Source organism: Natronobacterium texcoconense (genome assembly GCF_900104065.1).
GTDB lineage: Archaea > Halobacteriota > Halobacteria > Halobacteriales > Natrialbaceae > Natronobacterium > Natronobacterium texcoconense.
Window position 1 is genome coordinate 328490 of the sequence record NZ_FNLC01000001.1, and the last position, 53470, is coordinate 381959.

Genomic DNA, 53470 nt, shown 5'->3' on the forward strand with positions numbered 1-53470 from the left:
TCGTACTCTGCGTTCTGTGCTAGCAGTTACCGTGGTTCGTTTCGACACCCCGCTGTTCGACGGCTCGGACCGAGGGTTTACGGGGGAGGGCTGCTCATCGATAGCCGTACTATGACTTCGGGGATCCGTGCCGAAATCAAGATCGACGATCCGCCGTCCTGCGTCGTCAGCGACGCCGCTGCCGACGCCAGCGGAACGGTCCACTCGGTCTCGAAGAGCGCCGACCCCGCCGCGCCCGAACGCGTCACCGAGGAGTTCCTGCTCGAACCCGACGATCCCGACGACGAACCGGACCTCGAGCGCGTCGAACTGACGGAGATCTTCTCCTACGGCTCGAGTTCCACCTACCGGTTCGGTCGCGACCTCGGCCGGGGCTGTCCCTGCGAGGTCGTCGAGGGGTTCGACTGTCCGGTCGTCGACGTGCGCGCGAAGGGGTCGTCGCTGTACATCACCTTCCACGCGCCGGACATGCAGGGGCTCCAGGCGATCATCGGCGAACTGCAACAGCAGTGCGAGACGATCGACGTCCAGCGGCTGCTCCAGTCCCAGCAGGACCACTCCGAGCAGAACCTCGTCTTCGTCGACCGAAGCACGCTGACCGCACGGCAACTCGAGGTGCTCGAGACGGCCCACCGGATGGGCTACTTCGAGCATCCGAAGCGAGCGAACGCCGGCGAGGTCGCCGACGAACTGGGAATCACGAGCACGACGTTCACCGAACACCTCGCCGCAGCACAGACGAAGATTCTGGACGCGATCCTCGACCACGACGGGGGCGGATAACTCGTGGTTCAAGAAGCCTTCGGGAACTACTGGGTTCCGGAACCGAACCGCAATCCTATATATAATGGATGCACAGCTATGAACGTAGCCAACGCACGTCTCTATCGAGCTACCGAGCGAGAACGAACACGATCCCCGATATGAGCAGATACGAATTCACCTGCCCGGAGTGTGGGCAAGAGATCGAGGTCAACGAGTCGATGCAGGAGGCCACGTTGACACACGGCTGTCCCGTCTGTGGCTCCGACGTTACGGCGGCGGATTTCGCCGAGAAACAACAGCCGAACTAACGACGGCGAACGCTGCCCCCTTCGGTCTCCGTCTCAGTCCGGGCGAAGAATGTCGTCGTCCGTCCCTATCCCTCGCGGTCGACGACCGTGCGCCGTCCCTCGAGTGTCTCCGGCGCGAGGCGGTAGAGTTCGATGTTGAGGTCTTTTTTCGCCTGGGCCCAGATTTCGAACAGCGGCCGTTGTGCGTCGCCGTACTGGGCGATCTGGTCGGGCGTCAGTTCCGCTGGCGGAATGTTCTCCAGCGTCCCCGTGGCGACCACGCTCCGGTAGGTCGACCCGGAATCGTCGTAGATGACGAGCCGGCTCTCGGGCGTCGAATCGAGAAATTCGCGTTTCTCGCTTTCGGGTGTCGAGACGAGTCGCATGTAGAAGCTCTGATTCTCTTCGTCGTAGCCGTACGAGATCGGAATAGAGTAGGGCTCGTTCTCTCGCGCCAGCGAGAGGACGCCGGTCTCGTGACAACTCAGAAAGTCGTCGATCTCCGCGTCGGTCATTTCGGTCTCTTGGTCGATGGCCATCGTCTCGGTGCTTTCCTCAAGGTGAAACACGTTCTTTATAGTTTTGACCCTTCCCGAACGGCTTCGGTCCTCGATACTAACGGAACGTAATCGGCGACAGCCGCTCCACGCGTCGTTTCAGACGGACGACTGTGAGTCGTTTCCGTCCCGACTGCGGGCCGTTCTGTGGTCGGGCCGGTAGATCGTCTCACACGGTTTACTGTAAGTCATTTCCGGCGCAACCGCTGCACGGATCGCGGTTGCGCCGGTACATCGTTACAGCAATCCGTATCAATCGTCGCTGGCTGCCGGACCGTCCCTGATTCCGATGAGAACCGGTTCACGGATCTCGAGTGCCGTCTCGAACTCCGCTTCCCGATCGGTCCGGCGACCGATCCGCAGGAGTTGTTCCTCGTGGGCGCGCCTGACCGCGGAGCGTTCGCGTGTGTCGAACCCCGCTTTCTCGCCGACCCTCTCCCAGTGGCCCCATTCGACCAGAAACGCCTCGACGGTCGTCGACTCGTCGTCTCCTTCACCCTCGACGACGTCGACCTGTTCGTACTCGCGACGGTACCGTTGCAGTTGCGACTCGAGGACGTCCTGTGCCCGATCGACCAGCACGGGTAACTTGCTCGGCGGGACGCTCGCTTTCGCCGCCGTGAGCACGAGTACCTGCCCCTCGATCGGTTGTGCGGCCATCTTATCCACCCGCTCGCATCGCTTTCCGTGCGAAGTCCTCGACGAGTTCCTCGAGCGCCTCCTCCTCGCCCTCGAAGACGACGGTGACCTCTGTCAGCGACAGCGAGGGGCCGATATCGACGCTCTCGCTCGAGAGCGTCGCCGACCACGTTCCGTCCGGTCCGTCGACGGTGTCGTCGTCGACCTGCTCGCCGCCCAGGTTCGTCAGGTACCGGATCGCAAGCCGTTCGGATATACCACGGAAGGATCGCTCGACGCGGGTCGTCATACTGGCTGTTCGGCCGCCGGAAGTAAATTCGTTCCCACAGTCAGGCGAGACCAAAACTCGCGAAAATCGTACGAAACGCCACGACCGCGAGGACGCCGCCACAGAGTGCAAGCAGGATGCTCGCCGTTCGCCACATGACGAGCAAGACGACGCCGGCTGCCGCCCACTCCGCCGGTCCGCCGGCCACGAGTTCCGGCCCAAGTACTGCGATCACGATCGCCCCGGGCAACACCGAGAGCCCGGCCTCTAAGCGATCGCTCACTTCGATCCGCCGGACCAGCCAGATTCCACCGACTTTCGCGAGAACTGTGACGGCGGCCATCGCCAGGACGACGGCGACGACGACGGGATCGAGTCCGAAGACGTCGACGTTATCGATCATACCGAATCACCTCGACGGCGGCGGCGACGAGGCCGCCCAGCAGGATGTACCACCGGCCGGGAAGATACTGGGACGTGACGACGGCAGTTCCGAACGCGACGACCCACGGCACGAGCGACGGCTTCCCCTCCCAGAGTTCCGCCGCGAGCGCGACGAAGACGGCGACGAGTATGAAGTCGGCACCGTACTGGGTCGGATCACCGACGACGCCGCCGGCGACGACCCCGAGGATCGTCGATCCGACCCAGAAGACCCAGATCGCGATACCGCTGCCCAGCAGGAAGGCCCCGCGGCCGTTGCCAGCCTTCAGATCGCGCATCGTCAGCGCCCAGTTCTCGTCGGCCATGAAGAAGAGACTGCCGTAGACTTTCGTCCCGGAGAGACGCTCGAACCACGGCTGGAGCGCTGCTCCCATCAGCGAGTACCGCAAGTTGATCGCGAACACGGTGGCGACGATCGTCGCGACCGGGATCGGATCGGCCCAGAGTTCGATCGCGACGATCTGTGACGCACCGGCCAGAACGACGCCGCTCATCAGTGCTGCTTCGGCGACGCTCAGCCCGGCCTGGTTCGCGAGAACGCCGAACGCGATCCCGTACCCGCCCACGCCGAGCGCGACCGGCAGACAGGTGAGAAAGCCAGACCGAACGCCGTCCCACTCGAACGTAACTGCGTCCGTCTCCGGCGCTGCTCGCTCCTCGAGCGTGTCGTCTCCGTCGAGATCGGCTCCCATCGGTGCTACTTCCCTCTCGGGGTTTCGAACCGTAAAGCGCTCTCGAAACGGACGACACGTTCCTCCCACTCTCGACGAGCAGACTCCGAACGCTCAGCGACAGCCGCCGGCAACCGGCGGAAATACGGAGATAACGTCTCCGTCCTCGAGAGTCGTGCCGGTGCCGTCCATGTGGATCACGTCGCGACCGTTCTTCAGGACGCTCAGTTGCGGACGGATCGTTCCGTTCTCGAGCAACTGCCCCTCGAGCCCATCGTACTCGTTCTCGAGAGCGACGAGCACGTCACCGACGGTCGCATTCTCGGAAAACTCGCGGCTCCGTTCTTTCTGGCCGACGGCGTCCCGGTAGGTCGCAAAGAATCGCAGATCGATCTCCATAGCTGGTTCTCGTCGCGTATCGACATAATACGGACGGTCAGACGACGACCTACACTGCCGTCGCTGTCGGCGGTGCCGTATACGACACCGACTCGACGTCGGCGCTCTCGAGTGCGTCGTCGATTTCGCTGGCACCGGCTTCGGTTGCCCGCCGTTCGTCGTCGGCCTCGACGGTCACCGTGACCGTGAACGCAACGCTGATCGTGTGTGGATCGAACGGTGCCGTCGGTGGCTCGTACACCTCGGCGTCGGTCACCGCCCAGTCGGTGATCGCTCCCTCGTCGGCGAGCGTCTCGAGGGTCGTTTCCAGTTGCGTCGTCGCCTCGGTACGAGCAGTCGTGTCGCTTCCCGCCTGGAGCGTCACGAGCGCGGTTCCATCCCGCGAGACGGCGAACTCCATATTCATACCGGTGGCTCTCGCCGAGAGGGTTTGAACCCTTGGGAGCGTTCCGACGGAGTTCTGGGAATCTGTCGTACGCACTGTCTTGCACGCGAGTGTCGGCTATCGGCTTATCGCCCTCGAACGTTGACAGCCATTCGGAGGAAATATGACCCGCAATATCCGACGGACACGGCGACAGCTACTTGGCGTTGCTGGTGCGACGGCGTCGGCGATGCTCGTCGCCGGCTGTGCCGACGAACCAGAGGAAGAGGAAGAGAACGGCATCGAGCCCGAAGACGAAGACCCCGCCGACGAACCCGGTGAGGAAGAAGACGACCCCGAAGCCGAGGAAGGAACCGGAAACGGACAGGACATGGAAGACGAGGACGAAGACGAAGACGACTGACCGGGTCACCGACGTTCGACGACCACGCGGTCTCCCGTCGGTTCATACGGTTTACTGTAGTCCCTTACCGCCGATCGCCGACCCGCTCTGGCGATCGTCGGTAAATAGTTACAGCAATCCGTATCACCCCTCGGTCGAGGATCCGTGTAAACGGCGACCTACAGGAACGATCGGACTGCGTACGGCCATCCTTCTCGTAGACACGTCCCCCTACAGTGCTCGAGGTGGATAGTCGGTGTTCCCTATCGCTTCGTATCCGCACTACCTCGAGAGCAACAGCTGGACAGTTTCCACTCACGCGTTTGGCCGCCGAAAACGCCGTCAGGTTACACGTCGACGTACTGGTCGACCCACTCCTGACGGCGCTGGAGCGCTCGTCGCCCTTTCGGGGTGAGCGCGTAGTAGTTCGTCCGCCGGTCTAACTGGCCTTTCTCGACGAGGTCTTTCTCGACGAGCGTGTCGAGATTCGGATACAACCGGCCGTGTGTCACCGGCTGGTCGATGTAGCGATTGATGTCGTCGAGAATCTCCTGTCCGGACGGTCGATCTTTTCCTGCGATGACGTACAGCAAGTCACGCTGGAACCCGGTTAGTTCGTCCATGGATCACTCTCTGAGTATCGACGTTCATCGATTCGTGGCTTTGTTATAGAGCTGATACGATCGCATCGATAGCCCGAACGCGCTACATAGGCCGAGAACGTCCTCCCTGGGACGATCGAAGGCGGATCGAACCGTGACGCGACGTTTTTCACGGACTGCGTTCTACGGCCGATATGACCGACGAACTCGCCTGGGAGACGCAGGATCGTCGAGTAGCCTACACGTGTCCGGGTTTCGACGTCGTTAACGAATCCGTTCACCTGCCCGACGGTACCGAAACCGAGTTCGACTACGTCTCGGAACCGGAGAGCGTCTGCATCCTGCCGTTTACGCCCGACGGCGACGTCGTCTGCATCGAGGAGTGGCGACAGGCCGTCTCCCGCGTCAGCCGCGGCCTCCCCGTTGGCGGCACCGAACCCGACGACGCCAATAGAGAGGCCGCCGCACGCCGGGAACTCGCCGAGGAGACCGGCCACGAGGCCGAAGCGATCGAACCACTGGTGACCGTCGAACCGGCAAACGGACTCGCAGACTCGGTCATGCACTTCTTCGTCGCCCGTGGCTGTCGACCGACCGCCGACCAGAACCTCGATCACAACGAGAGTATTCGCGTCCGGACACGTCCCTTCGAGAACCTGCTCGAGGACATCCGCGCCGGCGAAATCCGCGACGGACGGGCGGTACTCGCCGTGTCGTACTATCGGCTGCTCGAGGATCACTGATACGGTTTACTGTAAGTCATTTTCGGTGCAACCACACCCCGAACAGCGGTTGCACCGGTAAATCGTTACAGCAATCCGTATGAGGCGGCGGCCTCGAGAAAACCGGCGTTCGGTCGCCGTTCGTTCCAGAAACGCGAGCGGTCGGCAGGATGGCAGCCGATCGCGTTACGTTCACACGACTCAGCTCAGCACGCCGATCGAGAGCTGATCGTCGTCTTCGTCCTCGTCGAGGTCGTTCTCGTCGTTCATTTCGTCGTCTTCGTCCATTTCGTCGTTCATCTCGTCGTCTTCATCGACGTCGTCGTCAGGGATCTCCTCGAGTTCCTGAATGTCGTCGAGAGTGATCGTATCGGCGTTCACGTTGTCGATCGAGATTGCGGTGGCTGAGGCCTGGGAGACGGTTTCGGTCTCGGTGTCGGCTTCGTCGTTCTCGTCATCGGTGACGTCGTCCTCTTCTTCATCGTTCAGCGCGTCGTTTTCGTCGTCCTCGTTGTTCACCGCCTCGTCGTCTTCCGCGACGTCGTTTTCGTCAGCAACGTCGTTCTCATCGTCCTCCTCGTCGGCTTCCTGGAGTTCGTCGACCGTCATCGAGTCGATCGAGATCGACTCCACGTCGAACTGTTCGATCGTGAGCTCACCGATCTCCTGGGTGACTGCCTCGTCGTTCTCTTCGTCGACAACGACGCCGTTCTCCTCTTCGTCAGCTTCGTCGTTCTCGTCCTCGTCAGCGGCATCGTTCTCCTCTTCGTCAGCGGCGTCGTCGTTATCGTCATCGTCGAACAGTCCCTCGAAGAAGTCGCCGATCTGATCGAGGATACCGTCGTCGCCGACCTCGAGGTCCTGGATCGTCATCTGCTCGACATCCATCGTCTGGATGGTGAGTTCCTCGACGGTGAGTTCGTCAGCGTCCTCGTCGATCAGGTCCTGATCGTCAGCTTCGTCGTTCTCCTCCTCGTCGTCAACGCCGTTCTCTTCGTCCTCGTCGGCCTCGTCAGCTTCGTCGTTCTCCTCCTCGTCGTTAACGTCGTTCTCATCGGCTTCGTCCATCTCGTCATCTTCGTCTATTTGGTCGTCCTCGTCGAGTTCGAGGTCCTCGAAGGAGACGTTCTCGAATTCGAGCTCCTCGAACTCGACGTTCGAGAAGGTCACGTCCTGTGCAGTGTCGAGGTCTTCAGCCTCGTCGTTCTCGTCATCCTCGTCGTTCATCGCCTCGTCGTCTTCCGCTTCATCGTCAGCGACATCGTTCTCTTCATCCTCTTCCTCTTCTTCGATCTCCTCTTCGAGGTCTTCAGCGTCCATCTCGAGCTCGTCGACGTTCAGCTCCTCGATCGTGGCGTCGTCGATCGTCACGTCGTCGAGTTCGAGCGTCTCTACCTGTACGTTCTCGAGTGTTGCGCTCATGTCTCCGGCGTCGTCGGTCGCACTGGCGCTCGAGGTTGCTCCGGCGAGGGCGGGTCCTCCCGAGAGTACAACCATCAGTGCGACGAAAACGACACCGAGTTTCTGTGGTCGTGAAACCATGCGCTCCGACTTACAGCCGTTTCCCGGCTAAAACGAAGAGACTGTTACAGGATTATCTCGCCGATTCGCCACAACCTCCCGGAGAAACGCACAGTTGGAAACCGCGACCGCGTAGCTAATCGTGGGTTCATACTCTCCGGATCGATGAGTGTCGGTATTACCGACGAGAACGCCGAAACCGTCCCGAATCGGCATTGTGCTTGCGGTCGCCGCTGTATTATCGCATCGCCACTGGAACGAGGTTTTACCGGTGTTTACGCTCGGGGGCTTCCCCAGCGGGTGGCGCTCGAGACGGGCTGGAATCGAGTACCATCGGTAGTGTCATGCGTCCATCGCCGCCTGATCGCACAGCTACGGAGCAGAGTGGTACCGCTAGCTTCGGTCGCCGCGCTGACCCCGAGAGCGGTACTGGACGTGATCGCTCTAGCGGAGGCCCACACGTCGTGGTGGTCACTCGAGGGCAGCGACGGGTGCGAAAAAGAAACCGGGATGTCGACGGTCAGCGACCGCGCGGATTAGCCGAGGATGCCGATCGACAGTTCGTTGTCGTCGTCATCCTCGTCGTCGAGTTCGTCGTCTTCGTCTTCAGCGTCGTCTAGGCCTTCCGCGTCACCGATGGTGAACGATTCGGCGGTCGCGTCACCGATGTCGATCGACGTCGCGGATGCCTCGGAGATAGTCTCCTCGTCGACGTCGTTCTCGTCATCGTAGTCGTTCTCGTCGTCCATCTCGTCGTCAGCAGCGTCGTCGTTCATCTCGTCATCGTCATCGAACACGCTGGTGTCGTCGTCATCGTTCTCGTCTTCGTCGTCGGCGAGGTCGTCATCTTCCTCGTTCATCTCGTCGTCATCGTCCAGCGCGTCGTCCTCGTCGTCAGCGAGGTCGTCATCGTCCTCGTCGACTTCGTCGACGGACTCGACGGTCATCGAGTCGACCGTGATTTCGTCGACGTCGAACTGCTCGATGGTGAGTTCGTCGATGTGCTGTTCCTCGACGTCTTCGTCATCCATCTCGTCGTCGTCCTCGAGTGCGTCGTCTTCGTCGTCAGCGACGTCGTTCTCGTCATCGTCGTTCATCTCGTCGTCATCGTCCAGCGCGTCGTCTTCGTCGTCGGCGACGTCGTTGTCATCGTCGTCGAGGGCGTCATCCTCGTCGTCCATCTCGTCTTCGTCGTCGGCGAGGTCGTCATCTTCCTCGTCGACCTCGTCGTCCTCGATGGTCAGTTCGTCGATAGTGAGCTGATCGACGTCCATGGACTCGATGGTGAGTTCCTCGACGGTGAGTTCGTCAGCGTCCTCGTCGATCAGGTCGTGTTCGTCGTTCTCGTCGTCGTAGTCGTTCTCGTCAGCAGCATCGTCATCGACGCCATCGTCGTTCATCTCGTCGTCATCGTCCAGCGCGTCGTCTTCGTCGTCGGCGACGTCGTTGTCGTCAGCGACGTCGTTGTCCAGCTCGTCGTCATCCATCTCGTCCTCGTCGAGGTCGAGGTCCTCGACCGTCACGTCTTCGAGTTCGAGGTGCTCGATCTCGATGTCGGAGAACATCACTTCTTCGCCGTCGGCGACGTCGTTGTCGTCGTTAACGTCGTTTTCGTCATCGACGCCGTTGTCCTCGTCGTCAGCGGCGTCGTTTTCGTCATCGTCGAGTGCATCGTCGTCATCGACGCCGTTGTCCTCGTCGTCAACGACGTCGTTCTCTTCCTCATCGACGAGCTCCTGAAGCTCGTCCTCGTCAGCGTCGAGCTCATCGACGTTTAGCTCCTCTATCGTCGCGTTCTCGACCGTCACGCTGTCGAGTTCGAGTGTCTCTACGTCTGTGTCTTCGAGTGTTGCGCCCATGTCTCCAGTGTCATCCGATGCAACTGCCGCGCCTACCAGGGCCGGACCCGATAGGGCTACTGTCAGTGCGATCAAGACGACACCGAGCGTCTGTGGTCGTGAAACCATGCAGGAGGATTTACCGTTCGTATCACGGGTAAAACGGAGCGACTGTTACGAGATTGTCCCCAGCACAATTTCTGGTAGAAGTTCGGCACTGAACCGTAACCTCGTTTTCATTTCCTCCGAACTGATGACTATCATCGGAGTCGACGTATAGACGGTCTGTCGAGGGGAATTCCCCTTCTGCTTGCCGCTGCCGTCGCGTATCTATCTTACGGAGAACGGAACCCTTACCGCCGTGGTCGCTAATAGTCGGTCGATGCGCGAGTGCTTCGAACTCAGGGACGCCGACGCTGGTGGCCGGATCGGTGAGCTCACCGTCCCGAGAGCCGAAACGACGGTCGAAACGCCTGCTCTCCTGCCGGTGATCAACCCGAATCTCGACACGATCAGTCCCCGCCGACTCGCCGAAGAGTTCGGTGCCGAGATTCTCATCACTAATTCCTACATCATCCACGGCACCGAGGACGTCCGTGAGCAGGCACTCGAGGAGGGACTCCACGAGATGCTGGAGTTCCCGGGTGCGATCATGACCGACTCCGGCTCTTTTCAGCTCTCCGAGTACGGTGACATCGACGTCACGACCGAGGAAATCCTCGAGTTCCAGCACGCGATCGGGTCGGACATCGGAACGCCCGTCGACATCCCGACGCCGCCGGACGTCTCCCGCGAGCGCGCGGAAGACGAACTCGCGACCACCCAGGAACGACTCGAGGTCGCCGAAGACGTCGAGACCGGCGATATGCTCGTCACCGCGCCGGTCCAGGGGTCGACCTACCCCGACCTGCGCGAGGAGGCGGGCCGGCACGCCGACGCGACCGACCTCGACGTCTTCCCTGTCGGCGCGGTCGTTCCGCTGATGAACGACTATCGGTACGACGATATGGTCGATGCCGTCGCCGCCGCAAAGCGCGGGCTCGGCGCCGATGCGCCGGTCCACCTCTTCGGTGCCGGCCACCCCATGATGTTCGCGCTCGGCGTCGCGATGGGCTGTGACCTGTTCGACTCCGCCGCGTACGCTCTCTACGCCCGCGACGACCGCTATCTGACGGTTCGAGGCACACGCCAGCTCGAGGACCTCGAGTACTTCCCGTGTTCCTGTCCGGTCTGTACGAGCAACTCGCCCGACGACATCCGCGCACTACCCGATCGGGAGCGCGAGGAGGAACTCGCGGCCCACAACCTCCACGTCACCTTCGCCGAGATCCGCCGGATCAAGCAGGCGATCCGCGCCGGCAACCTGCTGGAACTCGTCGAGCAACGCGCCCGCGCACACCCGACGATGCTCGACGGCTACCGGACGCTGCTCGATCACGCCGCACAACTCGAGGGGTCCGACCCCGTCTCGAAGGGCGCGTTCTTCTACACCTCTCACGAGAGCGCGCGCCGACCCGAAGTTCTGCGCCACCACCAGCGCCTCGACCGACTCGAGACGCCGGAGTCGCTGTTCCTGACGGAAGGCGAACCTGCTCGCGGCGACGAGTTCGACGACTCCTGGCGCGTCGAGCCACCGTTCGGTCCGTTCCCGCGGTCGCTCTCGAAGAGCTACCCGCTCACTGCGGAGGTTCCCGAACGGACGGATCGCGCGGCACTCGAGGCGGCCGCCGAAGGCATCTGCCGACTCGTCGAGGCCAACCCTGGGATGGACGTGGCGCTCGGTCACCGCGACTGGCCGTCCGAGGTGCTCGCGTTGCTTCCGGACGAGGTCGAACTGATCGACCTAACTGTCGCGTAGAGAACCAGAACAGCAAAGGGACGGGGGTACCCCCGTAGTGACATGCTCGACGGTGACATGCTCGGTACAGCGTCGCTCGTTCTTGCGGGCATCGTAATAGTCCTGAGTCTCATCCTGATCGTCCTCGTCGCCTCGTGGTTCGTGGGACAACTCCGTGGCGGGTCGGAAGAACGCAGCGAATCCTACGAACGCCACCGCGAGGCGCAGGCTCGCGATCCGCCGGTCGAGATCGGTGACGTTCACGAGGCAGGCGTCATCGACTTCTCGGATCACCACTCCGGTGACCGCCAGGCCGTCTGCAAGATTCAGGGGTTCGTCGTCTTCGTCGAAGACCTTCCTGGCGACCTCGAGGTCGGCGATGTCGTTCGGTTCAGAGTCCTCTCGTTCAACCGCGGTCATACGTCGGCGACGGGGAAATTCATCGAACGTGCGTAGGATCGTTTCAGAGCCCCATCACTACCCGAAGAACGATCCCGAGCAGGATGACCAGTATACCCGAAACCGTCGCGATCGGCGGAATCGGGACGAAAAGCAGGACGATGCCGGCGAGGATGACGACGGTCGAGAGTCGGACCATATCCGTACTCGACCACGCGGGTCGACGTATGCGTGTGGCCAGCATTGTGCGATCGGCAATCGCCACCGGCGCGTGATCGACGACGAACCACGACCGACAGCCTCTTTCGCTCGCCACCACCCATATCGGGTATGACCGACTACTTCGAAGTTCACGAGCGCGACGGGGCCGCTCGAGTCGGCGAGTTGCGACTCGCCGACACCTGGACGACGCCCGCGCTCGTCGACGACCTCCTCGAGGACGCGGGGTCGCTCTGGTCGAGCGACCGTGAGGTTCCCGAGGGCGACGAGTCGAAACTCACCGTTCTTCCCCACCGGTCGTTCCCCGGTGGGACTGCCGACGAGGTCCAGGAGTCGTTCGCGGTCGACTATCCCGACGTCGACTACCCGAGCGTTGCAGTCATCTCGAGTGAGAACGCCACTGACCACGGAACGGACGCCTACGCCGTCTCGGACGTCCAGTCGACCACGGGACACGGCGCGGCGCTCGTCGAGGCCGTCGTGAACGTCCGAGAGGAAATCCCCGCCGACACCGCCCTCCTCTTCTCGGGGGTCGCGACGCCGCGTAACGTCGCTCTGCTCGCCTACGCCGGCGTCGATCTGTTCGACGCGACCGCAGCCGTCGTGAAAGGGACCGAAGGGCGCTATCTCACCACGGACGAGGCCTACTTCCTCGAGGATCTCGAGGAACTCCCTTGCTCCTGTCCGGCCTGCCAGCAACCTCGCGAGGAGTTCACCCGCGAGGACTGTGCCGAACACAACCGCCACGCGCTCGAGGCTGAACTCGGCATCGTCCGCCGACGCATCCGTGACGGCCGCCTGCGGGACTATCTCGAAGGCCAGGCCCGCCACGACCAGTGGCTCACCGCAGCGATGCGCGAACTCGACACACAGTGGGGCTACCTCGAGGAACGGACGCCCATCCTCCGGGACGCCCAGATTTCGGCGGCGACCGAGGACACCCTGCGCCGCGTCGAGATCCAGCGGTTCGCAGACCGCGTCACGACGCGGTACCGCAACCGCTTCCAGAACCCGCTCGTGCTCGTCCCCTGTTCGGCGACCAAACCCTACAGCGAGTCCCAGAGCCACCGCCAGTTCCACGACGTCATCCAGTGGCGCGGCCACGTCGTCTCGATGACCAGTCCGATCGGCGTCGTTCCACAGGAACTCGAGACCACGTATCCGGCCCAGCACTACGACACCGTCGTCACCGGCCGCTGGTCCGAAGACGAGAAAGAGTTCGTCGCCGAGGTGCTCAGACGGTACCTCGAGCGCAACGCCGACACCTACCCGTACGTCGTCGCACACGTTCCCGACGAAGGCTACCGCGACATCGTCGAACGGGTCGAAGAGTCGTGGGACGGCAACGAGGATCTCGACGTCACCTACACCGTTCCCGAAGGTGGCCACCCGACCGACGACGAATCCCTCTCGAACCTCGGCGAGGCGCTGTCGGGCGAACTCAAGTACTCCAAGCGCGAGCGCGAGCACAACACCGTCCGCGCCATCGCGGACTACCTGCTCGGCGACGGCGCAGGAAATGAACTCTTCGCGGACATCCAGACGACGAGTCGCTACCCCAAGATCCAGATCCGGGACCGCGAAGATACCCAACTCGCGACGATGGTGCCCCAGTACGGAACGCTGTCGTTCACGCTCGAGGGAGCCCGCCGCTGGGTCGACAGCGACGCTCCGGTCAAACGCGTCGAAATCGACGGCTTCGTTCCCCACGGCAGCGTGCTCGCGCCGGGCGTCGTCGACGCTGACGAAGACATTCGAGTAGGCGACGAGGTCGTCGTCGAGGGACCGAATGCCTTCGCCGTTGGCCGAGCCGAGATGTTCGGCCACGAGATGGCCGAGAGCACGCGCGGCGTCGCCTGCGAGGTCCGCCACGTCGAAGAGAAGTGACCGCTCTGTGGCCCCCTAATCGCTCTTTCAAGCGTCTGAGGCGGCTGTCAATCCCATATTCGGACTGGTCGCAGTTCGCGATATACTGTCAAACAGCGAATCTGTTTTATATCTATTCGCGGCGTACAGTACTCGATGACTCCAATTCATTCGATTTCGACCGGTGGTGAAATGCCCGAATACACTCTCGAGCGTGGCTGGAAAACCCTCGCGATCGCCGGTGGCGTGGTCGGCCTGCTCGGTATCCTCGCGATCGCGTTCCCGCTCGTAACCGGGCTCTCGGTAGCGTTCGCGCTCGGAGCGGTGCTCGTCGTCAGTGGAATCGTCCACGCTGCACACGCGTTCACGGCCCGTGGCTGGAACGGCCGCCTCTGGCAGGTCGTACTCGCCGCCGTCTCGGTCGTTGCCGGCCTGCTTTTGCTGGCGAACCCGATCGTCGCGCTCGCGAGTCTGACGCTGCTCGTGATCGCGTACCTGCTTGTCGACGCCGTTGCAGAACTGTGGATGGCGATGCGGATGGCCGGCCAGCCCGGTCGGGCATCGATCGCCGCGAGTGGCCTGCTCTCGCTGGTCCTCGCCGGCCTCCTCTGGAGCGGCTTCCCCGCTGATGCAGCCTGGGCCGTCGGCCTGCTCGTTGGTGTCAGCCTCTTCGTGACCGGCCTCTCGATGGCGTTCGTCGCCATTAGTGGTCGGTCCGTCGGCGAAACGGAACAGCCCATGACCGAGCCACGCAAGGCCTGAACGCCAGGTCTCGTAGCATTCCCGTCCAGCGATCGGTTTCTGTAGTCAGGTCGAGTACAGAGACGGTCGTCGTCCGATATCGCATTCGACCTTCGAAGCCAGTGACCGCTCAGTTCGGGGTATGAATCCCTGTACCTGTTACGGCGCTGCTGCAAACGGCAGGCCCGCTTTCGATCCCGGTGGAGTCCGAGACCGAACTGGCAGTCGACCGCAGGGATCGTCGTCGAAAACGACTGCCGACGGAAGTCCGTCGAACCCATTAAATAAAGGGTACCCATCCATCCACGGTCGGGGCGTCTATTCAAGTACAAGAGGTCAACTGATCATGTCCACTACTACTCGAAACAGACTCGAAAGCCGGTATGCAGGAATCACCCTCGATGGACGCCCCCACGCGCTGACGGCGTGGTTCGTCGTCGCACTGCGGTTCGTGATGGGCGGAATGATACTGTTCGCGGGACTGGGGAAGTTCGCGTTCGTTAGCGGGGAGCCGTTCGACGCGAGCGGCTTCCTGGTCCACGGCGTCGATCCAGCCAGCCCAGTCAGCGGACTCTACGCTGCGATGGCGGGCAACGCCGCGTTGATCGAGGTCATCAACGTAATCGTCCCGGCCACGCAGGTGCTGATCGGCATCGCGCTGATCGCAGGTGCGTTCGTTCGCCTGGCTGCCCTTGGTGGAGCCATGCAGATGATCATGTTCTACCTCGGTGGCTGGGAAGGACAGTGGCTCGCGCTGTTCGACTCGACGCTGATCTACGCGGTCGTCTTCCTGGCGCTGGGCGCACTCGCCGCGGGCCGCATCGCCGGACTCGACCGCTACATCGAACAGATCGATGTCGGTGGACAGCCACTGGTCGAGCGGTACCCGAAACTCCAGTACCTCCTCGGCTAACGCGAAACACCCCTTCTACTTCTGCCGAGACGTTCGAACACAGTTTCCGGTTCGATCCGTCTATCCCTGCTAAAACCTTCGTCGAAGGGAAGACGACGATCGACAGACGTCGGCTCTATGTCGAAAAGGTCTCTCTATCGTAACAACTGCAACTTTAGCGAAGGAAGAACAAATATCTCGGACGACGCGGCCCTCTACCCGCCGAAACGTACTAACACTCGCAACGGTAGAAATCGCTTCTCTGTTCTCGGCAGATCCGTCGCGCAAATCGTCGAGGGCTTCAACAGGGTCGACCGGACGTCATCCTCGCCGAGACTGGTCGACCGTCACTCACCGAGTACCGAATCGAAGAACTTCCGTTCTGCCGTTCGGAGATGCTGATTGAACGTCGCCGGCGAAATCCCGAGTCGCTCGGCGATCTCCTCGCCCGTGCTCTCGCGCGGCCAGTCGAAGTAGCCCGCGAAGTAAGCAGTCTCGAGTGCTGCCCGTTGCTTGTCGGTGAGATCTTCCTCGAGCACGGAGAGTGGGCTCGAGCCGTTCGAGACGCTCCGTTCGGCCGTTCGCTGTGCGAGGTAGGACGCGTCCGGGCGTTGCTCTTTGATGAGTTCGATTAGCTGGCGCGTGTCTCTGCCGCGTGGTAATTCGACGACGAACCGGAATTCGCCGTCCTCGATCGTGGCCGATTCGACGCGGCCGCCGTGGGTCGCGACCGTCTCGAACAGGGAGACGGCAACGGGCGAGACCAGTTCGAACTCGAACCCGTTGCGTCTGATCGAAAGAAACCGAACGTCGTCGATTCCGTCAGTGTCTTCGATCGTCTCCCGGAACGTCTCCTCGGAGACGTTTCGTGCCGAGCCATACGCCAGCAGGGTCTCGTCTCCGGGAACGAGTTGCTCGAACTCGATCGCACACGACTCCGCTGCCGACAGTTCGACGAGTTCCTCCGCCATCTCGTCCATCCGGAACTCGAGTTCGACGACGGCGTCGCTGACCAGAGCGTCGCGTCGCTCGATAGCAGTAATCGCATGGGCCATGACGTCGCCGATCCGCGAGAGAATCGTCGTCTCCGTCTCTGTGAACACATCCGTCGACGACGCGTAGATGCCGAGAACGCCGTAGACGAGGTCCTCGTGAACGATCGGGATCGCAGCGATGGAGCGATATCCTCGCTCTCGGGCTTCCTCGTGCCAGGGCTCGAGTTGTTCGTCCGTCTGAATGTTGTTCGAGACCTGAACGTCGCCGGTTCGGATCGCGGTGCCGCCCGGCCCGTGACCGGTCGGTTCGTCCGCGTCCATGCTGATCTCGACGTCCTCGAGGTATCCGTCTTCGATGCCGGCAGCGGCCTTCGGGACGATCTCGTTACTCCCGGGATTGACCCCGCCGATCCACGCGAATCGGTAGGCGTCCGGTTCGGCGAGCCGATCACAGACCTGCTGTTCGAGTTCGGCCCGCGTCTCCGTCGTGATGACCGCGTGCGTGATGTCGTGAACGATCCGGTTGAGCCGGTTGATGGTCTCGAGTTGCTCGCGCTGGCGGCGCTGCTCTCGTTCCTGACGCGCACGCTCGATCGCGTGGTGAATCGTCCGGACCAGCAACTCGCTCGTCACTTCGTCTTTGACCAGGAAGTCCTGTGCTCCTTGCTGAATCGCCTTGACGCCGACTCCCTGGTCTCTGACGCCGGTCAACACGACGATCGGCGTCGCGTCGGTTTCCGCGTTGGCCGCCTCGAGCGTATCCAGTCCCGCACTGTCGGGCAGGTTCAGGTCGAGCAACACCACGTCGATCGGTTCGTTCTCGAGGGTCTCGAGGCCGTTTTCGAGCCGGTTCTCGCGGCTAATCTCTGGTGTTCGTCTCGTCTCTTCGGCTGGATCGATTCGCTGGGCGAGTTCTTCGGCGCCCTCGAGCATCTCCTCGATCAGCCGTGCATCGCCGGGGTTGTCCTCGATCAGGAGGATCTCGAGCGTTCCGGTGTCGTCGACCGTGTTATCGTCGGTTTCGACGTCCTCTCCGCCTCCAGTCTGTGTATTCTGATCGTTCATTGTTCGTCGACCTCCGGGGGCAGACGGACGACCGTAAACCAGAACGTCTCGAACGCACGGATCGTCTCGATGAACTCGTCCGGATCGACGGGCTTCGTCAGATAGGCGTTTGCGTGTAGTTCGTACGATCTGGCGATGTCCTCTTCGGTCTGTGAACTGGTCAGGACGATCACCGGGATCGACCGCAGTTCCGGATCGTCCTTGAGCTCCCTGAGTACTTCCTCTCCGTTGGTCCGTGGCAGGTTAAGATCCAGCAAGACGAGATCCGGGCGCGGTGCGTCCTCGTACTCGCCTCGCTGAGTGAGAAAGTCGAGCGCCTCGGCGCCGTCCGAGACGACGTGAAGATCGTTCTCGATTCGCCCCTGTTCGAACGCTTCCTTGGTCAGGCGAACGTCGCCGGGATTGTCCTCGACTAACAGGATCTGTGCTGGCTCGGGTCGAACTGTCTCTGGTTCGGTCATCGTCTCGCTTGAAATTCCGTCGTCGTCTGGCCGTTCTGTTCAGTGTTCGTTCTCGAGAGCACCGTCTTCACACTGGAAGTCGAACCACAACGCGATCCGCTGGCGCGTCGCTCGAGCGGTCGACGACGGTGAACGAACCCGATTCCGTGCCCTGAATTCTTCTCGACAGCGAGGAAACGATCGACCAGTTGGCAGCCCCGATCCCCGTCTGCGCCGAGACCATTACACCCTACCCCGTATCGAAACACGGGCTCCATCTCGTCGCTTGCTCCTACGCGGACCGAACAGCCGTCGGACTGGGACGCGTACTGCCCGATTCCAGTGACGGCTCTCCGGTCTCCTCGTATGTGGTTGTTCGATTGATCGATCGTTTCCATCTCCGATTGCTGTTACAAGTCGACTGATGGGTATAAATGTGGTGCTCAGATAGTGTGAAGACCCTCGATAGGCGCTGTAACACCAGCTATCTTTCTCGTGGCGGCCACCTCCTCAGGAGCCTTCGGTCCCGCTCGAGAGCAGTCTCTCGACCCCACTGCCGACTTCGTGTTGACTATTGGTGTTCTCTATAGCAATATAGAGTTCACATTCCTCCACTGGCCGAAATCAGCAGAAAAACCCGACGTGAACAGCTTCAGTCCGGTCACAGCAGGCATCCCGTGGCCGCCACTCGAGGGCGCAGCCGAAAGACGAAACTGTTGTTCGAAAACTCGGGTCGACGGCGCGATTAGTCGACGGGTTGTGGGACTCGAGCAAGAGTTCGACCTCCCTTCGCTGTACCAGTGTCGACGATCAGGGCCGTGCTCGATTGCGCCGTTTTTGGCTCTACGTCGGGATTGTGTCGCAGTGGACACTCGCTCGGCGAACATTCACGTCGTGGGAACCAGGTTCGTCGAACACGGACAGATCTCGAGACTCCGTTGCGGCGTTTCGGAGCTGAACTCGAGCAGACTGGGTCACAGCTGTCGATGGACCTCGTAATCGAGCCCGATCAACCGACGATCGGAGTGGATTGCTCGAGGAATCGGACTGGAGGTCGGCTAATATATACCGTCGATAAATCCCTGCGCGCGCACGTGTCTCCGGACGTCCATACTGTGTGCCATCGGGCCGGGGCCAGTCGAAAAACGCTGGTATCGGTTCGCCGGACGACGGCGAAACCCTTGTTTCACCGGTTTCAGCGCCGTTCGCTGGTGTTTTGCTGTCGGATACCTACGCGTCTGAGATATTCTTCGTCGATTACAGAGAACCCATACTCGCTGTTCGAACCCCCGGGGTTCGCTCCGGCGAAAGCCGGTCCTCGGGTGCGGACTCGATGGTGAAACTGGATTTGGCCCGCTTCGAGTGACTCGTTCCTGAACTGGTTATCGGTGTTCGATTTCGGCATTGGTCTCGAGGCCGGTGCCCGGCCGTCCCGTTTGCCACTCGAGAATCCCCCTCGAAATCGATCGATAGCGCCCGTCGGCAGTTATTTTCGGCCTGTTCTCCGTAGTAAACTCTCGCGTTTTCCATCTCGTAAATCCTATACTGCGATATAGAATTGCGGTCGCTCGAGACGATCCCCGTCATCGGGTTTCTTACCGCTGGCCGCGCTACCGACGTCTATGGAGGAAATTTCGCTGGGTGTTCCACAACCACTACTGGATCGACTGCCGGCCGACGACGAAGTCGCCGCGGCGGACATGCAAGACGCCGTCGCTGGCTGGGAACGGAAACTCAACGAAGCAATCCGGGAAGCCGACGACGAGCAGGAAGCGGCCGGACGCGTACTCGAGGCGATCGACCGGTTCGAAGAACGGTACGAGACCTACGACGAACTGGTGCCGGAGCTACGCGCGTGGGGGCAGTCGCCGATCTACGCGATCACGTGGCGGACGCTGTACGCGGACGTCATCGCACAGCTGTACGAACACGAGGAACTGGTCGATCACCTCGAGCGCGAACGGAACCGACGAATCGTCGCGGACGGGATTCGGCTGCAGGACCTGTAGTTACTCGAGGGAGTCGACCAGCCGAGAAAGCGTCTCGAGGTCGTACTGTCCCGGCGCGGTCGCCTTCTCTGGGTCGACGGGTGCGTAGCCGATTTTCGAACCGTAGACGGGTGCGACGGCGCGAGTGTGGCTGCCTGCTTCACCCATCGCCATCGTCGCGACGGTCTTCCCGTCGGCCGTAAGTCGGTGGGTAACCGACAGCAGGGCGAGCGTCTCCTCGCGGCTGTGGGCCGTCACCGCGAGTTTACCCACGTCCGCGTGCTCGCAGGCGTCGGCAAGCGTCTCGAGCATCTCCGATTCCGTGGGCGTCCCTTCGAAGTCGTGTGCCGAGGCGACGATCGAGACGTCTCGTTCGCGGGCCGTCTTCAGGACGGCTTCGGCGTCACCGTCGCGGATGGCGGCGAGTTCGACGTCGACCGCTTCGACGGCCTCGAACCGGGTCGCTTCCGTCAGTTCCTCGAGTCGTCCCTCGTCGCTCGCCTCGCCGCCTTCCCACTCCGCACGGTTCGTCGCCAGAATCGGAAGGTCGCCGTCGTACGCTTCGAGTGCGGCCAGTGGCTCCTCGGCGAGGTCCATCCGGAACTCGATGGCGTCGGCGTGGTCGCGAGCGGCTGACGCTTCGCCGAGGTCTGCAGTCGAGGCGGTCAGGACGAACGAGTCGAAGTTCATACTCTCAAGAGAAGACGAACGGCGAAAAACGATGTCGTTCTATGCCATTCCGAGCGTCTCCTCGGCCTCGAGGAGTTCGTGGTAGCGGTTGCGGATCGTGACTTCGGAGATGTCCGCGACGTCGGAGACGGCAGCCTGGGTGGTCTTCTCGTTGGTCAGGAGTGCGGCGGCGTAGACGGCGGCGGCCGCGAGGCCGACCGGCGACTTGCCGGAGTGGACGCCCTTCTCCTTGGCGTTCTGCAGGAGCGCGCGGGCGCGGTGTTCGGCCTCGTCCGAGAGGTCGAGTCCGGAGGCAAAGCGGGGAACGTAGCTCTCGGGGTCGGCTGGCTGGACCTCGAGTCCCAGTTCTCGCACCACGTATCGATAGGTGCGAGCGATCTCGTTTTTCTCGACGCGGGAAACGTCGGCGATCTCGTCGAGCGAGCGGGGGACGCCAGCCTGTCGTGCAGCAGCGTAGACACAAGAAGTCGAGACGCCCTCGATAGAGCGGCCGGGCAGCAGGTCTTCGTCGAGTGCGCGTCGGTAGATGACCGAGGCGGTCTCGCGGACGTTGTTCGGCAGGCCGAGCGCGGAGGCCATGCGGTCGATCTCGCCGAGTGCCTGCTTCAGGTTGCGTTCCTTCGAGTCGCGGGTGCGAAAGCGCTCGTTCCACTTGCGCAGGCGCTGCATCTTCTCGCGCTGACGCGAGCCAAGCGAGTTGCCGTAGGCGTCCTTGTTGCGCCAGTCGATGTTCGTCGAGAGCCCCTTGTCGTGCATCGTGTTCGTGGTCGGGGCACCGACGCGGGACTTCTCGTTTTTCTCGGCGGCGTCGAAGGCACGCCACTCGGGGCCGCGGTCGACAGAGTCCTCCTCGACGACGAGACCACAGTCCTCACAGACGGTTTCGCCGTGTTCGTCGTCGACGACGAGGTTTCCCGCACACTCGGGGCAGGCCAGGTCGCTCGATTCGCTTTCGGTCGTCTCTTCAGTCGTTTCGTCTTCGTTACGCCGTACTCTCGTGTTCGATCGTGTGTTGGTCATACGATGGCAAGTGCTGTCCGGACGAACGGATCGCAAAAGCCCGGACGGAGTCGTTACCTACTGCGTTCAGAGGGCCAGTACATAACGGTTTCGGAATCTCGGCCTTACAAACCTCGAAAACCGGTAATTCGTCCGGTTTGCTATTATCGATCAAAACATTCAAGCGGAGGAAGGGTTCGCATACCAAAACGGAGTTCCCAAAACCACACCGTTCTAACCGCCCGTATGCACGTCGCAGTCGGGAGTACGAACCCGGTCAAGATCGAAGCCGTCGAACGAACGCTCGAGCGGTTCGATCCAGACGTCGAGGCTGTCGGGGTCGATTCGGGCGTCGCCGAACAGCCGTGGTCGATCGAGGAAACCGTAACTGGTGCCGAGAACCGTGCCAGGCGCTCGCTCGGGGCGACCGACGCGGCGTACGGCGTCGGACTCGAGGGCGGGGTCACCCGGTTCGACGACGCGCCAGGACTCTTCTTGATCATGTGGGGTGCGGTCACCGACGGCCAGCGACTCGAGCGTGGGTCCGGGCCGGCACTACGCCTTCCCGACGACGTAGCCTGCCGACTCGAGGACGGCGCGGAACTCGGGCCGGTGATGGACGACGTTCTCGGAACCGACGGTATCGCGGAGTCCGAGGGCGCAGCAGGGGTACTCACGGACGGAATGACCGACCGCACGCGTGCGCTCGGTGAAGCTGTCGCGTCCGCGTTCGGCCCCTTCGTCTCGAGTTACTACGACTGACCTCCTCCCACGACTGAAGTCGTGGGGTTCCCGTCACGGACGGGGGTCCCACAAGTTGGGGAGGTTCGCAAGTCCGTTCGAGTGCTCGAACGACTTGCGTTCTGGGTCGGGTCAGTACGACCCCCGGTCGAGATAGCGGGCTTCATCTACCCCGTATGGGTGCGTATCCTTACCTCGACCTCGGCACGTGGTAGTATTGTATGGCGTCTGATTAAATCTTATTCACTTCATTCCGCGAGTAAACTCGTGGGCTTTCACGCTGTTACTGTGTAATTCGGCGGTAGAAACGCGCTATTAGCCGGCGAAACGATATCTTGTCGTGATAGTCACCGATTCGAACTCGTTAACCGGCCGTACCAAGACGTCGTTTCGATAGCCGTATCCTGTGATTACTCTCAGAGAAAACCGCAGTACTGCGGCGGGTTAACCACGCGTACCAAACCCCCTAAGGGCGTTCCGATCATCTGGACGAGTATGAGCAGTGCAATGGCCCCCGACCTCACGAGTAAACAGCAGCAGATACTCCAGTATCTCCGGGAGAACGCTGCCACGAAGACCTACTTCAAGTCCCGACTCATCGCCCAGGAACTCGGGATGACGCCGAAAGAGGTCGGTTCGAACATCACCGCTCTCCAGGACGACAACTACGACGTCGAGATCGAAAAGTGGGGATACTCCTCGAGCACTACCTGGAAAGTGAGCGTCTGACTCTTCTAGACGATCGATTCGAGCGCCGACAGCGACGATAGTTCGTACGTAGGCTGATGGTCGGTAGCGTCGGCTCCGTCTCCGGCGTCGACCAGCGCCGAATCGATTCCCATCGCGTTCGCTCCCGCAATGTCGGCGTACGGTGAGTCACCGACGTGGATCGTATCGGCGGGTTCGACGCCGAGTTTCCCGAGTGCGTACTCGAAGGGTTCGGCGTTCGGCTTCGGATAAATACCCGCGCTTGGCTCCGTGAACACGCGAACGTCGAAGGCGTCCTCGATGCCGAGTGCCTGGAGTTTCCGGCTCTGGGTCTTCCGGCCGCCGTTGGTGATGAGTCCGACGCGACCACGGTCGCGGGCGTACTCGAGCGCAGCCGCTGCGCCAGGCCGGAACGCCACGGCCGTCGGATCGCGGAGTTCGAGATACGCGGTCGTGAGCGAGGATACGGCCGACTCTCGAATCGTCCGATCTGTCCCGGCGCGGTCTGCAACCTCCCGGAACAACAGTTCGTGGAACTCCCGTTCCGTTTCGGCGACCGGCAGCGACGGCAGAACGGCACGGAGATCCACGGGCGTACAGAACTGCTCGACTCCGGCCCGATCGAACGCCGACTCGAGTAACGCCGTGGCGTCCTGAGTCGGCTCACAGAGGGTTCGATCGAGGTCGAAACAGATCGCGTCGTAGGCGGCCATCTGCTCCGTCCTACGAGCGTGAGTGTTCTGAAGGTTTCGCCGTGTGAGACGCTGCCACCAACCGCTGGTTTCCGCGACTGTCGACGGATACCGCCGGAAGTTATCTTCGTTGACACCAGTGGTGGGGTATGGACGTCGTCAAACGAGTTCACGTCGTCCCGGTCGGCTACGAGTTCGACCGGATCCTCGAGCCGATTCGGGACCAGCGGGCCGACCTCGTCTACCTCCTCGAGCACGAACCGGACGTGAAAGCCGCAACTGGGCGGACGGAGTCGAATCCTCCCGCGGAGTATCACGACGAACTGCGCGCCGAACTCGAGTCGATCGTCCCGGACGTACGCAGCCGCTCCTGTGATCTCGGTGACGTCTACGACGTTCTCGGCGACGTGACGACCATCGCCTCGAACCACGCCGCCGACAGCGTCTACGTCAACGTCTCGAGCGCGGGGACGATCGCCGCGATCGGTGCGACGATCGCGTGTATGGACGTCTCGACGGACGCACACGCCTACTACGTCGAGCCGTCGACGTACGCTCACGACGGAACGACCGAGCCGGCGTCGTCCGGCGTCGAGACGACCGAACCGATCCCGACGTATCCGATCGAGTCGCCGACGCGCGACCAGGTCGCGATCATGGAATTCCTCCGCGAACCGTCGGCGTGGGACGGGTACGACGACGCCCGAACGTCGCCGCCGAAGAAGAAAGACCTCATCGAGTACGCCAGGGATCGTGGCCTCTCTTTCATGGCCGATCGCCGACCGCCGGAGAATCGCGCCAGCGAGGATAAGGGAGCGTTTCGCGTCCTCGATACGCACGTCCTCGATCCGCTCGCCGAAGATGGATACGTGACCATCGAGTCGGTCGGTCGCCGCCGTGTCGTCGAACTGACCGAGCAGGGTGAAAACGCCTATCGAGCGTTCAAACACAAACTCAGCGATGACCGGATGGATGGGGAGGGCCGAAGCTAACAGGGCACTCGAGGCCGTTCTCACCGCTCGTCTTCGACCAGCGCGTACAGCGTCGTTCCCAGCCGTGCGAGCTCGAGGTCTCCCTCGAGTCGCTCGACGTGGGCGCGAAGCGCCGTCTCGTCGAATTCTGGGTCGGCGACGTCCTCGCAGTGGATGGAGCGGCCGTCCGCGCGGGCGAGCAGATCCGGCGCGGCGGCGGCGAGATACGAGCCGGGTAGCTCCGGCGTTTCCCGGCCCGCCTCGAGTGCAGCGAGGATTTCGCGGGCGACGACGAGGCGGCGACGGATCGACCGGACGTCGTCCGGATCCGCCGGCGGGGAGATGGTTTCTGTCAGCAGCGACTCCGCACCGGTGAGACGGTCACGATCGACATCGGCGACCGCTTCGATCTGCTGGAAGCCGACCGTCGACGTTTCGGTGCGGCGGCTCGCGAGCCGGACGGCGGCCAGGACGGTCGCGGCTCGTCCGTACTGACTGATCGCCGGGTCGCCTGCGTATTCGAGGGCAGCCCGGGCGACGTCCGTCGTGGACTCGACTCCGAGGCGTCGAGCAGCGGCTTCGATCGTTAGTCTGTCACGTCCACGCGTAATGGTCTCCGTCTCGGAGTGGCAGCGAGCCATAATAATGGATACGGCCGGACGGGTATTACGTACTTCTGAGAAAGTATCGATACTACCACTACTATCGTTACCTTCGTCGCCGGCCGCTCGGTCCTGCCCGATCCGCCACGTTCAAGCCGATTCCCTTCGAGCGTCGATGTATGACTCGATCTGTCTGGATCAAGGCCGACGGTACCGTCGGCGACTGGGAGGACCGCCGGGCGCGGATCACCGCCGCGCTCGAGGCGGGTGTAGACTGGGTACTGGTCGACGAAACCGACGTCGGACGCGTCCGTGAACTCGGCGACATCAACGTCGCTGCGTTCCGAACCGGTGGGGACATGACGCTGGTCGACGACGCGGAAGCGGACGACGATGGAGCGTCGGGACCGGAACCCGACGCCGTCGTCGTCGGTAAGGACGGCGAGGGCGACGGGACGATCGATCTCCCCGAGGATCTGTCGGGTTCGGCGGACCTCTCGACGCTCCGTCGCGACGACGACCTGGAGCGGGGCGCCTACGTTCGTATCCTCGACAAGGAGTACGAGGCCTTCGCCGAAACTGCCGCCGAGGAAGCCGATCACACCATCGTTATCGGCGACGACTGGACGATTATCCCGCTCGAGAACCTGATCGCACGCATCGGCGAGGAGACGAACCTCGTCGCGGGCGTCACGAGCGCCGAGGAAGCGAAGACCGCCTTCGAGACGCTCGAGATCGGCAGCGACTCCGTCTTGCTCGATTCGGACGACCCCGACGAAATCCGCAAGACCGTCGAGGTCCGCGACGAGGCCGAACGCGAGACCCTCGAACTCGAGTACGCCGAGGTGCTCGACGTCGAACGCGTCGGCAGCGCCGATCGGGTCTGTATCGACACCGGCAACCTGCTCGAGCACGACGAGGGGATGCTCGTCGGTTCGATGGCTCGCGGACTCGTCTTCGTCCACGCCGAGACCGCCGAGTCGCCGTACGTCGCCTCGCGCCCTTTCAGAGTCAACGCCGGAGCAGTCCACGCCTACGTCCGGACGCCCGACGGCGGCACGAAGTACCTCTCGGAACTGCAAAGCGGCGACGAGGTGCAGGTCGTCGACACCGACGGCAACACTCGCGAGGCGATCGTCGGCCGCGTCAAGATCGAGAAGCGACCGATGTTCCGCATTGCACTCGAGACCGAGGACGGCGACCGCGTCGAGACGCTGCTGCAGAACGCCGAGACGATCAAGGTCGCGACCTCGGCGGGACGAACGGCTGTCACCGACCTCGAGGCCGGCGACGAACTCCTGCTGTACTACGAGGATACGGCCCGTCACTTCGGTGAGGCCGTCGAGGAGAGTATTATCGAGAAATAGGCAATTGTTTCTTCTTCCTGTCTGCTCGATATTGGTTATTGTTACCGTATAGCAGAACCACGCCGTTCGATCAGATATTGCGCTTCGACCAGTCAGTTAGCGATTGTGGTATACGATCGAACACTGATTTACGAGTAATATGGAATATTGTCGGTAATTTAGGCTGATTACAGACAAAATCTATTGCTTTTCATGTGGTATGTTCTCGTGGAACAATGAGCGTCCCGAAAGAGCAGGTACGGCAGTTCGAGGTACCAGAGTTCGCGGTCACCCTGCGAAACGCGGGTCTCGCCGGTGCGGGCGGAGCCGGATTCCCATCCTACGCCAAGTGGGAACACCTCGAGTCGGTCGACTCGCTGCTGGTCAACCACCAGGAGAGCGAGCCCAACTACTACATGGACAAGTGGCTTGGCCGGGAGCGGACCGAGGAACTGGCGGCGCTGTTCGACGGACTGCTCGAGTCGGCGTTCGACCGGGTCGTCGTCGCCGCCAAAGAGACCGACCGCGAGGAGTGGATCGAACCGCTCGAGGAGGCGACCGACGCGACGGTGTACGAACCCGCGGACCTCCCGGTCGACGAGGACGAGAGCGGGGTCGTCGTGGCCTACACCGACGACAGGTACGAGTACGGAATGGAAAGCGTCCTGATGCGACTCGTCGCCGGGGCCGTCGTGCAGGGCGAGGAGCTCCCAATGGATCACGGCTGGATCGTCCAGAACACCGAGACGCTCTGGAACGTCTTCCGGGCGCTCACCGCCGGCGAACCGATGACCCGGAAGTTCGTCCACGTCGACGGCCGCGTTCCCACCCACCGTTTCCTCGAGGTACCGGTCGGAACGTCGGCGACGGATCTCCTCGCAGCAGCGGGCCGAACGGATGGTCTCGACTCGAACGAGGTACTGCTGGACGGCGGGCCGGGCTGGTGTTTCGAGATCGACCGTTCGCCCGATCGGTTCGGTGTGCGCAAGCGAACGAACTGTCTGCTCGTGATGGAAGAATCCGTCGTCGAGGAGAACAAACTCGGTGGGGACCGCGTCAACGTCCTGGCACCGGCGGCCTGGAAGGAATCGGTTCACGAAACCGAGCCGACGGAGACGCTCGCGCCCGATTACGTCGAAGTGTCGCGGATCACGAACCCGGCGCTCGAGGGCATCGTGACACCGAGCGAGCCGATCGTCCGGTCGGGCGACGAGGTCGAAGCGGGCGAGATGATCGCACGACCAGCCGAGGGAATCAGCACCGCACAGCACGCGCCGATCGACGGAACGGTCGCCGACGTCGGCGACGAAACGATCCGTCTCGAGGCGACGGGAACGGAAGCGACGACGGAAATCGACGCGTATCGAATCTACTGGAGCTGGTGTGGCGACTGTGGGCGGTACCTCCCGGAGCCACAGCTCACGGCGGTCGACGCGAAGACGTTCGTCTGTGACCGCTGTCGGTGAGCCGAAGGAAAACGTAGAGTGGGTCGGACTACCGTCGACACGGCTCCAGGGCGCTCGACTGGCAGCGGACCCAGGCCGACGCGTTCCGACGGTCACAGATCACCAGCCCGTCTTCGTCCTCGTAACTCACGTACTGGTCGAACTCGACGCGGGGCTGTTCTCGAGGTCGATTGTCCTGTTCCGTTTTCATATAGCGTAAACCGCCGCCACGAGGCGACGTTCGTTCGGTTGGTGACAGCGAGCGAACGGGGAAAAGGGCTCCGTGAGAACAGTACTAGGGTGGTTATATTCCGGGGATCGAGTTCACAGGCCGCGTGATCGTCCGTGGTCAGTCCGGCCGCGTACTGACCGGCTCTTCCTGATCGTCGTCCTCGGCGGGCTCGAGTCGCGTCGTACACCAGTGACAGAACTCGAGGTCCTCGTCCAGTTCCTTGCCACACTCGGGGCAGGTCGGACCGTCGGTCGCGTCGGGGCCCTCCGGTGGGAATCCGAGGGCACGGAACGTCGCGTCGATCGCTGCAAAGAGAGCGACGAACATGAGGGCGAACTGCCCGATCGAATCGGTTCCCTCGGCGACGGTCTCTCCCATCTCGGTTATCGATTCCGCTGCAGTGACCTGTTCGGCAGGTGGGAGAAAGATTGCGACTGCAGAGAGATACAGGCCGGCGAAGACGAACGCTCGAAGCCAGTCCCGAATAAGCGCGTGGCCCGCTCCAGGAAAGAGAACCGAAAGCCCGCCGGCAGCGAGCGCGCGAAGCCATGTCATCGGTATCTACAACTATGAGAGAGCCAACGGGTTAACATTCCGATTCTGATCGAAGTCCAGTCTCACGGTCTCACCCCGACTGAACGGTCGATCGACAATAGCTGACCGACGATCGGGACCGAATCGTTTCGAGACCCATTTCGACGATTCTCACTCGGTGCGGTCTCGACATCGTCAGACGCCTGGCAGACGTACGTCAGAAAATGATCCCCCGGTCTTTTCTAGTGGTACGGTGGATCCCGAGTATGGAACGGGGACGATCACCCTCAGTGAGCATTACCGTCGTAGAGGAGATTGCCAGACGCGAAGGCGTCGACCCGGTGGACCTGACGCCACCGTTGCACGACGTCGTCGATACTGACGCCCTCGACGCGTTGTTTCACACCTCCGGTCTCGAGGACGCGAACGGGAATCCGACCCTCGAGTTTTCGTACCACGGCTACCGAATTTGCGTCGATGGACCCGAAGCGATCGACGTCACGCCTGACGATCGGCGATCTGGTGCTTTCGGTTCGGGCGACAGTTGAGGTTCGATCGGACTGACAGAAAACTGTCAACCTTTCTGGCTTGTGGCCTTTCAGTAAAAGTACACGAGCTCTCGAGTTACAATATGAATGGACATACGTTTCGTTCAACTGAATGGTCTGCGAGTTAATTATATATGCTCTCGATTCACAGGATGATTTAGCACCAAAACGGGCGACGGGAAGGCGTGCCGGAGGTGGTCTCACTTCCGGCATGCGGTGGTTGCACAGGATACTGGTACTCTTTCCGACCGTTCTGGGTGCATCCATACATATGTTCGAAACAGTAACGAAACGGTTGCACGGAAACGCGGACGAACGTGGTGTCTCACCCGTTATTGGAGTTATCCTCATGGTGGCGATTACCGTCATTCTGGCGGCTGTGATCGCGACGTTCGTCCTTGGCATCGGTGACGACATCCAGCAGGACCCACAGGCAGGCGTCTCCATAGATGACAGCGACTCGAGTGCCGTCGAAGTGTCGCTGACGTCGCTGGGGAACGCTGACGGTGTCGCTATCGTGGACGCTTCCGATGGTGGAGTTATTCCGGAGCCAGAGAGCGGCAACGCCGTCCTGAGTTCGACCGGAATGACGGCGACGGTTACGGATGAAAACGTAAGCTACAGCGTTGTGGCGTACATCGGTGACGATTCCGAACTCGGCGAGAGCGACGTCCCTGACGACGAACTCCGTTCGACGGCAGTGATCGACAGCTTCGAAGTCGAAGACTAGTTCCGCTTCTCGGGGGCACCGATATTTCGGTCGTTTTGGGCTCCCGCTCGAGCGCTCTCAGAAGTCCGTTAGCTTCGCTTCCGTCGACCCCTTCGCGTCGAGACCGAACTCCGAGAGGCCGACGAACTCGAGGCCGTTGTCCCGGAGCGCCCGCTTTACGCGCTCGGAGGCGGAGGGCGCGACGAGCATCCCGCGAACGTCGTCGTTGGTCTCTTCATACAGCGAAACGTACCGCTGTAGCTGATCGAAGTGGTTCAGCGTCGCCTGAATGCGTTTGACCTCGACGACGACGGGAGTACCGTCGCCGTCGACGGCGTAGAAGTCGATGAACCCATACTTCGTCTCGCGCTCGTGCTCCACGATCCGGAGCCCTTCCTCGAGGACATCGGGATTCTCGGCGATGTACTCGTGCATCTCGGCTTCGGTACCCGACTCCTCGTAGGTCGCGCCGTCGGTGGCGTCGAACCGAGTGAGGCCGTAACACTCGTGGATACGGGCCTCCACGCGCTCGGTCGGATTACTGCGTCGAGCGAGCAGTACTGCTTCGCCCTCACTGACGCGCGCGGAGACGCTGCCCCCACCCGGCATCCAGTTTACGGGCTTGTGGCCGGTCGGCTGGTGGACCAGAAAGGTACCGTCCGGCTTGGCGACGAGAATCCGCTCGCCAGGGCCGAGATAGCCGCTGGTTCGCCCCTCGTACTCCACTTCACACTCGGCTTCGACCGTCAACATCGCGCCGTTCCGGAACGCAGTCTTCGCCGCCTCGACAAACGCATCCGGATCCGGCGACTCGAGTTGCTCGAGGACCATTCGTGAAAGCGGTGGCTCACCACGAGAGCAAAAATGTATTCGTTCGTGATCGTCGGCCGGTCAACTTGTGAACTCACGCGTCGAGTCCCTCTACTCGGTAGCGAAGTCAGGGCTAGCGTCGTTCGAATACGGGACAACGGTCGCTCTCGCTTTGCTCGGCCGCTGCAACTTCCCTGCTCAAATCGTTATGGCTGCGTCGACTCCCGAACTCGAGTTGCCCTGCGATGCGCCGCTCGGTGGTGTATAGTGTGGGGAGAATAGGCCGGCGCAGATGTCGAACAGATGCGAGACGGTCGCGCTCACTGCGTTCGCGCGCTGCGACTCGCGTGTTCGAATCTGCTTGAATTCATTTCCCCGCATCGCAGACCGCTCGCTATCGCTCGCGAGTATTGCGATGCGGGAAAAGTGGGCCGGCGCAGATTCGAACTGCGGTTACGGCCACCCGAAGGCCGAAGGATACCAAGCTACCCCACCGGCCCGCAGTCGAATCATGAGCGTCGGGCAGTTTAACGCTTCCGAAAGACGTCATTGCTCGAGAAGCGATAGCGTTCCCTCGAGCGATTAGAACCGTTCGTACCCGTCGGTGTCCAGGAAGTGATGACCGATTGTCACTGCCTGATCCGCGTGTAGTAGTTCGGGTCCGAGACGAATCCGTCGGTCGACGACGGCCTCGAGCACGGCCGTTTCCTCGTCGGTGAAGTCCTGGTGGTCCGAGAGGACGAATACGGGATCGGTCTCGAGGAGTTCGTCGGCTTCGAGAACTGAATCACCGTTTTCGTGTAGTTGAACGATCGTTCCCTCGAGTTCCTCGAGCGTGGCCTCGAAGCCGCGACGGTACACTTCGATCCCCGGGCTGGGTTCGGCAGGTAGTGCGCCGATGGCTTCGTCGCGGTGCTCGAGTGCTTTCCGGACGAGTGCGGCGGTGCTGCGTTCGTCGGGGTTGAGTCGCCGGAGGTTGCTCCCGTCGAACGTGATCGTGAGTTCGTCCTGTACGATCAGGTGGACGCGAACGTCCTCGCGGATGCCGTGGGAGGTGACGAACGCGGCCGTAATCGACCGACAGAGTGCGTCGAGACGGCCGGCACCGCTCGCGAGGTCGTCCAGCGAGAAGTCGGGTTCGGTCGGGATTTCGTGCCCGATGAGTACGAACTGGCGCATACGGGCGAAACGGCGACGAGGGGGATAGCCGCCACGGTTTGGCTTCGTTATCCCTGGGCCCGCGACTCTCGTGTCACGTACTCGAGCGTTCGGCGAGCGTACTCGAGGCCGGGAGCGCCGTCGCGATACCAGACGATCGCTGCGAGGACGAACAGTCCAAGCTGGAACCATTCGTACGGCCCCATCGCGTAGTAGTGCAGGACGGCGTCGAGGATGCCACCGACCGGCTCCTCTTCGGGGGCGGCGACGAACGGCCACAGGAGGAACTCGGTTCCCGAGAGATCACCGGTCAGGGCCGAGGGCGGGATATCCGCCGAGAGATGCGACAGGTGACCGATGACGAAGGCGATACCGACGTCACGTCGCTCGAGTCGAGCCGCGAGCAGGTAGACGGTGGGGACGAGGATCGCGGCGAACAAAAGCGAGTGGCCGAGCGTTCGACCGCCCGGGAGGACGCTGACGGTCCAGGCGAGGGGCTTGTCGACCAGGTCGGGAAACTGCGAGCCGACGGCGAGTGCGATCGCCGGGGCTGCAAGCGGCGGTCGGTCGAATCGGCGGTGCGTGTAGGCGGTGTACAGCAGGTAGCCGACGGCGAGATGTCCCCAGGGCCACATCCGGCGAACGTTCCTCGCTCGGCGAAATAGGTGCTTCGACTCGCCGCGGCGGGTCGAGTCCTCCCTGGGTTGCATACCCAGGGACAAGGCTTCCCCGTCGGCCCGTATGGGATAGTTGCATGGCGAAGTCAGACCCTTCACGGGGTTCGGAAACGGAGGCAGAGGCGGATACACGGAATCCGACCGAGGGAAAACGACGGCTCCTCTCGGCGCTCGAGGGGCAGACGTGTCCGTCCTGTGACGACGACGGGACGCTCGAGCGAGGCCGATACAAGGGAAATAGAGCGGTCGTCTGTGACGCCTGCGATACGCCGCGAGTGCAGGTGTGGAACCCGTCTTTCTGACCAGCGACCTCCCCTCGCTATGGGGTTCCCGACCGCGAGTGCGGGTAGTCGTGTCCGACGACGAGCGCGACGACGTGCAAGACGACCAGCCCCAGGAAGATCGAAAAGCGGGTCATCGAGTCGATCCCGGTCGCGAATACGGGAAGATAGGCCAGCGGTAACAGCGTTCCGATCCAGAAGCCAGCGGCCGTGACGGTACTTCCGAGGTGCATAGTCATTGCCTATCGCATCGACTCGAGGTCGACGAACGAGTGCTCCTGAGCGACGATCCAGCAATTCATCAGTTCTTCCTCGGATGCTTCTCGCGGAAAGACGGCGCATTCGTCCGGTGCGTCGTCGTTCTCGACAGTGACGTGATCGAGTTCGAGCGTGCAGTCGTCGGGAGAGCCGTCAGCGGGACCCGTATCGATTTCGTTTCCGTGTGACATTGGCAGACCGGCGTATCGGTTTCGCCGAGCGTGGCTACCCCAGTATGGGGTATAGTTATCGACGATCTACTCGAGAAAACGGAACGGTAGCGTCCGTCTCGTCCCGGCTTCTGATCGTTTAATTCGGCGAAAAAGAACACAATTAGTGCTGACGTGTACGATATCGCTACTCGAGCGTTCGACGGCGTTACGCCTGATCGTCGATTCTATAAGGAGCGATTACGAGCGACGCCGATCGGTTTGGCTGTCACTACCGCAGTTCACTCGAGGGCCGAGACGATCATCGTTCACCGAGCGTCAGTTCCTCGTGGGTCTCGCTGCCGTTTCGCCAGAGCCGGAGGTCGATCGTCTGACCGGGACTCGTCTCGAGGGCGAGAAACGCCGAGAGGGCGTGTCGGTCCGGGATCGGCTGGCCGTCCATCTCGAGGATGACGTCGCCGCCGACGGGGATCGGTTCGCCGCTTCGCTGGACGGTCCTGTCGCTGCCCTGCAGGACGCCGTCGGCCGCCTCGCCGGAGACGACGTCGGTGACGATCACGCCGGTCGCCCGCTCGAGGTCGTTCTCCTCGGCGATGATCCGGTCGACGGAGGCGAGTCCGATCCCCATGAAGGAGTGGCGGTACTCGCCGTTTTCGATGAGCGATGGGACGACGCGACGGGTCAGCGCCGCCGAGATCGCGAACCCGATGTTATCGCCGCCCGTGGCGTTGACGACGCCGACGACGTTTCCGTCGAGGTCGACGAGCGGACCGCCGCTGTTGCCGGGGTTGACGGCGGCGTCGGTCTGGACGACGTTCGGGAGCGAGAACTGTCGTCCGGGCGGATCGACCGTCCGATTGACGCCGCTGACGATACCCTCCGTGAGCGTTCCCTCGAGGCCGTAGGGATTGCCGACTGCCACTACCTGCTGGCCGACGACGGGGAACTCCTCCGCCAGCGCGAGCGGCGTCGCTTCGTCGGGGACGTGATCGACTTCGAGAACGGCCAGGTCGCTGTAGCGGTCGCTGCCGACGAGGCGTGTGTTCGTCCAGTCGCCGTTGATGTACTGGAGGTCGGCCTCCTCGCCGCCGGCGACGACGTGGTCGTTCGTGACGACGTGGCTGTCGTCGACGAGAAAACCCGATCCCTGGCCGCGGCCTTCGTCGCCGGTAGCTGGATCGTCCACGCCCAGGACGCGGATCATCGTCACTGAATCGATGACGGCCTCGTAGACGTCGGTAAAGGCCGATCCGTCGGCGAGGTTGTCTCGATCGATCTCGTGGGTCGAACCGCCCTCGATCGGCTGTCCGCTACGGGGTTCGGCACAGCCGGCGGCTGCACCGACGAGGCCGGCACTCGCGGCTGCGAGAAAGCGCCGCCGATCGAGTCGCGAGTCGTTCATGCTCGACGGCTAGGACTCCACGTATTTCAAGCTCTGGAAACAATGAATCGGGGTTGAAGGGCTGGTGTCTGGCGATTTTCACCGCGTCGAACGCCGGTGCCAGTCGTCCCGGCGACAGCCGAAGGGAAAACGTGTTACCCGCGGCCCCCCGATTCCCGGGATATGATCACGGAAGACGCCCGCGCGCTGCTCGAGACGGGAGCCGTCTGTGACTCCTGTCTCGGTCGGCCGTTCGCCGACCGGAGTTTCGGACTCACCAACGTCGAACGCGGCCGGGCGCTTCGAACGACGGTTGCGATGGAAGACGACGAGGACTTCGAGCCGACCGACCCGGCGGACTGCTGGGTCTGTGAGGGCTACTGTGGGACGTTCGACGCCATCGCGGACGCGATCGTCGACGCTCTCGAGGGAACGGAGTTCGGTACCTACCAGGTCGGGACCCAGGTTCCGCCGCTGGTCGAGGAGAACGAACGGCTCTTCCGCGAGGACGCGGGGCTCGAACCCGATGTCGGCGAGTCGGTCAAACGCGAAGTGAACCGCGAGGTCGGCCGGCGCGTCGGATCGAAGACCGGCGCAGAGGTCGACTTCGACCGACCGGACGTGCTCGCGGTCGTCGACCTCGAGGGGTTCGACCCGCTCGAGGCGCTCGCGGACGGTACGGTCACGGGTCACGCGGTCGACGTGCAGGTCAACCCCGCGTTCGTCTACGGTCGCTACCGCAAACTCGAGCGCGACATTCCCCAGACGGAGTGGCCGTGCCGGGAGTGTGGCGGTAGCGGCGTCCAGCTGGGCGACGACGGCGAGGAGCCCTGTGACTACTGTGGCGGGTCGGGTTACATGTACGACACGAGCGTCGAACAGACCGTCCGCCCGCACGTCGTCGAGGCGATGGACGGCGACGAGGGAACCTTCCACGGCGCAGGACGCGAGGACGTCGACGCCCGGATGCTCGAGGGCGGACGGCCGTTCGTCCTCGAGGTGAAACGACCCCGGAAGCGCGACCCTGATCCGGCCACACTCGAGCGGGAGATCAACGAGGCCGCCGACGGCGTCGCGGTCGAGGGCCTGCGGCTGGCGAGCTACGAGATGGTCGAACGCGTCAAGGAACACGACGCGAGCAAGTACTACCGTGCGGACGTGGAGTTCGGCGATCCGATCGACGAAGCGGACTTCGAGGCAGCGATCGAGGAACTCGACGGCGCGACGCTCGCACAGGAGACGCCCGAGCGGGTCGACCACCGGCGAGCGAGTCTCACCCGCGAACGGACGGTCTACGACCTCGAGGGCGAACTCCGCTCTCCCACTGAAGCTGAAGTCCGACTCCACGGCGAGGGCGGTCTCTACGTCAAGGAGTTCGTCAGTAGCGACGGCGGCCGAACGAAGCCAAGTCTCGCTGGCGTGCTCGAGACCGAGGCCGTGGTGACGGCGCTCGACGTGACCGGCGTCGAGGGAGAAGACGAGCCGTTCGAACTCGAGGAGTACTTCGTGGACGAACCGCGCGACGACGCCTGATTCGGGCTTACTCCGTCGACGACAACTTCTCTCGGGCCGGATCGTGCGTCTCGTACCACTCGAGTATCTGCTCGAGCCGGTGGATCGCCCGGTCCGGATCGCCGACGTCGTGGTTCTCGTCGGGATAGACGACGAGTTTCGCGTCGACGTCCTGCTTGCGCGCCGCGACGTAGAACTGTTCGGACTGCGAGGGCGGACAGCGCCAGTCCTCGCCGCCGGCCATCACGAGCAGCGGCGTTTCGATTTCGTCGGCCTCGAGGATCGCGGAGGCGTCGTCGTACGTTTCGGGGTTCTCCCAGGGGAACCCGAAGTCCGCTTCCGTCCAGTTGTGCGAGTCGCTGGTGCCGAACTCCGAGCGGAGATCGTAGATCCCGTGTTCGGGTGCGGCGGCGGTAAACAGGTCGGTCTGGGTGACGAGATATCCCTGCGCGATTCCGCCGTAGGAGAAGCCGTGCCCGAAGACGCGGTCGGGATCGACCCACCCGCGGTCGACGAGCGCCTCGACGCCGGCGACGATGTCCTCGACCTCGGCCGTTCCCCATCGGCCTTTCAGTACCTCGGCGAACTCCCGGCCCCGCGAGGTGCCGCCGCGGTAGTTCGGCCGGAAGACGACGTAGCCACGGCTCGTCAGCGCCGCGTGGTCGAACCGGAACTCGGGTTCGTCGTACGACATCGGGCCGCCGTGGATCGCCACCACGAGCGGGTGCGGGCCGTCCTCGAGGTCGACGGCCGGATCGTGGTAGACGACGCCATCGAGCGTCCAGCCATCGGATTCCCACTCGACGCGACGCACTGCAGGCATCGGGTACGAGTCGATCAGGTCGGCGTTGACCTCGGAGAGTCGGCACAGTGACGCCGGTGGGTCGTCGGCCGCGAGGTCCTCGGTCGCGACCGCGTGGACGTCGAGCCCGTCACCTGGGTGCGAAAACAGGAGCGACGCCGTCTCCTCGTCGTCGGCGACGTCGAACCCCAGGATCGCGCGGTCGTCGCCCTGTGCCTCGAAGACGCGCTCGACGGTTCCGTCGAGGTCTGCGCGGACGACCCTGGTCCGGCCCTCGTCGCCCACGAGGGTGTAGGCGGCGTCGCCGACCCACTCGATGGTTCCCCAGAAGGCGACCGTTCGATCGAGGTCGGCCGTCAACGACCGCGCTTCCTCGCCGTCGTGATAGTAGACTTCCGTGGGGCGACACCAGTTCTCCGGGTCGCGGGCGAGAAACCCGAGCGTTCCGTCCTCGCGCCACGATGGTCCCGAACACTGCCAGTCACCGTCGGTCAGCCGCTCCAGGTCGGCACCGTCCGGCGCGATCGTGTAGACGTCCCGGACCAGCGTATCGTCGGGGCGCTCGAGCCGGCAGGAGGTGAACGCGATCCGGTCGGTCGGCCCCCAGCGCGGTTCCATCCCCGCAAGATCCTGGAACGCACCGCCGCCATAGGCGTCGTCGAGGCGCTCCGTCTCGCCCGAGTCGTAGTCCACGACGAACAGGTAGGTCGTCACCTCGTCCGTCCAGCCGGCGCCGTCGACCTTGTGCTGGAGTCGCGTCGTCTCGATCGGGCCGCCCTCGCGCACTTGCTCGAGGTACGTTTGCTCGTCCTCGGTCGGGTCTCTCGACGCAATCACCAACCGGTCGCCGTCCGGACTCCAGTCGAACGCCGAGACGCCCTCCTCGCGGTCGGTCACCTGCCGGGCGTCGCCGCCGCGCTCGAGGTCGAACGCCCAGACCTGCGGTTTCGGCTCCTCGTCGTTGCCGTTCTCGCCGTCACTGTCGTCGTCCGAATCGTCTTGCTCGCTTCGGCCGACGCGCCGTTGCACGTCAATCTCTCTCGCCGCGAGGAAGGCGAGTCGGTCTCCCGAGGGGCTCCAGGCCGGACTCGAGGCACCGTCGACGGTGGTCAGCCGGTGTGGTTCGCGGGAACCATCCGCGGGCACGACGAACAGGGAGGTGACGGCTTCCTCGGCCGCTTCGTCGTACTCCGTCGCCACGAACGCGATTCGATCGCCGTCCGGCGAGATCGTGAGTTCGGTGATGCGGGTGAGATCGTAGAACGCATCCAGGGGCAGCGAGTCCTCTGCAGTCATGACCGGTTCGTTTCAACGCAGCAGCATATACGTTTGGGTGTCGAGAGTCACAACCGTTATCTCTCGAGTCCACGACGCTTTCGCGTATGCCCTTCGGCGTCGACGAGGCCGGCAAAGGACCGGCGCTTGGATCGATGTTCGCCGCGGCCGTCTACGCCCCAGAGTCGGCCGCTCTTCCCGACGGAATCGCGGATTCGAAACGCCTCGCGCCCGAACGCCGGGAAGAACTCGCCGCGACACTGTACGAGGACGACCAGTTCGGGATCGGCGTCGCCGAAATCACGACCGATCGGATCGACGATCCGACGACGGACATGAACTCGCTGGCCGTCGAGGCACACGCGAACGCGATCGAGGGTGCACTCGAGGACGTCGACGACTCGCTCGAGGAGCCGATCAGCGGCCTCTGTGACGCCTGTGATACGGACGCTGCGCGGTTCGCACGGCGGGTTTCCGATGCGACTTCGTTCTCCGGCGACCTCGCCCTCGACCTCGAGGCACGCCACGGCGCCGACGACGAGTCGGCGGTCGTGGGCGCAGCCAGCATCGTCGCCAAGGTCGAACGCGACGCCCACGTCGAGACCATCGCCGACGAGTACGGCGACGTGGGCAGTGGCTACCCCGGGGACTCGACGACTCGCGAGTTCCTCGAGTCCTACGTCGACGACCACGGCGAGTTGCCACCGTTCGCCCGCAGTTCGTGGTCGACCTGCGAGAAACTGCTGGCGGAGGCACAGCAGACCGGACTCGAGCAGTTTTGAGACGGTCGACTGTAACGAGTTACCGGTGCAACCACGAGACGATTCGCGGTTGCGCCGTCGATGACTTGCAGTAGTCCGTATGAACGGCCCTGCAGATACAGCGTCGGTTCTTACTTCCTGTCCGGGCGAACGCGAGTCGTATGCCGCTCTGTACGAACTGTGACCGGCCGGTGTCTATCGATTTTGCACGAACGAAGGGAAACGGCGAGAACGTCGAGTGGTGTCCGCGGTGTAGAAGCGAGTAGTTCCTTACTTGTCCGTCATCAGCCGCTGGAGGATGTCACCGTAGGCGGGCCGGGTGATGAGCACGCCCACGAGCACGCCGAGGATCGTGATGATGGCGAACCCACGGAGGTCTCCGAGGCTCAGTACGGCGAGTGGCGACATCGCGATGATCGTCGTCGCGGCCGCGGCCCCGATGATCCAGAAGGCCTTGCGGAACCGCGACTCGAACACCCGCTGTGAGTTGACGTCGCCGTCGTCCATCACCTCGTCGGCGATGATCACGAGGTCGTCCACCCCGGTACCGACGACGGCGATGAAGCCGGCGACGTGCGAGAGGTCGAGCGGCATGCGTATCGCGGCCGCGAAGCCAAGCAGGATGACCACCTCTGCCATCGCCGTGGCGATCATCGGCAGGGCGACACGCTTGTCACGGTAACGCGTAAAGACCACGCCGCTGACGGTCAGGATCGACAGGGCACCGATCAGCAGCGAGTACTCCTTGAACTGGTCGGCGAGTGCCGGGCTGATCGAGTACCGCTGGTCCCGATCGAAGTCGAGCGGTGCGGTCAGCGCGCCGGAGTGGAGGTTGACCGCGAGCGTGTGAGCGGACTGCTGGTCAGGGACGATCATCCGGAACGTCGGGTTGGCCGACCACTCCTCGTTGTACATGCTCTCGGCGAGGCTGTCTCCCATCGGATGGGCGTCGACCACTTCGCCGTCGACCATGGTGAGTAGACACCACTGCTGGTCATCGTCGGGGTGGTCGAAGCTGACCTCCCTGGTTGCGGGATCTTTGATCGTACACTGCCCGACTCCTGGCTGGGTGGTGAACCCGTATTCGTTCATCCGTGCCTGATACTCCTCGGCGGGGCTCGCTTCGTCTTCGCCGCTGGCGCTGTCGACAGTAATCGGGACGTAGTCTTCGCCGCGCCGGTCGTCGTAGGAGGCGGCTCCAATCTGGCTCATCTCGTCGCGGGTAAGCACGGTATCGTTCGTGTGCGTCCCGTCCTCGCCGCCTGGATGGTAGGCGTCGATCCGGACGTCACCGCGGTCAGTGAGTAACTCGTGGAGTTCGTCCGCGGTCATTCCAGGCACTTCAGTGACGATGTAGTGCTCACCGCCGAGCGTCGACTCCTCGTAGGCAGTCCCGCCCGACAGCCCGGCTTCGTTGATCCGCAACTCGATGGTCTGGATCATCTCGTCGCGGGTCTCCTGGGTGACCCCCTGTTCGACGTCGTCTTCGGTGACGTCGACGCCGGCAGCCTGTAACGCCTCGGCGAACTGTGCTGACGTGACGTCTTCGTCGAACACTTCGGCGGTGAACCGATCACTGTCCTCGTGATGGCGAACGACGACGTCCATCGCCTCGACCCCGAGCTCTTGCTGTACTTCCGACTGGACGTCAGTTCGTTCGTCGTACTCGATGTCGAGGCTGTCAACGGTCATCCCGACCGGCGGCGCGCTCACGCGTGCCCCGCCCTCGAGTCCGAGTCCGTACTCGAGGTTCGTCGGGTTCTCGTCGACGGTTTCGTTCTCTTCATCCAGGACGATGTCGTCGCCGTCGCCCATGGCGAACCCGGGAGCGAACAGCGCGGCGAACGCGAGGGTTACGAAGACGATCAGCAGGAGGAACCGCCAGTACTCCTTGACGAAGGCCTTCGGTCCCATTACGATCTCACCCCGTGGAACTTGTACCATCGAAGCAGGCTTACGTTCAACATATACGTGTTCATCAGGTCGGCCGCGAGACCGACGAAGAGGATGATACCGACCGACGCCAGCAGTTCGACGCCGAACAGCGACGCGGAGATCCCCATCACGAGCATCGCCATCATCGACGTGACGGTCATCGTGATACCGGTCCGCATCGCGCGGTGGGTGCTCTCGTAGAAGTCACCCTGTCTCCGCAGGACGTGGTTGTTCAACAGGATGTCCGAGTCGACCGAGTAGCCGATCAACATTAGCAACGCGGCGACGGTTCCCAGCGAGAGCGGAATGTCGGCGATCGACATGAACGCGAGCGGGATCACGATGTCGGAAAAGGCCGACGCGACGATCGCGATCGACGGCACGAACGTTCGGAAGAGCAGGAACGCGATGACGCTCATGCCGACGAACGCGACGGCGATCCCCAGTAGCGCGGTCTCCTGGGTCTGTTCGGCGAAACTCGCCGATGCCGTCGATTCCGACTGGACGATCGCAGCGTCCCCGTCTTGCTCTAAGTTCGCTTCGGCCTGATTCGACAGGTCCGCGATCAGGTCGTCGTCCTCGACGCCGGCGAACTGGATCGTATACTGGTTATCGACGTCCGGTGCCTGGACGGCCTGGATCGAGTCCGGTTCGACCCCGAACGCATCCTGAATCTCGGCCTCGGACGACGTCGTCTGAACTGTCAACTGTGCTCCGCCTGCAAAGTCCATTCCCAGCGGAACGGGTGCACCAGTCATCACGAACGTCCCGCCGAGAACGAGCAACGCAACTGCAAGAACCGCAAGCGGTACCGCCACGAGCTGGCGGTTACTGTACCGGGTGTACTCTAACTCCGGTACCTCGAAATTCCCCATGTACCCAACCACTGGTAGTCGGCCGAAGTAAGCCTTCTCAATTTCTCCAGCATATTTCTCGGAGAACAGAACTGGAAAATACGTCAGACTGAAACTCCTCGAGACCGTCGATCGGATATGGCGTCCAATCCAGGTCGCGACGGCGAACCCGAGGAGACCGCGGACCGAACGGCCGACAGCCGTGCCGACCGGATCGTGGTGTCGTACCCGTCCGATCTCTCGGACTGGGGCCGGTTCCAGGTCGAGAAGCCCTCGTTTCGCGCCTTCCTCCGCAAGACCCGCGAGGAGGCTCGCAAGGGCGACCAGTGGGAGGAGTTCGTCGGCGTCGGCTGCTGTGGCAACACGCTCGACGTTCCCCTTCGAGTCGAACGCGTCGAGGGCGGAACTCGAGTCGGCGACGACACCGAAATCGTCTACGAGGTCCGTGAAGCCTGCGGACTCGAGGGAAGCTGGCGCGTCCAGAGCCAGGGCGGGCCGGGACGCGCTTAGTCCGGCAGGTAGCGGACGCTCAACACGCCGTCGTCGGCCGACCGACGTACTTCGACGCGAACCGCCTCGAGTCGCGCCGCCCGTGCGATCGTCTCCTCGTCCTCTAAGACGTCGGTCGCGGCAGCCTCGACCTCGTCGCCGGGAACGGGGAAGACGTGTATCTCGCCGGTCCCGGCTCGCTCTTCTTTCACGATGTCACCGACGTCAGTCTCGGTTGCGAGCTCTTTCTCGTGCTGGGTCGGCTCGAGGTCGCTGTCGACCAGTTCGACCGACCGGCGCTCCTCGACGTCGACCACTTCCCATGCGACCTCGAGCGGCGGTTCTGGCGCAACGGTCGCCTCGAGGACGTCGTGGACCTCGAGGCCGGGATTCGAGGCGAGCGTGTGGACCTGTGCGGTCTCGACGTCGCGGACGACGGCCGACTCGCTTTCGGCGTGCGTGACGACGAACGTACCCGTCTTTTCGGTCATGGGCGTTCGTAGACGGAGGACGGTTTTCCGGGTTTCGTCTTCGACGAAACGGGGACGTTCCCACCGGTCGACGACCGAAGCAAGCTTATTGACGTCGGAGCGGCACCGTTAGCTATGGTCGTTTCGAAACTCCTGAAACTCTGTTACGCGGTAACCGTCCTGTACGGAAGCGTTACGGCACTCTCACCGAAACGCAGTCTCGCGGTATCGCTGCGCTGCTGGTACTGTGGCTTCGAGAACGTCTCGGAACTGGAACCGAAACCGTGGTACGTTCGCGCCACTCGAGCGGTCGGCGTCGGCATGATCGCTGCCGGGGTCGCCGGCTTCGTCCTCGAGGATCGGGCACGTGTGATCGAACCAGGAGAGGGGAAGAACGAGTCCCTCGAGTCGACCGAGACCGGTGACGTCGACACGTAACTGAACGCCCGGCCGCGTGACGGAACGCCTTTGGCGACGGCGGTTGCCCTCTTCCGTATGAACGTCGATATCGGTAACGCGCTCGCGTCCGAGGCGTCACCGGGCGTCTCGCGGGCGAGTCTCGAGCGCCTGGACGACCAGGTAGCCCAGGCCCACGAGCGGATCGAACGTGGCATGGAAAACGCCGAGCACGGCTACGAGGCGCTGAACCTTCCGGAACGGACGGATCCCGACGAGATCCGGACCGCCGTCGAACCGGTCGCCGACGCCGAGGCGCTGATCACCGTCGGCATCGGTGGCAGTTCGCTCGGTGCGGCGACGATCGTCGACGCGCTCGAAAGCGACACGGAGACCGTCTTCCTCGACAACGTCGACCCCGATTGGATCTCGCGGCGACTCGAGTCGCTGCCGCTCGAGGAGACGGCGATCAACGTCGTCTCCCGCTCGGGGACGACGGCGGAGACGCTGGCGAACTTCCTCGTCGTCCGCGAGGCCTTCGAGTCCGAAGGTGTCGACTGGACCGAGCGGACGATCGTTACGACCGGCGAATCCGGCCCGCTGCGGGACCTCGCTGACCGTCACGACCTCCCGTCGTTGAAGGTTCCCGACGGCGTTCCCGGCCGCTTCTCCGCGCTGTCTGCAGTCGGAATGGTCGCCGCCGCGGTCTGTGGCCACGACCTGGAGGCCTTGCTCGAGGGGGCCGCCGCCGAACGCGAGACGCTGACTGGATCGCTGTTCGACTGTCCGGCCTACGCCTACGGTGCGACGACCTACGCCCTCGACCAGCGCGGCGCGGGGACGAACGCCGTGATGCCGTACGCCGAGTCGCTCGAGACGTTCGCCGAGTGGTTCGCCCAGCTATGGGCCGAAAGTCTGGGCAAGGACGAACTCGGCCAGACGCCCGTCCGGGCGCTGGGCGTGACCGACCAGCACTCCCAGCTCCAGCTGTACCGTGCCGGCCCACGCGACAAGCTCGTCACGTTCCTCACCGCCGGAACCGACGAGAATCGACCGATCCCCGAGACCGACGTCGAGGATCTCGCCTACCTCGGCGGATCGACGCTCGGCGACCTACTCGAGGCCGAGTTCGAGGCGACGGAGGCGAGTCTCGCCGCCGCAGGTCGGCCGAACGTCCGCCTCGAGATCGACCGCGTCGACGAGTACGAACTCGGCGGCCTGCTGTACGGGATGGAGGCAGCCTGCGTCCTCGCGGGCGAACTCTACGGCGTGAACACGTTCGAACAGCCGGCCGTCGAGTGGGCAAAGAAGGCGACTCGCGGCCTGCTGGGTGGAGGGGTCTCGGAATCGGATTCCGATTCCGAGGCTCGTCGGGACGCGGAGCGTTCAGACGGCGAGTTCGAGGAAGCCGAGGCCGTCGCCGAGAAGTCGGAGCTCCGCGTCGAACGATAGACCGTTCGATCCGTCGCGTTGCGGAGGTCATATGAGGATTCACACGAAATGGAGATAACGAATGACCGATACTGTACGGGCCGACGACGCCGGCTCTGCCGGTTCCGACGCCGCCTCCGCCCTCGGGACGGGAATCGCGGCCGTGACGATGGCCGCTATCCTCGTGCCCGTTCGCCGCGGCGTCGACGAGCCGGCCGTCCTCGCCGCCGGTGGTTTTGCCCTCGCCGCCGTCCTCGCGTTTCTCGCACGCCGACACGCTGGTATCGACCACCGGAACGCTGCTATCGTCGCCTCCGTCTCGAGTCTCGCAGTCGTGTTGTTCTCCGGATACGCGCTGAACCGGGGACTTCTGGCGGTAGTCGAGATCCCGATCCCGTTGTCAGGGGGGGTGTGGTCGGTGTCGCTCGTCGTGGTCGCGTTTGCGCTTGCGGGGCTGGGTGTCGGACTCGGCGCTGCTGATTACTTCGGGGTCGGTGCGTCCGGACTCAAACGACGAGCACTGCAGACGGCGCTGCTGTCGGGACTGGGAATCATCGGGCTGTTCGTCGCGGAGCTAGCGACGCTCGTCGTCGCGGTTCCAACCCTGATAATGCTGGGGATACCGGAGCCGTCAGCCGTCCAGTTGATCGTCCTCAGCCAACTCGGAATGGCGCTCGGTACGGGCGCTCTTGCCGTGGGTTATCTCAGCCTCCGACAGCACAACCTGTCGTTTATCGACCTGCGTGTACCGTCGAAGCGGGACGTCGTCTGGGCCGTCGGCGGACTGATCGTCCTCTTCGGAACGCTGTTTCTGATCTCGTTTTTCTTCGAGGCGACCGGCGTCGAGAGCGCGGACCACGGGACGACCGACCAGGCACAGGAAACGCCACAGATTCTGCTCGTCCTGATTCCGGCGTCGATCCTGGTCATCGGCCCGTTCGAGGAACTGCTCTACCGGAACGTGATCCAGAAGGAACTGTACAGCACGTTCTCCCGGTATGGAGCGGTCGTCGTCGGGAGCGTCATCTTCGCGATCGTTCACACCGCCGCGTACTGGACGGCTGGCCCGGGTGCAGTCATCGCAAGCCTCGGCGTGGTCTTCGGTCTCTCGATCGTGCTGGGAATCCTCTACGAGCGCACGGAGAACCTGCTCGTGCCGGCGCTCGTTCACGGGGTCTACAACGCGATCCTCTTCGGGAACCTCTATCTGATCTACGGCTGACCGGCTCGCCGGTCGGTAGACGCGTCTCTCGGTCGCACAAATCACCGGCGAGTTCGGTCAGTACGCGTCAGGATGGATTCTTGCGTGCGAGTGAGGAGCCACAGATCGGACAGCGGTCTTTCTCCTCGTCGAACTCGCGACCACAGCCCTGACACTGCCAGTGCCAGTGACGCTGTTCGTCGATCCCCTCGCGGGCGATCACTTCGACGTCGACGTTGAGTTTCTCCGCGACGTTTTGCATCGCGTAATCGTCGGTCACGAGCGTCCCGTCGAGTTCGAAACTGGCCGCAATGAGTCGAACGTCGGTGTCGGACAGCACCTCGAGGTCGCCGGACTCTTTGGCCGCCCGCCGGACCTTCTCGGTGGTGTCCTCGTTGGGAATGTGGATGTGCATCCCGGAGCCTTCCATCGCGTCGTAGCGATAGGCGCTCTCGTCCTCGAGTTCTTCGCGGACGAGCGGGATCGTTGCAGTCTGTTCTGTCGTGTGAAAGTCGTGGATGAAAGCGGAGGAGTCGAGAACGTACATACCGTTAGCGCTTGACGACAATGTAATCTTTCACCGCCTGAACGCGGCTGACTGGCACGAGAAACCGACCGCCGTCGTCGACGTCGAAGTCGACTGCGCGGGCCGGAAGTTCGTCATCGGGTTCGATAACCAGGTCGCGAAGCTTTCCCGATTTGAGGTCCATCGTGATGTTGTAGAGAAGCCCGAGCTCCGTTCCGTCGGAACCCATGACGGCCTTCCCCGAGAGATTCTCTGCGAGTATCTCGCTCATGCATACCCGTATTTACTAATCGGTATTAAAATCCATGGGGTTGAGGGTCGTTCCGGCGCAGTCCGCCGATTTTCGATCGTTCGTTCGCCGCCAGGGAATTACCGGCTTCCCGTCGAGAAGTCTTCACTCCAGGGTGACCGCCCGCACCGCGGCGCTGCCGTGAGAGAGGTACGCGACGTCGCCGACGACCAGCGGTGGCGCGGTCGCGAGGCCGACGTCCCACCGAGAGACCGGTTCCGGAGAGTCCGCGTCGGGATCCAGGACGTGAACGTGTTCGTCGAACCCGAGCACGTACAGCCAGTCGTTCGTGGCGGCGATTTCGTAGTTGTGCAGTTCTCCGTTCCAGCCCCGGCCGTCCGTGTCGGTGTCCCACGTCCACGCCTGCTCCCCTTCGACGGTCACTGCGTGCACGACGCCGTCGCGATCGACGACGTGAATCTGGTCGCCGACGATCGTCGGCGTCGAGAGGACCGAGTCGGCGTCTGTCTCGTATCGCCATCGTTCGTCGCCGGTGTCTCCCTCCAGACCGACGACAGTCCCGTTCCGGGTCGCGACGACCACGAGATCGCGGTAGAGCGTCACGGCGATCGGATCGGTCACGGACCGAAACCAGACGGCGTCCCCCTCGTGAGTTATCCGTTCGACGCCCTCTCCGCTTACGGCCGCGACGACGCCCGAATCGTCGACGGCGAGTTGTCCAATCGACCCAGCTACCTCGACGATCCACTCCTCTTCTCCGCTCTCCGAGGACAGGCTAGCGAGTGTGCCACGGTGTCCGCCGACGTACACCGAGTCGTCGTAGGGGATCGGAGCGGTCTCGGTGATCGCAACGTCCGACCGCCACACGGCGTCGCCGGTCTCGACGTCACGTGCCACCAGGAACGTATCGCCAGTCGTTCGCGTATAGACGTGCTGCTCGTCGGCTGCGAACGGATAGAACGCGTTTCCGTCGTGCTCGGACCACAGCAGTTCTCCGCTTCGCGCATCGAGCGCGACCGTCTCGCGGTTGTTGTTGATATAGAACAGTCGCTCGTCTGAGAGCACCGGTTCGACGTAGACGCCCGTACTCGAGTCGTCGTGAGACCAGGCGAGACGGTCCGGGTTTGCTCCGCTCTCGATCGGAACGTGGCCCGAGTTCCGTGCATCGACTCGAGGTCGCGGAGCGTCCACGTCGACCGACTCGAGCGTCGTTCCGTCCTCGTCGTCGGGGAGTGACGCCGTATCGTCGGCGCGGAAACCGGTACAGCCAGCGACGACAGCGGATCCGGCGGCGACAAGCAGCTGCCGGCGGGTTGGAGGACCGTTCACGACACAAAAATCACCTCCCATAACAATTAATATTCTGCCACGTCTCGCCGTTTTCGACGTCGCTTTCGATGGGACGCGGTTTACTGACTCTCTGGGACGACCGTGACGATGGGTTTAACTACCGCCCTGCGGACCCTCTAGGCAAGACCTTCTCGGGTGGTTCACCATGTCGGATACAGATACGCGCGACCCTACATCTCTCAGAACGCCGATCGTCGCCGTCCTCGGACACGTCGATCACGGCAAGACGAGTCTCCTCGATAAAGTCCGCGGCTCCGCGGTTATCGAGGGTGAAGCAGGTGCGATTACTCAGCACATCGGTGCGACGGCCGTCCCGCTCGACATCGTCTCCTCGATTGCGGGCGACCTCGTCAATCCGGAGGACTTCGACCTCCCCGGACTCCTGTTCATCGACACGCCGGGGCACCACTCCTTTACGACGCTTCGTTCCCGTGGCGGTGCGCTCGCGGACATCGCGATTCTCGTCGTCGACGTCAACGACGGCTTCCAGCCGCAGACGCTCGAGGCGCTCGACATCCTCCGGCGGTCGGAGACGCCGTTTATCGTCGCGGCGAACAAGATCGACACCGTTCCCGGCTGGAACGAGAACGAGGATTCGCCGATCAACGCGACCTACGAGTCCCAGAGCGATCGCGTTCAGGGACGACTCGACGAACAGCTCTACGAAATCATCGGCAACCTCTCGGACGAGGGCTTCTCCGCCGACCTCTACTGGCGGGTGCAGAACTTCCAGCGTAACGTCGGCGTCGTCCCCGTCTCGGCGATGACAGGCGAGGGCGTCCCGGACCTGCTCGCCGTCATGATGGGGCTCTCCCAGCGGTACATGAAAGAGGAGATGGAGATCGACGTTGCAGGCCCCGGCGTCGGTACCGTCCTCGAGGTCAAAGAGGAGAAAGGGTTCGGGAAGACGGTCGACATCGTCCTCTACGACGGAACGATCAAGGCCGACGATCAGATCGTCGTCGGCGGCCAGAACGAGCCGATCGTCACCGACGTCAGGGCGCTGCTCCAGCCCCGACCGCTCGCGGAGATCCGAACGGAGAGTCGGTTCGAGAAAGTCGACGAGGTCGGTGCTGCAGCCGGTATCAAGGTCGCAGCACCCGATCTCGAGGACGCGATGGCCGGCGCGCCCGTCCGGGTCGTCCGGGATCGCGACCTCGAGCACGTCGTCCACGAGGTCGAGGCCGAACTCGCCGATATCGCGGTCGACACCGCAGAACAGGGTGTCGTCGTCAAGGCGGACACGCTGGGTAGCCTCGAGGCGATGGCGGACGCGCTGGACGAGGCCGAGGTTCCGATCGTGCGTGCGGAGGTCGGCGACGTCGCCCCGCGTGACGTCTCGGTCGCGTCGACGGCAGAGGATCCAAAACAGCAGGTGATTCTCGGGTTCAACGTCGATACGCTCTCGGACGCCGACCATCGCGCGGAGGTCGACGACGTACGCATATTCACCGACGAGGTCATCTACCAGCTTATCGAGGACTACGAGGAGTTCGTCGAGGAGATCGAGCAAGCCCAGCAGGATACGATTCTCGAGAACATTACGCGACCTGCCCGGTTCCGAATTCTCCCGGATCATACGTTCCGCCAGAACGATCCCGCGGTCGTCGGCGTCGAAGTCGACGCCGGCACCCTGCAGAACAACACGAACGTCGTGAAATTCGACGGCAACGAACCCGAACGCGTCGGGGGGATCAAGGGCATTCAGGAACAGGGCGAGGACGTCGACGAGGCCCGCAACGGCGACCGCGTCTCGGTTGCGATCGACGGGCCGACCGTCGGCCGCGACATCGAGGAAGGCGACCGTCTCTGGGCCGAGATTCCCGAGAAACACGCGAAAATCTTGGAGCAGGAACTCACCGACGAGATTCCCGGGGACGAACTCGAGGCGCTGAACATGTACCTCGACAAGCAGCGCAATCGCGATCCGTTCTGGGGCAAATAAAAGTCAGACGTCCGATATTACTTTGTAGTATCGAACGAGAACGGTCGGTATGGTTTCCCGTGAAAACAAGGTCGTTGGCGGATTTGTTGTGGTCGCACTCGTCCTCACTTACGGCGGATTTTGGCTGACTGATCTCCCATCGGAGATTCTGCTGGGGACGCTGATTTTCGCTGGTGTCATCGCACCGATGGTCGTAAACAACTACCTCGATACCCGAGAATCCGTCTGACCGATACGGACTGTTGTACACACGGTTTCGTACTCCAACGTTCCTTCTAGAAAGTACCAAAGCCAAGGTCGTGATCGTTCGTTTCCGAAAGCGTCGCTGCCGTCCACTCGACAGTTACTCCTCGATCAGTTAGCGACGTGACGCGCTAGTGGCGGTCCAACCCTGAACTGATGGGTCGATCCAGCGGTGTGGGCCGGTTCGCCCCATCAGACGACGTTTGGAACGGTACTAGTAGTCTCGTTCGACTTGGCGACTCGGTTCGTCGCTCGAGCGGTCGGTGTTCCGGTAGGCCGTTTCTGCATCCGCGACCGATTCGGTTTTGACCAGTCGTTCGACGCGACGTTCGAACTCCCGTTCGTCGATGTCGCCGCTGGCGTATCGTTCACGAAGCGTTTCGAGGGCTCCGTGTTGGTCGCTGTTTTCGCTCGTATTCTGGTCCCGATTTCGATCTCCGGCTCGAGTTTCGTACCAGTACGTAACCTGGGTTGCAACGGGTAGTACGCAGGCGAATCCGATCACGAACAGTATCCAGAAATTCGACCACCCGATAAACAACAGGCTCATCGCCAGTCCGACAGTGAGGGTCGTGATTGCAGTCGCAACGGCCGAAGTGAGTGGAAAGTCCCCCCAATCGCTGTGCTGTGTCACGATACCTCATATGTAGCTATCCAGTTATTAATACTTTGTAACGCCGGTTCTTTTCGAGGGCGGAGACACCATACACCCGTTCTGGCTGTGCGTCGACTTTCCTCAACAAGCAACGCAACCGCGGTCGTCCGGGGCGGGTACCCTGCAGTTAGCTACAGCGGTCGTCCATCGAGAGATCCCCGGAGAACGGCTCGTCGATCACGTCGAACTCCGCACGGATCATCCTCTCTCCTTTCTCGTGGTCGACGTCGTCGCCGGCGAGGTGTGCCTCGGGCTGGGTACGGACGCTTGGTTCCCAGTGCGCTCTGATTTCCGTTCGCTCGCCGTGCGGGAACAGTCGGACGTGTAGCTGCGACTTTTCGTCGTCGGAGAACCGAACGAGGTTGCCGTGTTCGTAGACGACATCGTCGTCCCGACGATACGCGTGAAGATACGACGGGTAAAACTCAGCAAATCCCTTCCGTTCGAACTCTGCGATCGCCTCTTCCGTCGACATCTCGAGGACGCCGACGTATCCCGCTTCCGACGGCGTACAGACGGCAAGAGCCTGCGGTACGTACTCGTTCGCGCGTTCGTACGAAACTCGAGCGACCGTATTTCGGACTCTCGAGGGTGAGACGAACTGGGCGGCTCCACCAGCCGTAAGCAGTCCGGCCCCCGCAGCAGCCACGAACCTGCGCCGGTTCATCGACGTGTAAAACGAGTACGGGCGGGGAACCGAACCGGCTGCAACTGTCCAGCTATTATCCGCTCGAGTTCCCGCGCCGCGCCGTCAGGTCATTCCGCGCGCTCGAGTCGCACCCGCGCTCCGCCCTCGAGGTCCGCGAGCGGCGCGGTGTCTGCGAGCGTGGCGACGACGGTTACTGGCGAGGCCGCACGCGGTTCGCCGTCGATGCTGGCCGGTGTCTCGCCCCAGAACAGACAGAGCTTGTTCCCCGCGGGCCAGTAGGCGATCGCTCCCTCGGGAACGACTTCTCGGGCGTTCTCTGGTGGCGCGTCGATCGGCACGTCGAAGTACAGTTCCGCGCCCCAGCGAACGGCGTCGCCTTCCACTGGAAGCGCCTCCTCGAGTGCCGCCCGCGTGTCGGGCGTCTCGTCGGTCCAGGTTGCCTCGAGAACGCGGTCGGCGACGGTGACGGTGAGATCCGACATGGCTGTGCCGACGGAGCCCGATTATTTCGATCCGTCGACCGTCTCTCCCCTGCGGACGCGCTCGATGCCCTCGAACGTGCCCTCCGGGTCGTCGATGGCCTCGCGGTCACAGGGGAGGTCGAACCAGCCCCGGCGCTCGAGAACGAGTTCCTCGTCGGTCAACCGGACAGCCTCGATTTTGTCCCACGGCACGAGTCGTTTCGACAGCGGTTTCTCGACGAGGACGCCGGCTTCGTGGGCGTGTAACTCCGGTGGATTTCGCCTGTTTACCGGGTCGAACTCGTCCCAGCCGCCCGCCCCAGGCATCCACAGCGGGTGCAGCATGACGACGCCGTAGCCGATCAGGAACAGCCCGGAGAGGCCGTAGCCGGCACGGAGGAGCCATATTCCAGCCGGAATCGACAGGATCAACAGCGGCGTCGCGACGTACTCGCTCGAGAGGGGGCCAGCACGGTGCAACGGCCAGGTCGCCGTCGGCTCGTCGGCCGCGAGCGCGTCGACGTACCGGTTGCGGGCCATCCGTGCGGTGCCGATAGACAGCGGGATCGAGACGACGAACAGGATGCCAACGAGGAGAGCGAGTCGACTCGAGAGCGAGACGAGTTCGTACGCGTATGCGACGAGGGTCCCTCCGAGCGCGATCGAGGGCAGGTAACAGCAGAGTCGCCGTTGTCGATTCCGGCCGAGTCGCTGGGGGAGCCCCGGACTGCGATCCAGGAGAACGATTCCGGCGATCGTGACGATCGTCACGACGGTGGGGAACGTCGAGACGACCGTCTCGTTCTCCCAGCCTGCGAGGAGGCCGGCCGCCGAGACGGCTCCGGCTACCAGTATACCGGCGTAGAACCCGACGGCTGCCTTGAATCCGACGTCGATCTCTCCGACGCCGGGGAGGGGGCGGGTTTTGGAGGTTGCCATACGATCGTGTTGTACGGCTGATGGTATAAAACGGGCCGGTCGAGCATCGACGCGCTGCGAGCTGGAGCTATCCGTTCTCGACGTGGAGTCGCTCGAGTGTCGCGTGAACCGATTCCGGATCGTCGATGACCGACCGATCACAGCGGAGGTCGAACCAGCGTCGACGCTCGAGGACGAGTTCGCCCTCCGTGAGTCGAACGCCGTCGATCCGATCCCAGGGAACCAGTTTCTGCTCGAACCGATCGACGACGACGCCGGCTTCGTACGCCTCGAGGTCGGCGTTGCCCCAGCGATCCTCGCCATCCGGGAGTCCCCAGGCGTCCCACCCGCGCCGGTCGCTGAGCCACAGCAACAGGGCCAACGAGCCGTAGCCGACGAACCAGACGCCGGTGCCGTTGCCGGATGCGATCGAAGAGAACCCGGAAACGACCAGCAAGACACCGCCGCCGGCG

The 53470-nt window shown here is 62.9% G+C and carries 64 protein-coding genes and 1 tRNA gene (1 of these 65 only partly in view); 27 read left to right on the forward strand and 38 right to left on the reverse strand.

The window, feature by feature from the left end:
* Positions 1 to 111: 111 nt before the first annotated feature.
* Both BLR35_RS01705 and BLR35_RS01710 read left to right on the forward strand, forming a co-directional pair.
* A complete protein-coding gene (locus BLR35_RS01705) occupies positions 112 to 783 on the forward strand; it encodes a helix-turn-helix domain-containing protein (RefSeq protein WP_090376424.1) in 672 nt (223 codons plus the stop codon).
* 140 nt (positions 784 to 923) lie between these two features.
* Positions 924 to 1073 carry a DUF7560 family zinc ribbon protein gene (locus BLR35_RS01710; RefSeq protein ID WP_090376427.1) on the forward strand — a complete coding sequence of 50 codons (150 nt, stop codon included), beginning with the start codon at positions 924 to 926 and terminating at the stop codon, positions 1071 to 1073.
* Positions 1074 to 1138: 65 nt separating this feature from the next.
* On the opposite strand, the gene BLR35_RS01715 is transcribed toward BLR35_RS01710, so the two are convergent.
* From BLR35_RS01715 to BLR35_RS01745, 7 genes are all read right to left on the reverse strand, one after another.
* Entirely contained in the window at positions 1139 to 1591 is a 453-nt protein-coding gene (locus tag BLR35_RS01715) for a pyridoxamine 5'-phosphate oxidase family protein (protein WP_090376430.1), read from the reverse strand.
* A gap of 270 nt (positions 1592 to 1861) precedes the next feature.
* Positions 1862 to 2269, reverse strand: coding sequence for a DUF8048 family protein (locus BLR35_RS01720; RefSeq protein ID WP_090376433.1), 408 nt, complete (start codon positions 2267 to 2269; stop codon positions 1862 to 1864).
* 1 nt (position 2270) lies between these two features.
* Entirely contained in the window at positions 2271 to 2537 is a 267-nt protein-coding gene (locus BLR35_RS01725; RefSeq protein WP_090376436.1) for a MoaD-like domain-containing protein, read from the reverse strand.
* A 40-nt stretch (positions 2538 to 2577) separates the two neighbouring features.
* Positions 2578 to 2919 (reverse strand): AzlD family protein, encoded by a 342-nt coding sequence (locus tag BLR35_RS01730; RefSeq protein WP_090376439.1) that lies wholly within the window; start codon positions 2917 to 2919, stop codon positions 2578 to 2580.
* A complete protein-coding gene (locus tag BLR35_RS01735; RefSeq protein WP_090376441.1) occupies positions 2909 to 3652 on the reverse strand; it encodes an AzlC family ABC transporter permease in 744 nt (247 codons plus the stop codon). Before BLR35_RS01735 ends, BLR35_RS01730 begins: the two co-directional genes overlap by 11 nt.
* Positions 3653 to 3745: 93 nt before the next feature.
* Positions 3746 to 4030 carry a ubiquitin-like small modifier protein 1 gene (locus BLR35_RS01740; protein WP_090376443.1) on the reverse strand — a complete coding sequence of 95 codons (285 nt, stop codon included), beginning with the start codon at positions 4028 to 4030 and terminating at the stop codon, positions 3746 to 3748.
* 49 nt (positions 4031 to 4079) lie between these two features.
* Complete coding sequence (locus BLR35_RS01745) at positions 4080 to 4436, reverse strand: hypothetical protein (protein WP_090376444.1); 357 nt, start codon at positions 4434 to 4436, stop codon at positions 4080 to 4082.
* 142 nt (positions 4437 to 4578) lie between these two features.
* Between BLR35_RS01745 and BLR35_RS01750 the strand changes: the two genes are divergently transcribed.
* Positions 4579 to 4818, forward strand: coding sequence for a hypothetical protein (locus BLR35_RS01750; RefSeq protein WP_090376447.1), 240 nt, complete (start codon positions 4579 to 4581; stop codon positions 4816 to 4818).
* A 326-nt stretch (positions 4819 to 5144) separates the two neighbouring features.
* Here BLR35_RS01750 and BLR35_RS01755 read toward each other — a convergent pair whose 3' ends face one another.
* On the reverse strand, positions 5145 to 5420 hold the full coding sequence (locus BLR35_RS01755) for a PadR family transcriptional regulator (RefSeq protein ID WP_090376449.1): 276 nt from the start codon (positions 5418 to 5420) through the stop codon (positions 5145 to 5147).
* A 173-nt stretch (positions 5421 to 5593) separates the two neighbouring features.
* On the opposite strand from BLR35_RS01755, the gene BLR35_RS01760 reads away from it, so the two are divergent.
* The gene (locus BLR35_RS01760) at positions 5594 to 6142 is read left to right on the forward strand and encodes an NUDIX hydrolase (RefSeq protein WP_090376452.1); all 549 of its coding nucleotides are present in this window, start codon (positions 5594 to 5596) and stop codon (positions 6140 to 6142) included.
* Between the two features lie 180 nt (positions 6143 to 6322).
* Here BLR35_RS01760 and BLR35_RS01765 read toward each other — a convergent pair whose 3' ends face one another.
* Together BLR35_RS01765 and BLR35_RS20495 are read right to left on the reverse strand one after the other, a co-directional pair.
* The gene (locus BLR35_RS01765) at positions 6323 to 7663 is read right to left on the reverse strand and encodes a hypothetical protein (RefSeq protein WP_090376455.1); all 1341 of its coding nucleotides are present in this window, start codon (positions 7661 to 7663) and stop codon (positions 6323 to 6325) included.
* 515 nt (positions 7664 to 8178) lie between these two features.
* Complete coding sequence (locus tag BLR35_RS20495) at positions 8179 to 9609, reverse strand: hypothetical protein (RefSeq protein ID WP_170830942.1); 1431 nt, start codon at positions 9607 to 9609, stop codon at positions 8179 to 8181.
* Positions 9610 to 9862: 253 nt separating this feature from the next.
* Here BLR35_RS20495 and tgtA point away from each other — a divergent pair, with 253 nt between their 5' ends.
* Positions 9863 to 11338 (forward strand): tRNA guanosine(15) transglycosylase TgtA, encoded by a 1476-nt coding sequence (gene tgtA / locus BLR35_RS01775; RefSeq protein ID WP_090376458.1) that lies wholly within the window; start codon positions 9863 to 9865, stop codon positions 11336 to 11338.
* A 57-nt stretch (positions 11339 to 11395) separates the two neighbouring features.
* Complete coding sequence (locus BLR35_RS01780; RefSeq protein ID WP_090379594.1) at positions 11396 to 11773, forward strand: TRAM domain-containing protein; 378 nt, start codon at positions 11396 to 11398, stop codon at positions 11771 to 11773.
* Positions 11774 to 11780: 7 nt separating this feature from the next.
* Here the strand turns inward: BLR35_RS01780 and BLR35_RS01785 are convergent, their stop codons facing one another.
* The gene (locus BLR35_RS01785; RefSeq protein WP_090376461.1) at positions 11781 to 11915 is read right to left on the reverse strand and encodes a transporter; all 135 of its coding nucleotides are present in this window, start codon (positions 11913 to 11915) and stop codon (positions 11781 to 11783) included.
* A gap of 131 nt (positions 11916 to 12046) precedes the next feature.
* Here BLR35_RS01785 and arcS point away from each other — a divergent pair, with 131 nt between their 5' ends.
* The 3 genes from arcS to BLR35_RS01800 all read left to right on the forward strand — a co-directional run bounded on the left by arcS (position 12047) and on the right by BLR35_RS01800 (position 15455).
* On the forward strand, positions 12047 to 13822 hold the full coding sequence (gene arcS, locus BLR35_RS01790) for an archaeosine synthase subunit alpha (protein WP_090376464.1): 1776 nt from the start codon (positions 12047 to 12049) through the stop codon (positions 13820 to 13822).
* Positions 13823 to 13957: 135 nt separating this feature from the next.
* Positions 13958 to 14563: an HdeD family acid-resistance protein gene (locus BLR35_RS01795; protein WP_090376467.1), complete on the forward strand. Its 606-nt coding sequence runs from the start codon at positions 13958 to 13960 to the stop codon at positions 14561 to 14563.
* 325 nt (positions 14564 to 14888) lie between these two features.
* Positions 14889 to 15455: a DoxX family protein gene (locus tag BLR35_RS01800; protein WP_090376470.1), complete on the forward strand. Its 567-nt coding sequence runs from the start codon at positions 14889 to 14891 to the stop codon at positions 15453 to 15455.
* A 326-nt stretch (positions 15456 to 15781) separates the two neighbouring features.
* Here BLR35_RS01800 and BLR35_RS01805 read toward each other — a convergent pair whose 3' ends face one another.
* Together BLR35_RS01805 and BLR35_RS01810 are read right to left on the reverse strand one after the other, a co-directional pair.
* A complete protein-coding gene (locus BLR35_RS01805; RefSeq protein WP_090376474.1) occupies positions 15782 to 17494 on the reverse strand; it encodes a bacterio-opsin activator domain-containing protein in 1713 nt (570 codons plus the stop codon).
* Positions 17491 to 17955 (reverse strand): response regulator, encoded by a 465-nt coding sequence (locus BLR35_RS01810; RefSeq protein WP_090376477.1) that lies wholly within the window; start codon positions 17953 to 17955, stop codon positions 17491 to 17493. Before BLR35_RS01810 ends, BLR35_RS01805 begins: the two co-directional genes overlap by 4 nt.
* Before the next feature lie 1601 nt (positions 17956 to 19556).
* On the opposite strand from BLR35_RS01810, the gene BLR35_RS01815 reads away from it, so the two are divergent.
* Positions 19557 to 19943 (forward strand): DUF7971 family protein, encoded by a 387-nt coding sequence (locus BLR35_RS01815; RefSeq protein WP_090376480.1) that lies wholly within the window; start codon positions 19557 to 19559, stop codon positions 19941 to 19943.
* Here the strand turns inward: BLR35_RS01815 and BLR35_RS01820 are convergent, their stop codons facing one another.
* Positions 19944 to 20612 (reverse strand): type I 3-dehydroquinate dehydratase, encoded by a 669-nt coding sequence (locus tag BLR35_RS01820; protein WP_090376483.1) that lies wholly within the window; start codon positions 20610 to 20612, stop codon positions 19944 to 19946.
* Positions 20613 to 20651: 39 nt separating this feature from the next.
* Positions 20652 to 21632 (reverse strand): transcription initiation factor IIB, encoded by a 981-nt coding sequence (locus BLR35_RS01825; protein WP_090376486.1) that lies wholly within the window; start codon positions 21630 to 21632, stop codon positions 20652 to 20654.
* A 225-nt stretch (positions 21633 to 21857) separates the two neighbouring features.
* Here BLR35_RS01825 and yjjX point away from each other — a divergent pair, with 225 nt between their 5' ends.
* On the forward strand, positions 21858 to 22373 hold the full coding sequence (gene yjjX / locus BLR35_RS01830; RefSeq protein ID WP_090376489.1) for an inosine/xanthosine triphosphatase: 516 nt from the start codon (positions 21858 to 21860) through the stop codon (positions 22371 to 22373).
* A 474-nt stretch (positions 22374 to 22847) separates the two neighbouring features.
* Positions 22848 to 23081, forward strand: a complete 234-nt coding sequence (locus BLR35_RS01835) for a DUF7123 family protein (RefSeq protein WP_170830943.1) — start codon at positions 22848 to 22850, stop codon at positions 23079 to 23081.
* Between the two features lie 5 nt (positions 23082 to 23086).
* Here the strand turns inward: BLR35_RS01835 and BLR35_RS01840 are convergent, their stop codons facing one another.
* Positions 23087 to 23773 (reverse strand): HAD family hydrolase, encoded by a 687-nt coding sequence (locus BLR35_RS01840; RefSeq protein WP_090376495.1) that lies wholly within the window; start codon positions 23771 to 23773, stop codon positions 23087 to 23089.
* Between the two features lie 128 nt (positions 23774 to 23901).
* On the opposite strand from BLR35_RS01840, the gene BLR35_RS01845 reads away from it, so the two are divergent.
* On the forward strand, positions 23902 to 24744 hold the full coding sequence (locus BLR35_RS01845; protein WP_090376498.1) for an HFX_2341 family transcriptional regulator domain-containing protein: 843 nt from the start codon (positions 23902 to 23904) through the stop codon (positions 24742 to 24744).
* Positions 24745 to 24764: 20 nt separating this feature from the next.
* Here BLR35_RS01845 and BLR35_RS01850 read toward each other — a convergent pair whose 3' ends face one another.
* The gene (locus tag BLR35_RS01850; RefSeq protein ID WP_090376500.1) at positions 24765 to 25364 is read right to left on the reverse strand and encodes a hypothetical protein; all 600 of its coding nucleotides are present in this window, start codon (positions 25362 to 25364) and stop codon (positions 24765 to 24767) included.
* A gap of 140 nt (positions 25365 to 25504) precedes the next feature.
* On the opposite strand from BLR35_RS01850, the gene BLR35_RS01855 reads away from it, so the two are divergent.
* Entirely contained in the window at positions 25505 to 26692 is a 1188-nt protein-coding gene (locus BLR35_RS01855; RefSeq protein WP_090376503.1) for a 3-dehydroquinate synthase II, read from the forward strand.
* A 215-nt stretch (positions 26693 to 26907) separates the two neighbouring features.
* Entirely contained in the window at positions 26908 to 28137 is a 1230-nt protein-coding gene (locus BLR35_RS01860) for an NADH dehydrogenase subunit (RefSeq protein ID WP_090376506.1), read from the forward strand.
* A 28-nt stretch (positions 28138 to 28165) separates the two neighbouring features.
* On the opposite strand, the gene BLR35_RS20500 is transcribed toward BLR35_RS01860, so the two are convergent.
* A complete protein-coding gene (locus BLR35_RS20500; RefSeq protein WP_170830944.1) occupies positions 28166 to 28327 on the reverse strand; it encodes a DUF7331 family protein in 162 nt (53 codons plus the stop codon).
* A 138-nt stretch (positions 28328 to 28465) separates the two neighbouring features.
* On the reverse strand, positions 28466 to 28903 hold the full coding sequence (locus tag BLR35_RS01865; protein ID WP_090376509.1) for a zinc ribbon domain-containing protein: 438 nt from the start codon (positions 28901 to 28903) through the stop codon (positions 28466 to 28468).
* Between the two features lie 269 nt (positions 28904 to 29172).
* Here BLR35_RS01865 and BLR35_RS01870 point away from each other — a divergent pair, with 269 nt between their 5' ends.
* Together BLR35_RS01870 and BLR35_RS01875 are read left to right on the forward strand one after the other, a co-directional pair.
* Positions 29173 to 29430, forward strand: a complete 258-nt coding sequence (locus tag BLR35_RS01870) for a HalOD1 output domain-containing protein (RefSeq protein WP_342027625.1) — start codon at positions 29173 to 29175, stop codon at positions 29428 to 29430.
* Positions 29431 to 29701: 271 nt separating this feature from the next.
* Positions 29702 to 30160, forward strand: coding sequence for a type IV pilin domain-containing protein (locus BLR35_RS01875; protein ID WP_090376516.1), 459 nt, complete (start codon positions 29702 to 29704; stop codon positions 30158 to 30160).
* A gap of 57 nt (positions 30161 to 30217) precedes the next feature.
* On the opposite strand, the gene nucS is transcribed toward BLR35_RS01875, so the two are convergent.
* The 4 genes from nucS to BLR35_RS01895 all read right to left on the reverse strand — a co-directional run bounded on the left by nucS (position 30218) and on the right by BLR35_RS01895 (position 32742).
* The gene (gene nucS, locus BLR35_RS01880; RefSeq protein ID WP_090376519.1) at positions 30218 to 30970 is read right to left on the reverse strand and encodes an endonuclease NucS; all 753 of its coding nucleotides are present in this window, start codon (positions 30968 to 30970) and stop codon (positions 30218 to 30220) included.
* 406 nt (positions 30971 to 31376) lie between these two features.
* A tRNA-Pro gene (locus tag BLR35_RS01885) sits at positions 31377 to 31449 on the reverse strand.
* A gap of 82 nt (positions 31450 to 31531) precedes the next feature.
* Positions 31532 to 32128, reverse strand: a complete 597-nt coding sequence (gene trmY / locus BLR35_RS01890; protein WP_090376522.1) for a tRNA (pseudouridine(54)-N(1))-methyltransferase TrmY — start codon at positions 32126 to 32128, stop codon at positions 31532 to 31534.
* Positions 32129 to 32175: 47 nt separating this feature from the next.
* A complete protein-coding gene (locus tag BLR35_RS01895) occupies positions 32176 to 32742 on the reverse strand; it encodes a metal-dependent hydrolase (protein ID WP_090376525.1) in 567 nt (188 codons plus the stop codon).
* Positions 32743 to 32861: 119 nt separating this feature from the next.
* On the opposite strand from BLR35_RS01895, the gene BLR35_RS01900 reads away from it, so the two are divergent.
* Complete coding sequence (locus BLR35_RS01900) at positions 32862 to 33086, forward strand: HVO_A0556 family zinc finger protein (RefSeq protein WP_090376528.1); 225 nt, start codon at positions 32862 to 32864, stop codon at positions 33084 to 33086.
* Between the two features lie 17 nt (positions 33087 to 33103).
* Here BLR35_RS01900 and BLR35_RS01905 read toward each other — a convergent pair whose 3' ends face one another.
* The 3 genes from BLR35_RS01905 to BLR35_RS01915 form a co-directional block, all read right to left on the reverse strand.
* The gene (locus tag BLR35_RS01905; RefSeq protein ID WP_090376531.1) at positions 33104 to 33298 is read right to left on the reverse strand and encodes a DUF8028 family protein; all 195 of its coding nucleotides are present in this window, start codon (positions 33296 to 33298) and stop codon (positions 33104 to 33106) included.
* A gap of 9 nt (positions 33299 to 33307) precedes the next feature.
* Positions 33308 to 33514 carry a DUF7511 domain-containing protein gene (locus tag BLR35_RS01910; RefSeq protein ID WP_090376534.1) on the reverse strand — a complete coding sequence of 69 codons (207 nt, stop codon included), beginning with the start codon at positions 33512 to 33514 and terminating at the stop codon, positions 33308 to 33310.
* Between the two features lie 280 nt (positions 33515 to 33794).
* Complete coding sequence (locus BLR35_RS01915; RefSeq protein WP_090376537.1) at positions 33795 to 34895, reverse strand: S1C family serine protease; 1101 nt, start codon at positions 34893 to 34895, stop codon at positions 33795 to 33797.
* Positions 34896 to 35057: 162 nt separating this feature from the next.
* Here BLR35_RS01915 and BLR35_RS01920 point away from each other — a divergent pair, with 162 nt between their 5' ends.
* A complete protein-coding gene (locus BLR35_RS01920) occupies positions 35058 to 36407 on the forward strand; it encodes a tRNA pseudouridine(54/55) synthase Pus10 (protein ID WP_090376540.1) in 1350 nt (449 codons plus the stop codon).
* 7 nt (positions 36408 to 36414) lie between these two features.
* On the opposite strand, the gene BLR35_RS01925 is transcribed toward BLR35_RS01920, so the two are convergent.
* Entirely contained in the window at positions 36415 to 38484 is a 2070-nt protein-coding gene (locus tag BLR35_RS01925) for a S9 family peptidase (protein WP_090376544.1), read from the reverse strand.
* A gap of 86 nt (positions 38485 to 38570) precedes the next feature.
* Here BLR35_RS01925 and rnhB point away from each other — a divergent pair, with 86 nt between their 5' ends.
* Positions 38571 to 39245 (forward strand): ribonuclease HII, encoded by a 675-nt coding sequence (gene rnhB / locus BLR35_RS01930; RefSeq protein WP_090376547.1) that lies wholly within the window; start codon positions 38571 to 38573, stop codon positions 39243 to 39245.
* A gap of 140 nt (positions 39246 to 39385) precedes the next feature.
* The gene (locus BLR35_RS21260) at positions 39386 to 39490 is read left to right on the forward strand and encodes a DUF7563 family protein (protein ID WP_449289329.1); all 105 of its coding nucleotides are present in this window, start codon (positions 39386 to 39388) and stop codon (positions 39488 to 39490) included.
* A gap of 4 nt (positions 39491 to 39494) precedes the next feature.
* On the opposite strand, the gene BLR35_RS01935 is transcribed toward BLR35_RS21260, so the two are convergent.
* Both BLR35_RS01935 and secF read right to left on the reverse strand, forming a co-directional pair.
* Complete coding sequence (locus BLR35_RS01935) at positions 39495 to 41138, reverse strand: preprotein translocase subunit SecD (RefSeq protein WP_090376550.1); 1644 nt, start codon at positions 41136 to 41138, stop codon at positions 39495 to 39497.
* Positions 41138 to 42034: a protein translocase subunit SecF gene (gene secF / locus BLR35_RS01940; RefSeq protein ID WP_090376553.1), complete on the reverse strand. Its 897-nt coding sequence runs from the start codon at positions 42032 to 42034 to the stop codon at positions 41138 to 41140. Before secF ends, BLR35_RS01935 begins: the two co-directional genes overlap by 1 nt.
* Before the next feature lie 117 nt (positions 42035 to 42151).
* Between secF and BLR35_RS01945 the strand changes: the two genes are divergently transcribed.
* Complete coding sequence (locus BLR35_RS01945; RefSeq protein WP_090376556.1) at positions 42152 to 42523, forward strand: DUF7968 family protein; 372 nt, start codon at positions 42152 to 42154, stop codon at positions 42521 to 42523.
* Here BLR35_RS01945 and BLR35_RS01950 read toward each other — a convergent pair.
* Positions 42520 to 42993, reverse strand: a complete 474-nt coding sequence (locus tag BLR35_RS01950) for a DUF5812 family protein (protein ID WP_090376559.1) — start codon at positions 42991 to 42993, stop codon at positions 42520 to 42522. The genes BLR35_RS01945 and BLR35_RS01950 overlap by 4 nt on opposite strands.
* Before the next feature lie 114 nt (positions 42994 to 43107).
* Here BLR35_RS01950 and BLR35_RS01955 point away from each other — a divergent pair, with 114 nt between their 5' ends.
* From BLR35_RS01955 to BLR35_RS01965, 3 genes are all read left to right on the forward strand, one after another.
* Positions 43108 to 43410 (forward strand): DUF6199 family natural product biosynthesis protein, encoded by a 303-nt coding sequence (locus BLR35_RS01955; RefSeq protein ID WP_090376562.1) that lies wholly within the window; start codon positions 43108 to 43110, stop codon positions 43408 to 43410.
* 57 nt (positions 43411 to 43467) lie between these two features.
* Positions 43468 to 44820, forward strand: coding sequence for a glucose-6-phosphate isomerase (locus BLR35_RS01960; RefSeq protein WP_090376565.1), 1353 nt, complete (start codon positions 43468 to 43470; stop codon positions 44818 to 44820).
* Positions 44821 to 44881: 61 nt separating this feature from the next.
* Entirely contained in the window at positions 44882 to 46021 is a 1140-nt protein-coding gene (locus BLR35_RS01965) for a CPBP family intramembrane glutamic endopeptidase (RefSeq protein WP_090376567.1), read from the forward strand.
* Positions 46022 to 46088: 67 nt separating this feature from the next.
* Here BLR35_RS01965 and BLR35_RS01970 read toward each other — a convergent pair whose 3' ends face one another.
* From BLR35_RS01970 to BLR35_RS01980, 3 genes are all read right to left on the reverse strand, one after another.
* Positions 46089 to 46547, reverse strand: coding sequence for an NOB1 family endonuclease (locus BLR35_RS01970; protein ID WP_090376570.1), 459 nt, complete (start codon positions 46545 to 46547; stop codon positions 46089 to 46091).
* Between the two features lie 4 nt (positions 46548 to 46551).
* Entirely contained in the window at positions 46552 to 46797 is a 246-nt protein-coding gene (locus BLR35_RS01975; RefSeq protein ID WP_090376573.1) for a PRC-barrel domain-containing protein, read from the reverse strand.
* A gap of 123 nt (positions 46798 to 46920) precedes the next feature.
* A complete protein-coding gene (locus tag BLR35_RS01980) occupies positions 46921 to 48105 on the reverse strand; it encodes an outer membrane protein assembly factor BamB family protein (protein WP_170830945.1) in 1185 nt (394 codons plus the stop codon).
* 166 nt (positions 48106 to 48271) lie between these two features.
* On the opposite strand from BLR35_RS01980, the gene infB reads away from it, so the two are divergent.
* The gene (gene infB, locus BLR35_RS01985; RefSeq protein ID WP_090376582.1) at positions 48272 to 50071 is read left to right on the forward strand and encodes a translation initiation factor IF-2; all 1800 of its coding nucleotides are present in this window, start codon (positions 48272 to 48274) and stop codon (positions 50069 to 50071) included.
* A gap of 49 nt (positions 50072 to 50120) precedes the next feature.
* Complete coding sequence (locus BLR35_RS01990) at positions 50121 to 50300, forward strand: DUF7987 family protein (protein ID WP_090376585.1); 180 nt, start codon at positions 50121 to 50123, stop codon at positions 50298 to 50300.
* A gap of 228 nt (positions 50301 to 50528) precedes the next feature.
* On the opposite strand, the gene BLR35_RS01995 is transcribed toward BLR35_RS01990, so the two are convergent.
* The 5 genes from BLR35_RS01995 to BLR35_RS02015 form a co-directional block, all read right to left on the reverse strand.
* Positions 50529 to 50864 (reverse strand): SHOCT domain-containing protein, encoded by a 336-nt coding sequence (locus BLR35_RS01995; protein WP_090376588.1) that lies wholly within the window; start codon positions 50862 to 50864, stop codon positions 50529 to 50531.
* 232 nt (positions 50865 to 51096) lie between these two features.
* The gene (locus tag BLR35_RS02000) at positions 51097 to 51618 is read right to left on the reverse strand and encodes a hypothetical protein (protein WP_139169225.1); all 522 of its coding nucleotides are present in this window, start codon (positions 51616 to 51618) and stop codon (positions 51097 to 51099) included.
* Between the two features lie 107 nt (positions 51619 to 51725).
* Positions 51726 to 52100, reverse strand: a complete 375-nt coding sequence (locus BLR35_RS02005; protein ID WP_090376596.1) for a cyclophilin-like family protein — start codon at positions 52098 to 52100, stop codon at positions 51726 to 51728.
* A gap of 21 nt (positions 52101 to 52121) precedes the next feature.
* The gene (locus BLR35_RS02010) at positions 52122 to 53018 is read right to left on the reverse strand and encodes a PH domain-containing protein (RefSeq protein WP_090376599.1); all 897 of its coding nucleotides are present in this window, start codon (positions 53016 to 53018) and stop codon (positions 52122 to 52124) included.
* A gap of 67 nt (positions 53019 to 53085) precedes the next feature.
* Positions 53086 to 53470, reverse strand: partial view of a hypothetical protein gene (locus BLR35_RS02015; protein WP_090376602.1) — the 3' portion only. It continues 509 nt past the right edge of the window; 385 of the gene's 894 nt are visible here — the last part of the coding sequence; its start codon lies beyond the right edge, outside the window; its stop codon occupies positions 53086 to 53088.

Bases quoted from the DNA above. Each gene is read 5' to 3' on its own strand.
- BLR35_RS01935 (WP_090376550.1), bottom strand. From the start codon at position 41,138: ATGGGACCGAAGGCCTTCGTCAAGGAGTACTGGCGGTTCCTCCTGCTG.
- BLR35_RS01845 (WP_090376498.1), top strand. From the start codon at position 23,902: ATGGACGTCGTCAAACGAGTTCACGTCGTCCCGGTCGGCTACGAGTTC.
- BLR35_RS01995 (WP_090376588.1), bottom strand. From the start codon at position 50,864: ATGAGCCTGTTGTTTATCGGGTGGTCGAATTTCTGGATACTGTTCGTG.
- BLR35_RS01820 (WP_090376483.1), bottom strand. From the start codon at position 20,612: ATGAACTTCGACTCGTTCGTCCTGACCGCCTCGACTGCAGACCTCGGC.
- BLR35_RS01740 (WP_090376443.1), bottom strand. From the start codon at position 4,030: ATGGAGATCGATCTGCGATTCTTTGCGACCTACCGGGACGCCGTCGGC.
- nucS (WP_090376519.1), bottom strand. From the start codon at position 30,970: ATGGTCCTCGAGCAACTCGAGTCGCCGGATCCGGATGCGTTTGTCGAG.
- BLR35_RS01975 (WP_090376573.1), bottom strand. From the start codon at position 46,797: ATGAGCGAGATACTCGCAGAGAATCTCTCGGGGAAGGCCGTCATGGGT.
- BLR35_RS01955 (WP_090376562.1), top strand. From the start codon at position 43,108: ATGGTCGTTTCGAAACTCCTGAAACTCTGTTACGCGGTAACCGTCCTG.
- BLR35_RS01730 (WP_090376439.1), bottom strand. From the start codon at position 2,919: ATGATCGATAACGTCGACGTCTTCGGACTCGATCCCGTCGTCGTCGCC.
- BLR35_RS01850 (WP_090376500.1), bottom strand. From the start codon at position 25,364: ATGGCTCGCTGCCACTCCGAGACGGAGACCATTACGCGTGGACGTGAC.
- BLR35_RS01705 (WP_090376424.1), top strand. From the start codon at position 112: ATGACTTCGGGGATCCGTGCCGAAATCAAGATCGACGATCCGCCGTCC.
- BLR35_RS01915 (WP_090376537.1), bottom strand. From the start codon at position 34,895: ATGAACGACTCGCGACTCGATCGGCGGCGCTTTCTCGCAGCCGCGAGT.
- BLR35_RS01905 (WP_090376531.1), bottom strand. From the start codon at position 33,298: ATGCACCTCGGAAGTACCGTCACGGCCGCTGGCTTCTGGATCGGAACG.
- arcS (WP_090376464.1), top strand. From the start codon at position 12,047: ATGACCGACTACTTCGAAGTTCACGAGCGCGACGGGGCCGCTCGAGTC.
- BLR35_RS01920 (WP_090376540.1), top strand. From the start codon at position 35,058: ATGATCACGGAAGACGCCCGCGCGCTGCTCGAGACGGGAGCCGTCTGT.
- BLR35_RS20500 (WP_170830944.1), bottom strand. From the start codon at position 28,327: ATGAAAACGGAACAGGACAATCGACCTCGAGAACAGCCCCGCGTCGAG.
- BLR35_RS01735 (WP_090376441.1), bottom strand. From the start codon at position 3,652: ATGGGAGCCGATCTCGACGGAGACGACACGCTCGAGGAGCGAGCAGCG.
- BLR35_RS01755 (WP_090376449.1), bottom strand. From the start codon at position 5,420: ATGGACGAACTAACCGGGTTCCAGCGTGACTTGCTGTACGTCATCGCA.
- BLR35_RS20495 (WP_170830942.1), bottom strand. From the start codon at position 9,609: ATGGTTTCACGACCACAGACGCTCGGTGTCGTCTTGATCGCACTGACA.
- BLR35_RS01805 (WP_090376474.1), bottom strand. From the start codon at position 17,494: ATGAACGATCAGAATACACAGACTGGAGGCGGAGAGGACGTCGAAACC.
- BLR35_RS01720 (WP_090376433.1), bottom strand. From the start codon at position 2,269: ATGGCCGCACAACCGATCGAGGGGCAGGTACTCGTGCTCACGGCGGCG.
- BLR35_RS01710 (WP_090376427.1), top strand. From the start codon at position 924: ATGAGCAGATACGAATTCACCTGCCCGGAGTGTGGGCAAGAGATCGAG.
- yjjX (WP_090376489.1), top strand. From the start codon at position 21,858: ATGCACGTCGCAGTCGGGAGTACGAACCCGGTCAAGATCGAAGCCGTC.
- trmY (WP_090376522.1), bottom strand. From the start codon at position 32,128: ATGCGCCAGTTCGTACTCATCGGGCACGAAATCCCGACCGAACCCGAC.
- rnhB (WP_090376547.1), top strand. From the start codon at position 38,571: ATGCCCTTCGGCGTCGACGAGGCCGGCAAAGGACCGGCGCTTGGATCG.
- BLR35_RS01960 (WP_090376565.1), top strand. From the start codon at position 43,468: ATGAACGTCGATATCGGTAACGCGCTCGCGTCCGAGGCGTCACCGGGC.
- BLR35_RS01950 (WP_090376559.1), bottom strand. From the start codon at position 42,993: ATGACCGAAAAGACGGGTACGTTCGTCGTCACGCACGCCGAAAGCGAG.
- BLR35_RS01785 (WP_090376461.1), bottom strand. From the start codon at position 11,915: ATGGTCCGACTCTCGACCGTCGTCATCCTCGCCGGCATCGTCCTGCTT.
- BLR35_RS01900 (WP_090376528.1), top strand. From the start codon at position 32,862: ATGGCGAAGTCAGACCCTTCACGGGGTTCGGAAACGGAGGCAGAGGCG.
- BLR35_RS02005 (WP_090376596.1), bottom strand. From the start codon at position 52,100: ATGTCGGATCTCACCGTCACCGTCGCCGACCGCGTTCTCGAGGCAACC.
- BLR35_RS01910 (WP_090376534.1), bottom strand. From the start codon at position 33,514: ATGTCACACGGAAACGAAATCGATACGGGTCCCGCTGACGGCTCTCCC.
- BLR35_RS01810 (WP_090376477.1), bottom strand. From the start codon at position 17,955: ATGACCGAACCAGAGACAGTTCGACCCGAGCCAGCACAGATCCTGTTA.
- BLR35_RS01860 (WP_090376506.1), top strand. From the start codon at position 26,908: ATGAGCGTCCCGAAAGAGCAGGTACGGCAGTTCGAGGTACCAGAGTTC.
- BLR35_RS01855 (WP_090376503.1), top strand. From the start codon at position 25,505: ATGACTCGATCTGTCTGGATCAAGGCCGACGGTACCGTCGGCGACTGG.
- BLR35_RS01835 (WP_170830943.1), top strand. From the start codon at position 22,848: ATGAGCAGTGCAATGGCCCCCGACCTCACGAGTAAACAGCAGCAGATA.
- BLR35_RS01970 (WP_090376570.1), bottom strand. From the start codon at position 46,547: ATGTACGTTCTCGACTCCTCCGCTTTCATCCACGACTTTCACACGACA.
- BLR35_RS01715 (WP_090376430.1), bottom strand. From the start codon at position 1,591: ATGGCCATCGACCAAGAGACCGAAATGACCGACGCGGAGATCGACGAC.
- BLR35_RS01765 (WP_090376455.1), bottom strand. From the start codon at position 7,663: ATGGTTTCACGACCACAGAAACTCGGTGTCGTTTTCGTCGCACTGATG.
- BLR35_RS01725 (WP_090376436.1), bottom strand. From the start codon at position 2,537: ATGACGACCCGCGTCGAGCGATCCTTCCGTGGTATATCCGAACGGCTT.
- BLR35_RS01925 (WP_090376544.1), bottom strand. From the start codon at position 38,484: ATGACTGCAGAGGACTCGCTGCCCCTGGATGCGTTCTACGATCTCACC.
- BLR35_RS01825 (WP_090376486.1), bottom strand. From the start codon at position 21,632: ATGACCAACACACGATCGAACACGAGAGTACGGCGTAACGAAGACGAA.
- tgtA (WP_090376458.1), top strand. From the start codon at position 9,863: ATGCGCGAGTGCTTCGAACTCAGGGACGCCGACGCTGGTGGCCGGATC.
- secF (WP_090376553.1), bottom strand. From the start codon at position 42,034: ATGGGGAATTTCGAGGTACCGGAGTTAGAGTACACCCGGTACAGTAAC.
- BLR35_RS01795 (WP_090376467.1), top strand. From the start codon at position 13,958: ATGACTCCAATTCATTCGATTTCGACCGGTGGTGAAATGCCCGAATAC.
- BLR35_RS01800 (WP_090376470.1), top strand. From the start codon at position 14,889: ATGTCCACTACTACTCGAAACAGACTCGAAAGCCGGTATGCAGGAATC.
- BLR35_RS02010 (WP_090376599.1), bottom strand. From the start codon at position 53,018: ATGGCAACCTCCAAAACCCGCCCCCTCCCCGGCGTCGGAGAGATCGAC.
- BLR35_RS01760 (WP_090376452.1), top strand. From the start codon at position 5,594: ATGACCGACGAACTCGCCTGGGAGACGCAGGATCGTCGAGTAGCCTAC.
- BLR35_RS01895 (WP_090376525.1), bottom strand. From the start codon at position 32,742: ATGTGGCCCTGGGGACATCTCGCCGTCGGCTACCTGCTGTACACCGCC.
- BLR35_RS01990 (WP_090376585.1), top strand. From the start codon at position 50,121: ATGGTTTCCCGTGAAAACAAGGTCGTTGGCGGATTTGTTGTGGTCGCA.
- infB (WP_090376582.1), top strand. From the start codon at position 48,272: ATGTCGGATACAGATACGCGCGACCCTACATCTCTCAGAACGCCGATC.
- BLR35_RS01780 (WP_090379594.1), top strand. From the start codon at position 11,396: ATGCTCGGTACAGCGTCGCTCGTTCTTGCGGGCATCGTAATAGTCCTG.
- BLR35_RS01875 (WP_090376516.1), top strand. From the start codon at position 29,702: ATGTTCGAAACAGTAACGAAACGGTTGCACGGAAACGCGGACGAACGT.
- BLR35_RS01750 (WP_090376447.1), top strand. From the start codon at position 4,579: ATGACCCGCAATATCCGACGGACACGGCGACAGCTACTTGGCGTTGCT.
- BLR35_RS01745 (WP_090376444.1), bottom strand. From the start codon at position 4,436: ATGAATATGGAGTTCGCCGTCTCGCGGGATGGAACCGCGCTCGTGACG.
- BLR35_RS01965 (WP_090376567.1), top strand. From the start codon at position 44,882: ATGACCGATACTGTACGGGCCGACGACGCCGGCTCTGCCGGTTCCGAC.
- BLR35_RS01840 (WP_090376495.1), bottom strand. From the start codon at position 23,773: ATGGCCGCCTACGACGCGATCTGTTTCGACCTCGATCGAACCCTCTGT.
- BLR35_RS01815 (WP_090376480.1), top strand. From the start codon at position 19,557: ATGGAGGAAATTTCGCTGGGTGTTCCACAACCACTACTGGATCGACTG.
- BLR35_RS01865 (WP_090376509.1), bottom strand. From the start codon at position 28,903: ATGACATGGCTTCGCGCGCTCGCTGCCGGCGGGCTTTCGGTTCTCTTT.
- BLR35_RS01945 (WP_090376556.1), top strand. From the start codon at position 42,152: ATGGCGTCCAATCCAGGTCGCGACGGCGAACCCGAGGAGACCGCGGAC.
- BLR35_RS21260 (WP_449289329.1), top strand. From the start codon at position 39,386: ATGCCGCTCTGTACGAACTGTGACCGGCCGGTGTCTATCGATTTTGCA.